Source organism: Paraburkholderia unamae (assembly GCF_003096875.1).
GTDB lineage: Bacteria > Pseudomonadota > Gammaproteobacteria > Burkholderiales > Burkholderiaceae > Paraburkholderia > Paraburkholderia unamae.
This window is the reverse complement of sequence record NZ_QEOB01000013.1, coordinates 1-55,097: the sequence shown is the minus strand read 5'-3', so window position 1 is coordinate 55,097 and position 55,097 is coordinate 1. Positions and strand designations below refer to the sequence as shown.

56 protein-coding genes and 1 pseudogene (1 of these 57 running past the window's edge) are annotated in these 55,097 nt (G+C 67.1%); 26 read left to right on the top strand and 31 right to left on the bottom strand.

From position 1 onward, the window contains the following. The 3 genes in view from C7402_RS25880 to C7402_RS25870 are tightly spaced (at most 14 nt apart) and all read left to right on the top strand, a layout consistent with a single transcriptional unit that may run on beyond the window. Nucleotides 1-720: the 3' portion of a CheR family methyltransferase gene (locus C7402_RS25880; protein WP_116612695.1), read on the top strand. The gene continues 123 nt to the left of window position 1, outside the view; only the last 720 of its 843 coding nucleotides appear in the window; the start codon falls outside the window, past its left edge; the stop codon is at nt 718-720. Then, a complete protein-coding gene (locus tag C7402_RS25875; protein WP_116612694.1) occupies nt 704-1,246 on the top strand; it encodes a chemotaxis protein CheD in 543 nt (180 codons plus the stop codon). The genes C7402_RS25880 and C7402_RS25875 overlap by 17 nt, the downstream gene beginning before the upstream one ends. Before the next feature lie 14 nt (nt 1,247-1,260). Further along, the gene (locus tag C7402_RS25870) at nt 1,261-2,751 is read left to right on the top strand and encodes a chemotaxis protein CheW (protein WP_116612693.1); all 1,491 of its coding nucleotides are present in this window, start codon (nt 1,261-1,263) and stop codon (nt 2,749-2,751) included. An 18-nt stretch (nt 2,752-2,769) separates the two neighbouring features. Here C7402_RS25870 and C7402_RS25865 read toward each other — a convergent pair whose 3' ends face one another. After that, a complete protein-coding gene (locus tag C7402_RS25865) occupies nt 2,770-3,510 on the bottom strand; it encodes a TetR/AcrR family transcriptional regulator (protein WP_116612692.1) in 741 nt (246 codons plus the stop codon). A 195-nt stretch (nt 3,511-3,705) separates the two neighbouring features. Here C7402_RS25865 and C7402_RS25860 point away from each other — a divergent pair, with 195 nt between their 5' ends. The 4 genes from C7402_RS25860 to C7402_RS25845 are packed head-to-tail and all read left to right on the top strand — an operon-like array spanning nt 3,706 to nt 9,368. Further along, on the top strand, nt 3,706-4,887 hold the full coding sequence (locus tag C7402_RS25860) for an isovaleryl-CoA dehydrogenase (RefSeq protein WP_112170974.1): 1,182 nt from the start codon (nt 3,706-3,708) through the stop codon (nt 4,885-4,887). 25 nt (nt 4,888-4,912) lie between these two features. Beyond that, nucleotides 4,913-6,520 carry a carboxyl transferase domain-containing protein gene (locus tag C7402_RS25855; RefSeq protein ID WP_116612691.1) on the top strand — a complete coding sequence of 536 codons (1,608 nt, stop codon included), beginning with the start codon at nt 4,913-4,915 and terminating at the stop codon, nt 6,518-6,520. An 18-nt stretch (nt 6,521-6,538) separates the two neighbouring features. Continuing rightward, the gene (locus C7402_RS25850) at nt 6,539-7,327 is read left to right on the top strand and encodes an enoyl-CoA hydratase/isomerase family protein (RefSeq protein WP_116612690.1); all 789 of its coding nucleotides are present in this window, start codon (nt 6,539-6,541) and stop codon (nt 7,325-7,327) included. A 31-nt stretch (nt 7,328-7,358) separates the two neighbouring features. Continuing rightward, on the top strand, nt 7,359-9,368 hold the full coding sequence (locus C7402_RS25845) for an acetyl/propionyl/methylcrotonyl-CoA carboxylase subunit alpha (RefSeq protein WP_116612689.1): 2,010 nt from the start codon (nt 7,359-7,361) through the stop codon (nt 9,366-9,368). A 152-nt stretch (nt 9,369-9,520) separates the two neighbouring features. Here the strand turns inward: C7402_RS25845 and C7402_RS25840 are convergent, their stop codons facing one another. Both C7402_RS25840 and C7402_RS25835 read right to left on the bottom strand, forming a co-directional pair. After that, a complete protein-coding gene (locus tag C7402_RS25840) occupies nt 9,521-10,366 on the bottom strand; it encodes a helix-turn-helix domain-containing protein (RefSeq protein WP_116612688.1) in 846 nt (281 codons plus the stop codon). Nucleotides 10,367-10,488: 122 nt separating this feature from the next. Then, nucleotides 10,489-10,593 (bottom strand): annotated as a pseudogene (locus tag C7402_RS25835) (carboxymuconolactone decarboxylase family protein); the annotation flags it as partial. 327 nt (nt 10,594-10,920) lie between these two features. On the opposite strand from C7402_RS25835, the gene galU reads away from it, so the two are divergent. From galU to C7402_RS25815, 4 genes are all read left to right on the top strand, one after another. Continuing rightward, a complete protein-coding gene (gene galU / locus C7402_RS25830; RefSeq protein WP_116612687.1) occupies nt 10,921-11,865 on the top strand; it encodes a UTP--glucose-1-phosphate uridylyltransferase GalU in 945 nt (314 codons plus the stop codon). 121 nt (nt 11,866-11,986) lie between these two features. After that, entirely contained in the window at nt 11,987-12,382 is a 396-nt protein-coding gene (locus C7402_RS25825) for a VOC family protein (RefSeq protein ID WP_116612686.1), read from the top strand. A gap of 101 nt (nt 12,383-12,483) precedes the next feature. Beyond that, entirely contained in the window at nt 12,484-13,221 is a 738-nt protein-coding gene (locus tag C7402_RS25820; RefSeq protein WP_112170981.1) for a response regulator, read from the top strand. Further along, a complete protein-coding gene (locus C7402_RS25815; RefSeq protein WP_116612685.1) occupies nt 13,218-14,555 on the top strand; it encodes an ATP-binding protein in 1,338 nt (445 codons plus the stop codon). Before C7402_RS25820 ends, C7402_RS25815 begins: the two co-directional genes overlap by 4 nt. A gap of 113 nt (nt 14,556-14,668) precedes the next feature. Here the strand turns inward: C7402_RS25815 and C7402_RS46405 are convergent, their stop codons facing one another. Further along, nucleotides 14,669-15,442, bottom strand: coding sequence for a hypothetical protein (locus C7402_RS46405; protein WP_133254556.1), 774 nt, complete (start codon nt 15,440-15,442; stop codon nt 14,669-14,671). 279 nt (nt 15,443-15,721) lie between these two features. Continuing rightward, nucleotides 15,722-16,198, bottom strand: coding sequence for a carboxymuconolactone decarboxylase family protein (locus C7402_RS25800; RefSeq protein ID WP_116612683.1), 477 nt, complete (start codon nt 16,196-16,198; stop codon nt 15,722-15,724). A 66-nt stretch (nt 16,199-16,264) separates the two neighbouring features. Here C7402_RS25800 and C7402_RS25790 point away from each other — a divergent pair, with 66 nt between their 5' ends. Beyond that, on the top strand, nt 16,265-16,771 hold the full coding sequence (locus C7402_RS25790) for a MarR family winged helix-turn-helix transcriptional regulator (protein WP_112170986.1): 507 nt from the start codon (nt 16,265-16,267) through the stop codon (nt 16,769-16,771). 15 nt (nt 16,772-16,786) lie between these two features. Here the strand turns inward: C7402_RS25790 and C7402_RS25785 are convergent, their stop codons facing one another. The 10 genes from C7402_RS25785 to C7402_RS25740 form a co-directional block, all read right to left on the bottom strand. Continuing rightward, nucleotides 16,787-17,581: a CDP-diacylglycerol diphosphatase gene (locus tag C7402_RS25785; protein ID WP_116612682.1), complete on the bottom strand. Its 795-nt coding sequence runs from the start codon at nt 17,579-17,581 to the stop codon at nt 16,787-16,789. A 113-nt stretch (nt 17,582-17,694) separates the two neighbouring features. Then, complete coding sequence (locus C7402_RS25780; protein ID WP_112170988.1) at nt 17,695-17,997, bottom strand: DUF6587 family protein; 303 nt, start codon at nt 17,995-17,997, stop codon at nt 17,695-17,697. After that, complete coding sequence (feoB, locus tag C7402_RS25775) at nt 17,994-19,856, bottom strand: ferrous iron transporter B (protein WP_116612681.1); 1,863 nt, start codon at nt 19,854-19,856, stop codon at nt 17,994-17,996. The genes C7402_RS25780 and feoB overlap by 4 nt, the downstream gene beginning before the upstream one ends. Next, the gene (locus C7402_RS25770; protein WP_116612680.1) at nt 19,853-20,110 is read right to left on the bottom strand and encodes a FeoA family protein; all 258 of its coding nucleotides are present in this window, start codon (nt 20,108-20,110) and stop codon (nt 19,853-19,855) included. Before C7402_RS25770 ends, feoB begins: the two co-directional genes overlap by 4 nt. Before the next feature lie 329 nt (nt 20,111-20,439). Further along, a complete protein-coding gene (gene iaaH / locus C7402_RS25765; RefSeq protein ID WP_112170991.1) occupies nt 20,440-21,903 on the bottom strand; it encodes an indoleacetamide hydrolase in 1,464 nt (487 codons plus the stop codon). 53 nt (nt 21,904-21,956) lie between these two features. Continuing rightward, nucleotides 21,957-22,877, bottom strand: coding sequence for a ferritin-like domain-containing protein (locus C7402_RS25760; protein WP_112170992.1), 921 nt, complete (start codon nt 22,875-22,877; stop codon nt 21,957-21,959). A 64-nt stretch (nt 22,878-22,941) separates the two neighbouring features. Beyond that, on the bottom strand, nt 22,942-23,157 hold the full coding sequence (locus C7402_RS25755; protein ID WP_112170993.1) for a transcriptional regulator: 216 nt from the start codon (nt 23,155-23,157) through the stop codon (nt 22,942-22,944). A 269-nt stretch (nt 23,158-23,426) separates the two neighbouring features. Continuing rightward, nucleotides 23,427-24,098 carry an NADPH-dependent FMN reductase gene (locus tag C7402_RS25750; RefSeq protein WP_208949006.1) on the bottom strand — a complete coding sequence of 224 codons (672 nt, stop codon included), beginning with the start codon at nt 24,096-24,098 and terminating at the stop codon, nt 23,427-23,429. A gap of 379 nt (nt 24,099-24,477) precedes the next feature. Further along, nucleotides 24,478-24,864 (bottom strand): hypothetical protein, encoded by a 387-nt coding sequence (locus tag C7402_RS25745; protein ID WP_116612678.1) that lies wholly within the window; start codon nt 24,862-24,864, stop codon nt 24,478-24,480. A 228-nt stretch (nt 24,865-25,092) separates the two neighbouring features. Further along, entirely contained in the window at nt 25,093-26,436 is a 1,344-nt protein-coding gene (locus C7402_RS25740; RefSeq protein ID WP_116612817.1) for a cyanate transporter, read from the bottom strand. A 153-nt stretch (nt 26,437-26,589) separates the two neighbouring features. On the opposite strand from C7402_RS25740, the gene C7402_RS25735 reads away from it, so the two are divergent. After that, nucleotides 26,590-27,315 (top strand): GntR family transcriptional regulator, encoded by a 726-nt coding sequence (locus C7402_RS25735; protein WP_116612677.1) that lies wholly within the window; start codon nt 26,590-26,592, stop codon nt 27,313-27,315. Nucleotides 27,316-27,324: 9 nt separating this feature from the next. Here the strand turns inward: C7402_RS25735 and C7402_RS25730 are convergent, their stop codons facing one another. Then, on the bottom strand, nt 27,325-27,537 hold the full coding sequence (locus tag C7402_RS25730) for a hypothetical protein (RefSeq protein ID WP_112170997.1): 213 nt from the start codon (nt 27,535-27,537) through the stop codon (nt 27,325-27,327). 88 nt (nt 27,538-27,625) lie between these two features. Beyond that, complete coding sequence (locus tag C7402_RS25725) at nt 27,626-28,261, bottom strand: glutathione binding-like protein (RefSeq protein ID WP_116612676.1); 636 nt, start codon at nt 28,259-28,261, stop codon at nt 27,626-27,628. A 71-nt stretch (nt 28,262-28,332) separates the two neighbouring features. Between C7402_RS25725 and C7402_RS25720 the strand changes: the two genes are divergently transcribed. The 4 genes from C7402_RS25720 (at nt 28,333) to C7402_RS48205 (ending at nt 30,193) form a co-directional block, all read left to right on the top strand. Then, nucleotides 28,333-29,001, top strand: a complete 669-nt coding sequence (locus C7402_RS25720; RefSeq protein WP_116612675.1) for a TetR/AcrR family transcriptional regulator — start codon at nt 28,333-28,335, stop codon at nt 28,999-29,001. Nucleotides 29,002-29,116: 115 nt separating this feature from the next. After that, nucleotides 29,117-29,311, top strand: coding sequence for a DUF1653 domain-containing protein (locus C7402_RS25715; RefSeq protein ID WP_112171000.1), 195 nt, complete (start codon nt 29,117-29,119; stop codon nt 29,309-29,311). A gap of 45 nt (nt 29,312-29,356) precedes the next feature. Next, nucleotides 29,357-29,551, top strand: coding sequence for a YqaE/Pmp3 family membrane protein (locus C7402_RS25710; protein ID WP_112171124.1), 195 nt, complete (start codon nt 29,357-29,359; stop codon nt 29,549-29,551). 330 nt (nt 29,552-29,881) lie between these two features. Next, on the top strand, nt 29,882-30,193 hold the full coding sequence (locus tag C7402_RS48205) for a hypothetical protein (protein ID WP_116612674.1): 312 nt from the start codon (nt 29,882-29,884) through the stop codon (nt 30,191-30,193). 47 nt (nt 30,194-30,240) lie between these two features. On the opposite strand, the gene C7402_RS25700 is transcribed toward C7402_RS48205, so the two are convergent. Continuing rightward, entirely contained in the window at nt 30,241-30,507 is a 267-nt protein-coding gene (locus C7402_RS25700) for a DUF4148 domain-containing protein (protein ID WP_112171001.1), read from the bottom strand. Nucleotides 30,508-30,898: 391 nt separating this feature from the next. Between C7402_RS25700 and C7402_RS25695 the strand changes: the two genes are divergently transcribed. Beyond that, entirely contained in the window at nt 30,899-31,189 is a 291-nt protein-coding gene (locus C7402_RS25695) for a DUF4148 domain-containing protein (protein WP_112171002.1), read from the top strand. A gap of 55 nt (nt 31,190-31,244) precedes the next feature. Here the strand turns inward: C7402_RS25695 and C7402_RS25690 are convergent, their stop codons facing one another. The 3 genes from C7402_RS25690 to C7402_RS25680 all read right to left on the bottom strand — a co-directional run bounded on the left by C7402_RS25690 (nt 31,245) and on the right by C7402_RS25680 (nt 34,718). Further along, nucleotides 31,245-31,565 (bottom strand): 2Fe-2S iron-sulfur cluster-binding protein, encoded by a 321-nt coding sequence (locus C7402_RS25690; protein WP_116612673.1) that lies wholly within the window; start codon nt 31,563-31,565, stop codon nt 31,245-31,247. After that, entirely contained in the window at nt 31,562-32,692 is a 1,131-nt protein-coding gene (locus C7402_RS25685) for a VIT1/CCC1 transporter family protein (RefSeq protein ID WP_116612816.1), read from the bottom strand. The genes C7402_RS25690 and C7402_RS25685 overlap by 4 nt, the downstream gene beginning before the upstream one ends. 61 nt (nt 32,693-32,753) lie before the next feature. Then, entirely contained in the window at nt 32,754-34,718 is a 1,965-nt protein-coding gene (locus C7402_RS25680; RefSeq protein WP_116612672.1) for a sigma-54-dependent Fis family transcriptional regulator, read from the bottom strand. Between the two features lie 336 nt (nt 34,719-35,054). Here C7402_RS25680 and C7402_RS25675 point away from each other — a divergent pair, with 336 nt between their 5' ends. Both C7402_RS25675 and C7402_RS25670 read left to right on the top strand, forming a co-directional pair. Next, nucleotides 35,055-35,276: a DUF2964 family protein gene (locus tag C7402_RS25675; protein WP_112171005.1), complete on the top strand. Its 222-nt coding sequence runs from the start codon at nt 35,055-35,057 to the stop codon at nt 35,274-35,276. Between the two features lie 331 nt (nt 35,277-35,607). Then, nucleotides 35,608-35,901, top strand: a complete 294-nt coding sequence (locus tag C7402_RS25670; protein WP_112171006.1) for a DUF1488 family protein — start codon at nt 35,608-35,610, stop codon at nt 35,899-35,901. Nucleotides 35,902-35,999: 98 nt separating this feature from the next. Here C7402_RS25670 and C7402_RS25665 read toward each other — a convergent pair whose 3' ends face one another. The 4 genes from C7402_RS25665 to C7402_RS25650 form a co-directional block, all read right to left on the bottom strand. Next, a complete protein-coding gene (locus C7402_RS25665) occupies nt 36,000-36,533 on the bottom strand; it encodes a cytochrome b (protein ID WP_116612671.1) in 534 nt (177 codons plus the stop codon). 247 nt (nt 36,534-36,780) lie between these two features. Further along, a complete protein-coding gene (locus tag C7402_RS25660; protein ID WP_112171008.1) occupies nt 36,781-38,082 on the bottom strand; it encodes an NCS2 family permease in 1,302 nt (433 codons plus the stop codon). 334 nt (nt 38,083-38,416) lie between these two features. After that, nucleotides 38,417-38,686, bottom strand: a complete 270-nt coding sequence (locus C7402_RS25655) for a DUF4148 domain-containing protein (protein ID WP_116612670.1) — start codon at nt 38,684-38,686, stop codon at nt 38,417-38,419. An 80-nt stretch (nt 38,687-38,766) separates the two neighbouring features. After that, complete coding sequence (locus C7402_RS25650; RefSeq protein WP_116612669.1) at nt 38,767-39,885, bottom strand: AraC family transcriptional regulator; 1,119 nt, start codon at nt 39,883-39,885, stop codon at nt 38,767-38,769. A 105-nt stretch (nt 39,886-39,990) separates the two neighbouring features. Here C7402_RS25650 and C7402_RS25645 point away from each other — a divergent pair, with 105 nt between their 5' ends. The 4 genes from C7402_RS25645 to C7402_RS25630 are packed head-to-tail and all read left to right on the top strand — an operon-like array spanning nt 39,991 to nt 44,863. Further along, entirely contained in the window at nt 39,991-41,124 is a 1,134-nt protein-coding gene (locus C7402_RS25645; RefSeq protein WP_116612668.1) for an acyl-CoA dehydrogenase family protein, read from the top strand. A gap of 45 nt (nt 41,125-41,169) precedes the next feature. Continuing rightward, complete coding sequence (locus C7402_RS25640) at nt 41,170-42,885, top strand: AMP-binding protein (RefSeq protein ID WP_116612667.1); 1,716 nt, start codon at nt 41,170-41,172, stop codon at nt 42,883-42,885. Nucleotides 42,886-42,904: 19 nt separating this feature from the next. Continuing rightward, nucleotides 42,905-43,690, top strand: coding sequence for an enoyl-CoA hydratase (locus C7402_RS25635; RefSeq protein ID WP_116612666.1), 786 nt, complete (start codon nt 42,905-42,907; stop codon nt 43,688-43,690). A 3-nt stretch (nt 43,691-43,693) separates the two neighbouring features. Next, nucleotides 43,694-44,863: an enoyl-CoA hydratase/isomerase family protein gene (locus tag C7402_RS25630; RefSeq protein ID WP_116612665.1), complete on the top strand. Its 1,170-nt coding sequence runs from the start codon at nt 43,694-43,696 to the stop codon at nt 44,861-44,863. Nucleotides 44,864-44,878: 15 nt separating this feature from the next. On the opposite strand, the gene C7402_RS25625 is transcribed toward C7402_RS25630, so the two are convergent. Together C7402_RS25625 and ppnP are read right to left on the bottom strand one after the other, a co-directional pair. After that, a complete protein-coding gene (locus C7402_RS25625; protein WP_372460310.1) occupies nt 44,879-46,267 on the bottom strand; it encodes a chloride channel protein in 1,389 nt (462 codons plus the stop codon). Between the two features lie 187 nt (nt 46,268-46,454). Next, a complete protein-coding gene (gene ppnP, locus C7402_RS25620) occupies nt 46,455-46,775 on the bottom strand; it encodes a pyrimidine/purine nucleoside phosphorylase (RefSeq protein ID WP_116612664.1) in 321 nt (106 codons plus the stop codon). A gap of 360 nt (nt 46,776-47,135) precedes the next feature. Here ppnP and C7402_RS25615 point away from each other — a divergent pair, with 360 nt between their 5' ends. Further along, on the top strand, nt 47,136-49,397 hold the full coding sequence (locus C7402_RS25615; RefSeq protein ID WP_112171017.1) for a TonB-dependent receptor: 2,262 nt from the start codon (nt 47,136-47,138) through the stop codon (nt 49,395-49,397). Between the two features lie 80 nt (nt 49,398-49,477). Here C7402_RS25615 and C7402_RS25610 read toward each other — a convergent pair whose 3' ends face one another. Beyond that, nucleotides 49,478-50,278: a family 1 encapsulin nanocompartment shell protein gene (locus tag C7402_RS25610; protein WP_112171018.1), complete on the bottom strand. Its 801-nt coding sequence runs from the start codon at nt 50,276-50,278 to the stop codon at nt 49,478-49,480. After that, the gene (locus C7402_RS25605) at nt 50,271-51,356 is read right to left on the bottom strand and encodes a Dyp-type peroxidase (protein WP_112171019.1); all 1,086 of its coding nucleotides are present in this window, start codon (nt 51,354-51,356) and stop codon (nt 50,271-50,273) included. The genes C7402_RS25610 and C7402_RS25605 overlap by 8 nt, the downstream gene beginning before the upstream one ends. A gap of 137 nt (nt 51,357-51,493) precedes the next feature. On the opposite strand from C7402_RS25605, the gene C7402_RS25600 reads away from it, so the two are divergent. Next, nucleotides 51,494-51,766: a hypothetical protein gene (locus C7402_RS25600; protein ID WP_112171020.1), complete on the top strand. Its 273-nt coding sequence runs from the start codon at nt 51,494-51,496 to the stop codon at nt 51,764-51,766. A 22-nt stretch (nt 51,767-51,788) separates the two neighbouring features. On the opposite strand, the gene C7402_RS25595 is transcribed toward C7402_RS25600, so the two are convergent. Both C7402_RS25595 and C7402_RS25590 read right to left on the bottom strand, forming a co-directional pair. Beyond that, a complete protein-coding gene (locus tag C7402_RS25595) occupies nt 51,789-53,906 on the bottom strand; it encodes a VTT domain-containing protein (protein WP_116612663.1) in 2,118 nt (705 codons plus the stop codon). Between the two features lie 231 nt (nt 53,907-54,137). Then, nucleotides 54,138-55,073, bottom strand: a complete 936-nt coding sequence (locus tag C7402_RS25590) for an electron transfer flavoprotein subunit alpha/FixB family protein (RefSeq protein WP_116612662.1) — start codon at nt 55,071-55,073, stop codon at nt 54,138-54,140. Nucleotides 55,074-55,097: the final 24 nt, after the last annotated feature.

Below are 55,097 nucleotides of genomic sequence, written 5' to 3'. Positions count from 1 at the left end.
CGCATCATGACGCTCGGCTTGCCCGACTATGGCGACTACCTGCGCGTGCTCGACACGAGCGCGGACGAGGTGCGTGACTTTATCGATCTGGTCACGACGAACGAAACGTCGTTCTTTCGCACGCCGCGCATCTGGGAGTATCTGGCGTGCGAATTCCTGCCGCGGTGGAGCGCGGCGCGGCCCGGCGAGAGCTTGCGCATCTGGTCGGCGGCGGCTTCGAGTGGCGAGGAAGCGTGGACGACAGCCATGCTTTGCGAGGAGCGCCGCGCGCAGCATCCCGCGTTGCGCTACGCGATTGTCGGCACCGATATCTCGGACGGCATTCTCGCGAACGCGCGCGCCGGTCACTACGGCGGGCGCAGCATGGAGGGGGTGCGCCAGCAGCGGCCCGAACTCGTGCAAAAGTATTTTCGCAGCGACGCCGCCGGCATTACCGTCAACGACACCCTGCGTGCGCAGGTGACGTTCCGTCGGCATAACCTCTACGACACGCCGCGCGATCTCGGCGCGTTCGACCTGGTGTTGTTGCGCAACGTGCTGATTTATTTCGATCTCGAAGGCCAGAAGGCGGTGCTCGCAAACGTGCGTCGCGCGATGCGGCCGGGCGCGGTGCTGATCGTGGGCGAGTCCGAGTCGCTCAGCCGCGTCGCGACCGGATTCGCCTTCGAGCAGCCGCTCATCTATCGCAACGAGGAGCGTGAGCATGAGCAACCCGCATGACGTGCAGGTGAGAATGTGCGAGATCGCCGTGAGCAGCGGCGAAGATGCGAAGATCCTGCGTGCGACGCTGGGCTCGTGCGTAGGCATTGGCTTGCTGTGGCGCTCGCGCGGAACCTACGGGCTCGCGCATTGCCTCTTGCCCGAGCCGATGGGCGTCGCGCGCGGCGCGGCGCCTGCCGCTCCACAAGCGGGCAACGGCGCGAAATACGTGATCGAAGCGTTGCCGAAGCTGCTGGCCATGATGCACGCGGATGGGGCCGCCGAGGGGGAAATCGAGGCCGTGCTCGCGGGCGGCGCGAACATGATGCACCACCGCACGACGATACACGAACCCATCGGAGAACTGAACGTTCGCATGGCGCGCCAGATGCTCGCCAATACGCGCCTGAAAGTCGTGCATGTCGACGTGGGCGGCGAGTGCGGACGCCAGTTGACCATCGACTGCGAGCAGCATCACTACGCCGTGCGCCATTTCTCGCGCACCGCCGCGCCGCAGCCGTCAACGTCGTCCTCGCCTTTGGCCTGATACGGAGTCACGAGATGAGTCTACGTTCGCTTGCAGCGGGGCCGAATATCGAGCTTTACGGCTCGTTTCATCTCGCGGGCGCCGAATTGGCATTGCCGGTTGCGGCGTTGCAGGAAGTGGTCAACCATCCCGAGGCGCTCACGCCGGTGCCGCTCGCGCCGCCGTACCTGCTCGGGCTGTTCAACCTGCGCGGCACGCTGATTCCCGTGGTCGATCTGCGGCAGTTGCTGAACTTGCACGCGCAAAGCACGAGTGCGACGCGCAAGGTGGCCATCGTCGAGACCGGCGGCGTGCGCGTGGGGCTCCAGTTCGACGCCACGGGCGAGATCCTGCGCGTGCCGCGCGATCAGGTCATCGCGCTCGCCACGCCCGAGGGCGGCACGCCCGCCGCGATCGGCGCGGTGCTCAAGCTCGACGGCGGCGAACGCATTTTGCAAGTGTTGGCGCCCGCCGTGCTGCTCGGCTTGCGCGACGTGCCGCATCTCGCGCAAACGGCGCCGCGTGTGAGCGAACGGCGCGCGCACCAGGGGCAGCGGCGCCAGAACGTGTCGTTCAAGGTGGGGGGCACGGCGCTCGCGCTGCCGATGGACGCGATTCAGGAAATTATTCGCGTGCCGCCGTTGCAGCATTCGCCGCTCGCCGACGAGGTGTGCATCGGCATGCTGAATCTGCGTGGCGCGACCATTCCGGTGCTCGATTTCGGCGCGTTCCTCGGCTTCGCGCGCGAGCGCGCCGAGGATGCGCGCGCGGACGAACGGCGCATCGTCGTGCTTCATCGCAACGATCTGCACTTCGGCTTGCTGGTGGACGAAGTCGCGAGCATCGTGGCGTACCACGACGAGGAACTGCTCGCCATGCCGACCTACGGCGGCAACGCGCAACGCGCGCTGTTCGCGGGCTATCTGGCCGCAGAAGGACGCGCGGGCGTGCTACTCATGAACGCGACCGCGCTATTCGACAACGAACGCATCGTTGCGCTGGCCGTTGGGCATCGCGATCTGTACCGCAACGCGCTGGCGCAGGCCGAGCAAAAGCGCGGTGCGGGCGCGCGGCAAACGCTCGTCACGTTTCGCATCGGCCAGTTGATCGGCGTGCGCATTGCGCAATTGCGCGAGGTGATCGACTATCGCGACGATATCGTGAGCACGCCGGGGCTGCCCGAATTCGTGCGCGGCGTGCTCAACCTGCGCAGCGTGCTCGTGACCGTGATCGACGTGCGCGGGATGTACGGCATGCCGCCCTATGAGGATCTGTCGCGCGCGAAAGTGCTTATCGTCGAATACGAGCGGGAAAAGTACGGACTGCTTGTCGATGCGGTGGAGGACATCGTCACGCTCAATGGCGCGGCGCAGCTTGACATGCCGTCGGCCTTCACGCGTGGCGAGAACACGCGCGTGCATAACGACATGCACGAAGCCGTGGAACTGCCGGGGAAAGGCACGCTGATGCTGCTCGATCCCGCTTGCCTTTGCGCTCGTGTGGCGCAAGCGGCGGCGGCGGTCTGAAGAGGCGGGCGCGGCGCGTTATGCCGCGGGAGTCTTGCGCGCCGCGCGCTCGCGCTCCAGCCGGTGCAGCGCCTCGCCCACGTCCTGGCTGAACTGCGCGAGCGCGGCGAGTTCCAGGTTGGGCGGCTGGAGGGCCGACCAGAGGGCGTCCACGAGCCGGTCGGCGGTGGCGTCGATATCGGTGCGGCGGTTGGCGAGCGTCGCATCCCACAGCACGTGCTCCATCGGCCCGAACACCAGGGAACGCAACAGGCGCAGCGGCAGGTCGGTGCGGATCTGGCCGTTCTCCTGGCCGCGCGCGAGCACGCGCATGAGCGGCGCCGTGTAGCGGCGCTGCATCTCGGTGAGCGCCTCGCTCAGGTCGTGGTGGCGCGTACGGCCTTCCGAGAGCACCAGCTCGCAAATGCCGGTGCCGCTTTCCAGCATCAACTGCAAATGCATGCGCACGATGAAAGCAAACTGCTGGCGCACGGTGCCGTCGCGCGGCAGTCCGCCTTCGATCGCCGCGATCGATTCGTCATACCAGTCGCCGATCACGCGCGCACACAACTCCCGTTTGCCCCGAAAGTAGCTGAACACAGTCGCCTCGGACACCCCGAGCCGCTGGGCGATCTCGGCCGTGGTGGCGCGTGCGTAGCCCTTTTCGGAGAACACATCGCGCCCCGCCTGGAGGATTTCGCGCACGCGCTGCTGCGACTTGCGGCCCGCCGGCTGGCGGCGCGACGCGGGCAGGACGGCTTTCTGGGCGTCGGCTTGCATGTTGAGTTCGATTCAGTTTACGTCTGGGATGAAATCCATTATCGGTGAAAGAATCGCGTTCAGACAAGGAAATTTCGTCTTTTCAAGAAGTTGAGCGACGCTCAAAAATACCTATTGACGTTAACGTAAATGTGGCGTGAAATGTGCGTCCATGGGGCGAGATAGGCCCGTACCGACGAATCCGAGGAGACTTTCATGAGCAACGTACCCGGTTTGCAGTTCCCGCTTGGCGAAGAAGTCGAAATGCTGCGCGACAGCATTGCAGGCTTCGCGGCGAAGGAAATCGCGCCGCGCGCGGGGGAAATCGACCGCACCGACCAGTTCCCGATGGACCTCTGGCGCAAGTTCGGCGACCTGGGCGTGCTCGGCATGACCGTCTCGGAGGAGTACGGCGGCGCGAACATGGGCTACACCGCCCACATGGTCGCGATGGAGGAAATCTCGCGCGCATCGGCCTCGGTCGGCCTCTCATACGGCGCACATTCGAACCTGTGCGTGAACCAGATCCACCGCAACGGCACCGAGGCGCAAAAGCGCAAGTACCTGCCCAAGCTCGTCTCGGGCGAACATATCGGCGCGCTCGCCATGAGCGAGCCGAATGCGGGCTCGGACGTCGTGAGCATGAAACTGCGCGCGGAAAAGAAGGGCGACCGCTACGTGCTCAACGGCACGAAGATGTGGATCACCAACGGCCCGGACTGCGACACGCTGGTCGTGTACGCGAAAACCGACCCCGAAGCGGGCTCGCGCGGCATGACGGCGTTCATCGTCGAAAAGGGCATGAAGGGCTTTTCGGTTGCCCAAAAGCTCGACAAGCTCGGCATGCGCGGCTCGCATACGGGCGAACTCGTGTTCCAGGACGTGGAAGTGCCTGAGGAAAACATCCTCGGCCAACTCAACGGCGGCGTGAAGGTGCTGATGAGCGGTCTCGACTACGAGCGCGCGGTGCTCGCGGGCGGCCCCACGGGCATCATGGCCGCGGTCATGGATGCCGTCGTGCCGTACATCCACGACCGCAAGCAGTTCGGTCAGGCTATCGGCGAATTCCAGCTCATTCAGGGCAAGGTCGCCGACCTCTACACCACGTACCAGGCGTGCCGCGCGTATCTCTACGCCGTGGGCCGCCAGCTCGACACGCTCGGCAAGGACCACGTGCGCCAGGTGCGCAAGGACTGCGCGGGCGTGATTCTCTACACGGCCGAAAAGGCCACGTGGATGGCGGGCGAGGCGATCCAGATCCTGGGCGGCAACGGCTATATCAATGAGTATCCGGTGGGGCGTCTCTGGCGCGACGCGAAGCTCTACGAAATCGGCGCGGGCACGAGCGAGATTCGCCGCATGCTGATCGGCCGCGAGCTGTTCGCGGAAACGATGTAATCCTGGATGATTGAGGGAGGACAGGATGCCGGTTATCGAATCGAAGCTCAATCCGCGCTCGGAAGACTTCAAGGCCAATACGGCGGCGCTTGAGGCGGTGGTTGCGGACCTGCGTGAGAAGATCCAGAAGCTATCGCTTGGCGGCGGCGAGGCCGCGCGCGACAAGCACCTCTCGCGTGGCAAGCTGCTGCCGCGCGACCGTATCGCGCAACTGCTCGATCCGGGCACGCCGTTTCTGGAGTTCTCGCAACTCGCGGCCTACGGCATGTACAACGACGACGCGCCGGGCGCGGGCATCATCACGGGCATTGGCCGCATTGCGGGCCAGGAGTGCGTGATCGTCTGCAACGACGCCACGGTCAAGGGCGGCACGTATTATCCGGTGACCGTGAAGAAGCACGTGCGCGCTCAGGAAATCGCGCAGGAAAACAATCTGCCTTGCGTGTATCTCGTCGACTCGGGCGGCGCGAACCTGCCTAACCAGGACGAAGTCTTTCCCGACCGCGATCACTTCGGCCGCATTTTCTTCAACCAGGCGAATCTCTCCTCGCAGGGCATTCCGCAGATCGCCGTGGTGATGGGCTCGTGCACGGCCGGCGGCGCGTATGTGCCGGCCATGAGCGACGAGTCGATCATCGTGAAGAACCAGGGCACGATTTTTCTCGGTGGCCCGCCGCTCGTGAAAGCTGCGACGGGCGAGGAAGTGAGCGCTGAGGACCTGGGCGGCGGCGACGTGCACACGCGTCTGTCCGGCGTGGTCGATCATCTCGCGCAGAACGACCCGCACGCGTTGGCGATCGCCCGTTCGATCGTCGGCAATCTGAATCGCACGAAAACGCCCCCCGTGGTGCTGCGCGAGCCGCTGCCGCCGCGCTACGACGCAAAGAGCCTGTACGGCGTGATTCCCGTGGACACGCGCAAGCCCTTCGACGTGCGCGAGGTGATCGCGCGCATCGTGGACGACTCCGCCTTCGACGAATTCAAGGCGCGCTACGGCACCACGCTGGTGACCGGCTTTGCGCACATCTGGGGCCACCCGGTGGGCATCGTCGCGAACAACGGTATCTTGTTCTCCGAATCGGCGTTGAAGGGCACGCACTTTATCGAGCTGTGCTGCCAGCGCAAGATCCCGCTCGTATTCCTGCAAAACATCACGGGCTTCATGGTGGGCCGCAAGTACGAGAACGAGGGCATTGCGCGCAATGGCGCGAAGATGGTGACGGCGGTGGCCACGGCGAAGGTGCCGAAGTTTACGGTCATCATCGGCGGCTCGTTCGGCGCGGGCAATTACGGCATGTGCGGCCGCGCGTATTCGCCGCGCTTTCTCTGGATGTGGCCGAATGCGCGCATTTCGGTGATGGGCGGCGAGCAGGCCGCATCCGTGCTCGCCACTGTGCGCCGCGACGGCATCGAGGCGAAGGGCGGCACGTGGAGCGCCGACGAAGAAGAGGCGTTCAAGCAGCCGATCCGCGACCAGTACGAACTCCAGGGCCATCCGTATTACGCCAGCGCGCGCCTGTGGGACGACGGCGTGATCGATCCGGCGCAAACGCGCGACGTGCTCGGTCTCGGTCTGTCGGCGACGATGAACGCGCCGATCGAGGACACGCGCTTCGGCGTGTTCCGCATGTGATGCATTGAGGGCCAGACGATGCAATACGAAACGCTCACCGTGGAAGTCGCCGGGCATGTGGCGACCGTCACGCTCAATCGCCCCGACGTGCGCAACGCGTTCAACGAGACGATGATCGCGGAGGTAACGGCGGCCTTCACCGCGCTCGGCACGCGCGACGATGTACGCGCGATCGTGCTCGCCGGCAACGGCAAGGCTTTTTGCGCGGGCGCCGACCTGAACTGGATGCGCAAGATGGCGGGCTATTCCGACGAGGAGAATCGCGCGGACGCGCTGCGCCTCGCGCACATGCTCTCGGCCGTGTATCGCTGCCCGAAGCCCGTGGTCGCGCGCGTGCATGGCGACGCCTACGCGGGCGGCATGGGGCTCGTGTGCGCCGCCGACATCGTGGTGGCGGTGGAAACCGCGAACTTCTGCCTGTCCGAAGCGCGCCTCGGCCTCATGCCCGCCACGATCGCGCCGTATGTGATCCGCGCGCTCGGCGAACAGGCGTCGCGACGTTACTTCGTCACGGCCGAGGCATTCGACTGCGCGACGGCGCTGCGGCTCGGTCTCGTGAGCGAGGCCGTGAGCGCCGACGCGCTCGACGCCACCGTGCAGCGCATTGCCGCCACGCTGTGCGCGAACAGCCCGAACGCCGTGCGCGAATGCAAGCAGCTCGTGCAGGACGTGGCGGGCGAAACGATAGACGACACATTGATCGAAGACACCGCCGTTCGCATCGCGCGGATTCGCGCGAGCGAAGAGGGCCGCGACGGCGTGTCGTCGTTCCTTGAAAAGCGCACGCCGCGCTGGCGCGCCGAATAAGGCCGCCGCAGCGATATAGCGAGGACATCACATGTTCAACAAGATCCTGATCGCCAACCGGGGCGAAATTGCATGCCGGGTCGCGGCCACCTGCCGCCGGCTCGGCGTGAAGAGCGTGGCCGTGTATTCGGACGCCGACGCCAACGCCAAGCACGTCGCCGCCTGCGACGAAGCCGTGCATATCGGCGAGGCGGCCGCCGCGCAAAGTTATCTGCGCATCGAGCGTATCATCGAGGCTGCGCGCGCCACGGGCGCACAAGCCATTCACCCCGGCTACGGATTTCTTTCGGAGAACGAAGACTTCGCCGATGCCTGTGAAGCGGCCGGTATCGTGTTCATCGGACCGCCGGTCGACGCCATCGCGGCGATGGGTTCGAAGGCGGCAGCCAAGGCGCTGATGCACGCGGCGGCCGTGCCGCTCGTGCCGGGCTACCACGGCGACGACCAGGACGCGGCGCTGTTGCAGCGCGAAGCCGACGCGATGGGCTACCCCGTGCTGCTCAAGGCGAGCGCGGGCGGCGGCGGCAAGGGCATGCGCGTGGTCGAGCGCAGTGAAGATTTCGCGGCCGCGCTCGCCTCGTGCAAGCGCGAGGCGGCCAGCAGCTTCGGCAACGACCGCGTGCTGATCGAGAAGTACCTCACGCGGCCGCGCCACGTGGAAGTGCAGGTGTTCGCCGACAAGCACGGCGGCGCGGTCTACCTGTTCGACCGCGACTGCTCGGTGCAGCGGCGTCACCAGAAGGTGCTGGAAGAAGCGCCCGCGCCGGGGCTCGAAGACCACGTGCGCCGCGCCATGGGCGAGGCAGCAGTGGCCGCTGCGCGCGCGGTGCAATACGTGGGCGCGGGCACCGTCGAGTTCATCATGACGGGCGCGGACTTCTACTTCATGGAGATGAACACGCGCCTTCAGGTCGAACACCCGGTGACGGAAATGGTCACGGGCCTCGATCTCGTCGAGTGGCAGTTGCGCGTGGCCGCGGGTGAGCCGCTGCCCCTCGAACAGTCGCAGCTTGCCATCACGGGGCACGCGCTCGAAGCGCGCATCTACGCGGAGAATCCGGCGCGCGGCTTCCTGCCCTCCACGGGCACGCTCAAGCATCTGCGCATGCCTGAGGGTGTCGAGTTCAGCCTTGGCGACGCGGGCCGGCGCGCGGGCGTGCGCATCGACAGCGGCGTGCGCGAGGGCGACACCATCACGCCGTTCTACGATCCCATGATCGCGAAGCTGATCGTGCACGGCGCGACGCGCGAAGAAGCGCTCGCGCGCATGGAGCGCGCGCTCGAAGGATGCGAGGTGGTGGGGCCGCATACGAACGTCGAGTTCCTGCACCGGCTCGTGACCTGCGAGCCGTTTGCGAGCGCCGATCTCGATACGGGCCTGATCGAGCGACATCACGACGCGCTGTTCGCGCCGAAGCACAAGCCGGTGCGCGAAGCCCTGGCGCTGGCTTGCGCGGCGTTGCTCGGCCGCGAAGGCGGCAAGGGCACAGGTGCGTCGCCGTGGCAGTCGCTTGCGCACTGGCGGTTGAACAGCGGCTTCGCGCAGTCGCTCGCGTGGCGCGACGTGGAAAGCGACACCGCGTTCGCGGTCGCGCACACGCACGACGGCGGCAACGAGACGCTGGGCTGCGCCGGACGCACGGAGCGCTACTCGTGGTGGCGCGGCCAGGGTGCGGACGCGTACGGCGCGACCATTGGCGACACGCGGGTGACCGGCCGGGTGTTCATCGACGGCGACGTGTTCCATGTGTTTTGCCTTGGCAGCACGCTGGCATTCGAATGGCAGAACCTGCTCGCACACGCCGCCGACGTGGAACATGGCGAAGGCCGTCTGACTGCGCCCATGCCCGGCAAGGTGATCGCCGTGCTGGTGGAGCCGGGTGCGGTGGTGGAGAAGGGCGCGCCGCTCATCGTCATGGAGGCGATGAAGATGGAGCACACCATCGGCGCGCCGACGGCCGGCAAGGTCACCGAAGTGCTGTACGGCGTGGGCGACCAGGTGGCGGACGGCGCACAGTTGCTGGTGCTCGAAGCGGCTTGATCCGCCGGGCGCGCTTGTATCGCTTCGATTGCTTGAATCGCTTGTATCGCGCGGCCCAATGAGTTCTCACCGGCCTCCCTGTGGCCGGCGAACGATGTGAGAGTCGTACCCTGTGGCGCTCCGTTTCGGCGGAGCGCTTTTTTTTTCGCGGCTCAGCGCGCCTTTGCGTGCGCGGCCATCAAAGCCTGGTGGCGCGCTTCGGTCGCGTCGTCGGCGGGAAACATGCTTTCGAGGCGCAACTCCTGCGCGGCGACATGTTGCGGCGTGCCGATGCTCGTCACCATTGAAAAATAGCGAAGCACCTGGCCTTCGTGAACGAAGCCAAGCGGGATGACGGGCATCGTTGGCGTAGCGCCCGGCCCGTGGTGGACTCTCCAGTCGCGCGGTACGCCGGGGTAGGCAAGCAGTTCGTCGAGCAGCGAGCGGGTGCCGTCGTCGATCACGCCGCCGACCGATTCGCGATACACGCGTTGCAGCAGGCTGCGCGCCACGCTTTCCCAGTCGGCGAGGAAAGGGCGCATGCCCTGCGGATCGAACATGAGGTGCAGCATGTTGCGCTTCCCCTCGCGCGCGGCCATGTCGACGAAGTGGCCGAACAAGCGCGGCGCCGCATCGTTGGTCATCAGCACGTTCCAGTGGCGGTCCATCACGATCGCGGGAAACGGTTCGTGCTGGCGGATCACGCGTTCGAGCCCGCGCACGACGCTGTGCATTTCCTGCGCGTTCCACGGCACTTCCGAATACACAGGCGCGTAGCCCGCGGCGAGCAATAGCGCGTTGCGCTCGCGCAGCGGCACGTCGAGCGCCTGGGCGAGCGTGAGCAGCGTATCGCGGCCCGGCACGCTGCGCCCGCTTTCGATGAAGCTGATCTGCCGCTGCGAAATCCCGGCTTCGAGCGACAGGTCGAGCTGACTCACGCCACGCACGTCGCGCCAGTAGCGCAACAAGCTGCCAAGCTCGCCTGGCGGCACCTTTGGGTCGGGACGGGTGGCGTTCATCGGTTTTTCCTCGTTGAGGCGCGTGACGATAGCGGATTCAGGCCGCGCGTGCGCGCCAGGCGAATGTCTCGAACTGGGCTTCGAGCGCCGGATGCGTCACGCTGCCGGTGTAGTTCGTGATTGGCCGCGATGTTCGGAATCATGCCGAACGTCTGTTGCAGTTGCCGGAGCACGGGTTGCGACTGGGCCGGTGCGGATTCGATGGTGTGAGCGGGATAGGCGGACATGCTGACTCCTGGGCGTTGAACGCCGCCCGCTTGGCGACGCGACAGGCCAAGCGTAGGCGCGAGCGCGCGGGCCGGCAATTACATGCCATGTAATCACGGCGCGGCGTCGAATCGCGCACGCGACGAAGAAACAGTGCCATCATGTAGCCAGGCGATTTGGCAGACGTTTAGGCGAAACCTGCAACCCTGCCGACGGTCTGAATTCCCACGTACCACATGGGGACGATGCGGGGTACGAACACAAATCCCAATGCCAATTCCCATGCCCATGCCGATCCCGATCGCTCCCTGATCGCACCGCTCCTCTACCCGACAGGTGAGGTCATCATGCTTGGTGTTCGTAAAGCTGTGTTCCCGGTGGCGGGAATCGATACGAATTTTCTGCCGGCAACCAAGGCTAGCCCTAAGGAAATGCTGCCGGTCATCGACAAGCCGCTCATTCAATATGCTGTTGAAGAAGCCATAGCCGCGGGCATTACCGAACTGATCTTCGTCACGGGCCGAGGCAAGCGCGTGATCGAAGATCATTTCGACAAGTCCTACGAGGTCGAGCACGTGCTCAAGGCAAGAGGCAAGCAAAGTCTTGTCGAGCTCGTGCAGGGCATCAAGCCGCCCGAAGTCGAGTGCGTCTATGTGCGGCAGGCCGAGCCGCTCGGGCTTGGCCATGCCGTGCTGTGCGCGGAGAAACTGATTGGCGACGAGCCGTTTGCCGTGGTGCTCGCCGACGATCTGCTCGACGGGCAGCCGCCGGTTCTCGCGCAAATGGTGCATATCTTCAGCCACTACGATTCGTCGGTTCTGGCTGTTGAGGAATTCGAATCATATGACGCGTTGAGCCACGGCGTGATCGACGGACGGCGCTGGGACGAGAGAGTCATCAGCGTGAGCCGCATCATCGAAAAGCCGTCGCCCGAGCTCGCTCCCTCCAGTTTCGGCGTGGCGGGGCGCTACGTGCTCATGCCGAGCATCTTCCATTATTTGCGCGAGCTGAAGCCCGACGCGAATGGCGAGATTCAACTGACGCCTGCGATTCATTGCATGCGCAAGGAGGAGCAGGTGCTGGCCTATGAGTTCGTGGGCAAGCGCTACGACTGCGGCACCAAGCTCGGTTATGTGCAGGCGACGGTGGACTTCGCGCTGCGCCATGCCGAACTGCGCGACACGTTCGACGCGTGGCTGCGCGAACGCGTGGCGGGCGCGCAACTGGGCATCTGGGCGTGCGGTGCGTTGCTCGACCAACCGGAGCAAGCGACGCGCGGGCTCGCGCATTAGCGCGCGTGGTTGAGGTGAACGATTGAGGTGAACGGGTCGAAGCGTCGTTGAAACCGCGCAGCGCATTCGCACCAGGATACAGTACGGCGACGACTCGACCTCTGCACAGGAGACTATCGCGATGCCCGCAACCGTACTGCCGTTCCTGATGTTCCAGGGCGACGGCGCCGAAGCGCTGGAGTTCTATCTTTCCGTTTTCCCAGGCGCCGCGATCGAGCAGATCGAGCGCTACGGCGAAGGCGGCAACGCGCCGGCAGGGTCCATCAAGCTCGCGCGCTTTCGCATCGGCGAGCAAACGGTAATGTGCACCGACAGTCCAGTGAAACACGCCTTCACGTTCACGCCATCGTTCTCGTTTTTCGTAGAATGCGACTCGCAGGACGACGTCGGACGGCTCGGCGAGATCCTGAAGCAGGGCGGAGCGGAATTGATGCCGGTCGGCAATTACGGCTTTAGCACGCTGTTCACGTGGGTGAGCGACCGCTTCGGCGTGTCGTGGCAACTCAACTACGCATAGACGGCCCCCTTGATTCTCCCCTTTTTATCGTGGCGGCGCAGGAAAGGAATGGTAAGAATAGGCGCAAGATTCCGGGTGCCGCGCTGCTTTAAAATTCCGGCATGAATCCCAGCGTCCTCATCGTCGACGACGATCCCGTCGTGCGCGACCTGCTGAGCCGCTTCCTGCGCTCGCACAATTTCGATACGGCCGTGCTGCACGACGGCGTCCACCTCCAGCGCCGCCTGGAGCGTGAACGACCGTCCATCGTGGTGCTCGACATCATGATGCCGGAGACCGACGGTCTCGAAGCCATCGCCGCCTTGCGCGCGGCGGGCGACGACATTCCCGTGATTTTCGTCACCGCGCGCGGTTCGGTGAGCGACCGCATTCGCGGGCTTTCGCTGGGTGCGGACGATTATCTGCCCAAGCCCTTCGACCCGCACGAGTTGCTCGTGCGCATCCAGAACATCCTGCGGCGGCGCGGGCCCTCGACGGCGAGCGCGCCCGAGGCGCGCCGGCGCTACCGGTTCGGCGAATTCGAACTCGACTTCACGATGCGCACGCTGTCGTGCGGCGATACGAATATCGCCCTGCGGGAAAGCGAATTCGCGTTGCTGAAGGTGTTCGCCACGCATCCCTACAAGGTGCTTTCACGCACGCTGATTCACGACCTCGTCCATCGCGACGAGCGGGCCTTCCACGAGCGCAGCCTCGACGTGCCGATCTGGCGGCTGCGCCGCGTGATCGAAGCCGACCCGTCGAACCCGCTGCACATCCAGACGGTGCGCGGCAAGGGCTATGTGTTCGTGCCGGACCCGGCCACCTACACGGAGGCGCACGGCGCGCCAGTGCAGTGAGGAGTCCGCTGAATACGCTGTTCGGGCGCATGGCGCTGCTCTCGGCGGCCGTCTTGATGGCCGTGCAACTGGGCTGGTTCGTGCTGCTCGCGCGGCAGCCCCCGCACCATGAAGTGGATGGCTTCGCGCGCGGCATCCTGCTCGCGCTGCGCGCGGCCAGCGAGGACCACACGGACCCGGCGGACAGCGTGGGCCTGCCCCCCGCCGTGCATCTCGGCAAGTCGCTCGACCCGCCCAGGGACGGCGACCTGAGCGAAGTGCTGCGCGTGCGCCGCGTGCCCGCGTGGAACCTGCCCAAGGACGTGCATCTGCACGAGCCCACGCGCCGGCCGCTCGTCGAATTGACGCACCATCTACGTGAACACTTGCCACCCGGCACGCAGATCGCCGTCGACGACGCGCGACCGCCGCAGCTCTGGGTGCGCTTTCCGGGCAGTGCCTCGTGGGTCGTCGTGCCCGTCGACATTCCGCCGCCGCCGCGTTTCGTCATCGAGGCGATCTCGATGCTCGTCGCGGCGCTCACGCTCTCGTTTCTCGCGGCATGGCAGATCCAGAAGCCGCTCGCGAGCCTTGCGCAGGCGGCGCGGCGCTTCGGCACCGGCGAGCGCATCGCGCCGCTCGTGGGCGAAGGCCCGCGCGAGTTGCGCGAGGTGAGCGCGTCGTTCAACGACATGATGCGCTGCGTGAACGAGGCCGAGGACGATCGCGTGGTCATGCTGAGCGGCATCGCGCACGATTTGCGCACACCGCTCACGCGGCTGAAGCTGCGCGCGAGCCTCATGGACGACGAGACTGAACGCAAAGGCATGTTGCGCGACGTCGATTCGCTCGCGCATATCGTCCAGCAGTTTCTGGAATTCGCGCAGCAGGCGCCCGACGCGGACCGCCTGATCGAAGTCGATGCTTTCTTGCAGCGCCAGTTCGGCAATCCCGACGAGATCGAAGACGGCGGCGGCCCGCTGTTCGTGCTCGATCTGCGCGCGGGTTCGCCATTCAGGCTGCCGCAGGTGGCGCTGGACCGGCTCGTGACGAACCTGGTCGAAAACGCGCTCGAATATGGCGCGCCGCCGGTCGAGATCGCGACCGCCATCGAAGATGGCGCGTGTGTGATCCGCGTGCGCGATCATGGCGCGGGCATCGAGGCGGACCGCATCGCCGCCGCCATGCGGCCGTTCGTGCGACTGAGCGCGGCGCGCGGCGGCGAAGGCCATTGCGGGCTTGGCCTTGCCATCGTCGCCCGGCTTGCGCGCGACAACGGCGGCGTCTGTCATGTCGAGAATCATCCTGAAGGCGGCCTGATCGTGCGCCTGACCTTTCCTGCCACGCACGCCTGACACGCGCTGACGCAAAAAAAGCGCGCCTGGCCTTTGCAGGCCGGCGCGCAAATTGGCCAGGAAGCCAACGGGCCAACGCTTAGAGAAACGTGCGCTTGCAGACCTGATCGTGTTCAGGCCGTCGTGCTCACGAACAGGCCGCTCGCGGCGCCGTGTCCTTGCTGTTGCAGGTTGCTCGCGAGCGTCGTGAGGAACTGCTGTAGTTCGGTGTTCGTGTCGCTCGTCGAACTGCTCGACGAGCCGCCCATGGCCGTCAACAGATTCTGGAAGTCCGAGGTCAGCTCGCTGTCCGTGCTGCTGCCGCTGGACGTGCTGCTCGTCGTGCTTGAATCGGACGACGTGCTGCTCGAAGACGACGTGAGCGACTGCGCGAGGTTCGAGATCGCCGATGCCAGATCGTTGCCGTAACCGCCCGCCGAAGGCGGCATGGGCGGCGGAGGCGGCGGCATCATCGCTGCTGTGTTGTCCGTGCTGCTTGCGTCGGTCGTGTCGCTCGAATCGCTCGATGATGAGGATGACGAAGTGCTGGCGGTGCTTGCCGTCGTGGCCGAGGTGGCGGACGTGGACGTGGCCGCCGACACCGTGCCGCTATCGCTGCTGTCGGTCGTGCCCGTTGCCGCGAAACCGCTTTGCTGCGCGGCCGCCTGGAACAGCGCACCGAGGAATTGCTGAAGCGCGGCGGCCAGCGTATCGCTCGACGTGGATGACGTGCTCGACGTCGAATCGCTGCTGCTCGCTGTCGAGTCCGTGCCGGTGGTGCTCGTTGCGGTGCTCGTGCTGCTGTCCGTGCTCAGGCCGAGCGACGAGAGCGCCGAGGCAATAGCGGCGGCCAGCGGGTTGACGCTGTCCTGGTTCGATGAGGAATCCGACGCCAGCGGCGTGGACATCAGGTTGCTGCCCGAATTCTGGCTGTTCGCCTGGTAAGCCGCCCAGGTGGAATAAAGTGAATTCGAATTGGATAACGCGCTTATCGACATGTAAAAACCCCCCGGTGAATGTGCGATATGGTCGATTTCCGACCGAGGCGGCTGGTCGGACCCCTCAGTCGGCGCAATCCTATGCCGTCTCCCGCACCGGGTGGTGGCTTTGTAATTGGCGGAAAGGGTTCAGGCAAGAATCGGAGAGAAAATGGTCCGAATCCTTTCCATTGCTTTTCTTTCCTTTCCTCAACTTGCCTCGTCGCGCACCGGTGGCGCGAAACGCAGTGCCACCGCAATACGGTTCCACGCATTGATGTTCGCCACGGCGGCGGTAAGGAACGCCATCTGTTCGCCGGGGAATTGCTGCGCCACCTGTTGATAGAGGGCATCGCTCACGCCTTCGTGGAGCTTCGCACTCAGCGCTTCCGTATAAGCCAGCGCCGCGCGTTCGCGCTCGCTGAAAAACGCCGGCGCCTCGTGCCACGCGGCCACGAGATCGAGCTTCGTGCGCGGCACGGCCTTGTCGCGTGCGATGTTGAGGTGATACTGGATGCAGAACGCACAGCCGTTGATTTGCGACGCGCGAATTTTCAGCAGTTCGGTAAGCGGCTTTTCGAGCCCGGAGGCGTCGACGGCCCGGCTCATGGCGGAGAGCGCGGCGACGACGGGCGCTGCGTCGCGCACGAACGTTTCATAGGCAATGCGGGGGGAAATGCTGGACATGGCTGGACCTCGCGAGGTTTGGGCGGTAATATCAGAGCACGAACATCATATTCGAACTCTGACAATATGCGCAAGACGGCGAAGCAAGACACGACCGGCAGTGGGGATGATCGCGCGCCGGTCATCCCTGACGTTGGCGAAGGCAAGCGCGGCGAGGCCGGTTACTTCGGCTATCTGCTGCGTCAGGCGGGCGCGGCGCACCGCCTGCGCATGGAGCGCGCGCTTGCCGACCTCGGCATCACGCCGCCGCAATTCGTGGTGCTGACCCTGCTGGCGGCATACCCCGGCATCTCGGGCGCTGATCTCGCGCGGCTCGCGGCGCTCACGCCGCAAACCGTGAGCGTGATCGTCGCGAATCTCGAACGCGGCGGCGCGATCGAGCGGCGGCCGCACGCGGTGCACGGACGCATTCAGCAGATCGACGTCACGCAGGAGGGCCAGGCGCTCCTCAAGCAGTGCCGCGCGCGCGTGAAGAAGCTCGAAGCGCGTATGGCCGAAGGCTTCACGCCTGAAGAGGAGCAGGTGATACGCCGCTGGCTCGTGAGCGTGGCGCGCGAGGGCGGCGAGGCTTGAGTCTCGCGTGGGTCCTTACTGCGATGCACTTGTTGCTTTCGCGAGGCTGCACGAATGGTCGAGCAGGCCTTCCGCCGTGCCCGTGCCGCCTTCCACGTCGAGGCCGCTGTTGACGATGAGCCAGCCGTCGCGTTGCGCGTCGGGGCCTGCGCCCGTCACGAGTATCGTCTGCACGGCCATGCTCTGCTTCGGGTCCAGATCGCGCTGCACCACGCGAAACGGATTGTTGCGCTCGGAGAGGCTCGTCACGCGCGTCACGCGGTAGCGTGAGCCGTCGAGCGTGGTCCAGCGCCAGGTGCCCGGCGCGATCGTGCTGTACGGCGCGAGCGCCTGGGTGATATCGGTGCGCATGCAATCGACGTGAATGTGCAGCTGATTCTGCGTGCGTCGCTGCGAGGAGTTGATTTCGAGGCCGAGCTGGTTGCCCGCGAGCGGCATGCCGAGCTTCGCCTCCACATGGCGTCCTGCCGCCCACGCGCCGACCCAGTATTCGGGCGCGCCGCCGTAGAGAATATCGGGGCTCTCGATGCCCTCCACGCGGTCGGTCGGAATCACGAGATATTGCGCGCGGCCCGCAATGTCCTTGAGCACGGCATAGCGCTTCTGGAAGTCGACGGTGGTGCAGGGGCCGGGCTGGCCCTTGTCGCGCATGTTGGGCACGCACTGACCGCCCACGACTTTCCACAGGCCGCCGGAGTCGACTGCGGAGAGGCGCACGCAGGCGCCGGTGGTGGCGAGCGCAACGAGCGCCGCGGCGGCTACGGTGAGCCGGGACAACCGCATGAGAGGAGAAAGACGCAAGGTGTGCATCGGTGCGAGGGGTTCGGGTTCGTTCGTGTGTGCTGTCGGGTGCGCCGGGGCACGGCGCTCGCCGCAGTGTAGCGCAAGGCGCGTGACAGTCTCTTGCGCCCGATGCCCGCGCGTTACTTGCGTCGCGGATGAAACGTGACGGGTTGCGCGCCGGAAGCTTCGTCGGAGGTCGGCGACGGTCCGCAGGTTCCGCACGTGCCACAACCGTCGCCGCAATCGCCGGTCGCGCCTTTGGGCTGCACGAAGCGTCCGAGCCGCTGCGCGAGCGCGCCGCGTTGCGGGCGCAGCAGCGCGGCGGCGAGCGCGGCCTGCGCGCGCGTGGCCGTTTTGGGCGCGAGCTTGCGTGCCGTGTAGAGCAGGCTCGCGGCAACGAGCAGCGCGATCACCGCATATTGCGCAACGAGTCCGGCGCTCATACGAAGTGTCTCGCGATCTGATAGGTGACGAAGGACGCCGCGTAAGCCACGACGAACATGTAGCCGAACGAGACCACGACCGCGCGCCACGAGCGCGTTTCGCGGCGGATCACGGCGAGCGTGGACATGCATTGCGGCGCGAACGCGAACCACACCATCAGCGAGAGTGCGCTCGCCAGCGAGAAGTTATGCGCGAGCGTCTGGCCCAGCGTGACGATATCGCCGTCGCCGCCCGCCACCGCGTAGACGGTGGCGAGCGCGGCCACCGCCGTTTCGCGCGCGGCGAACGCGGGGATCAGCGAAAGGCTCATCTGCCAGTTGAAGCCGAGCGGCGCGAACGGCCATTGCAGCGCGCGGCCCAGGTAGCCGGCGATCGAGTAGTCGATGGCGGGCAGCGTCGCGCCTTCGGGCGGCGAGGGGAACGTGGAGATGAACCACATCAGCACCGTGAGCGCGAGGATGATGCCCGTGAGGCGCTTGAGGAAGATCGCGCCGCGCTCCCACAGGCCGATGGCGACGTCGCGTGCGCGCGGCAGCCGGTACGAGGGCAGTTCCATGAGCAGGGCATGCTCGCGGCGGTCGCGGCGCAGTTTCTTCATGACCCAGCCCACCGCCATCGCGCCCGCGATGCCCGCCGCATAGAGCGCGAACAGCACGAGCCCTTGCAGGTTGAATACGCCGAAGATCAGGCGGTGCGGAATGAACGCGCCGATCAGCAGCGCATAAACCGGCAGCCGCGCCGAGCAGGTCATGAGCGGCGCGACGAGAATCGTGGCGAGCCGGTCGCGCGGGTCGGAGATGCTGCGCGTGCCCATCACGCCGGGAATCGCGCACGCGAAGCTGGAGAGCAGCGGAATGAACGAGCGCCCCGTGAGGCCCACGGCCACCATCATGCGGTCGAGCAGAAAGGCCGCGCGCGGCAGATAGCCCGACTCCTCCAGCACGAGGATGAAGAAGAACAGCACCAGAATTTCGGGCAAAAAGCCCAGCACCGTGCCCACGCCGCCGAACAGCGCGTCGGTCACGAGGCTGCGCAGCGGCCCGTCGGGCAGCGCCGCGCCCGCCAGCGCGCCGAGCCAGGAGAAGCCGTCGCCGATGGCGTCGGTGAGCGGCTTGCCGAGCGAGTACACCGCCTGGAACACGAGAAACATCACAAACGCGAGAATCAGCGGGCCGAGCACGGGATGCAGCGCGAAGCGGTCGATGGCGTCGTCGCGCGCGTCGGTGGCGCGCGGCATCGTCACCGCGCCCGCGAGAATGTCGCGCACGGTGGCGTGCAGATCGTCGCCGGCCTCAGCGGGCGTGGCGGGCGTGGCGGCCGTGTGCGGCGCTGGCGCGCTCGTGCGGTCGATCAGTTCGATCAGCGCCTGCGCGCCGTTGCGCCGCACGGCCACGGTTTCGACCACGGGCATGCCGAGCCGTCGCGCGAGTTCGGCCACGTTCACTTCGATGCCGCGGCGCTTCGCGGCGTCCATCATGTTGAGCGCGAGCACGATCCGGCGGCCCATGCGCTGCACTTCGAGCACGAAGCGCAGGTGCAGGCGCAGATTCGTCGCGTCGGCCACGCAGACGATCAGGTCCGGCGCGGCTTCGCCCGGATAGCGGCCGAGCAGCACGTCATGCGTGACGCGCTCGTCGGGGCTCGTCGATGCGAGACTGTAGGCGCCCGGCAGATCGAGCAGTTGCACCTTGCGGCCCGAGGGCGTGGCGAAACGGCCTTCCTTGCGCTCGACGGTCACGCCCGCATAGTTGGCCACCTTCTGGCGCGCGCCGGTCAGCAGATTGAAGAGGGCGGTTTTGCCGCAATTGGGATTGCCGACGAGTGCAACGCGCAGCGGTGTAACGGGGGCCTGGCTCATCGGGCGGACTCCTCGCTTGCGGCCAGCGTCACGCTCACGCGCTGCGCTTCCGCGCGGCGCAGGGCGAAGCGGGTCGAGCCGATCTGCACGAGCAGCGGGTCGGCGCCCCAGGGGGCGCGCGCCACCACGCGCACGGGCTCGCCGGGCACGAAGCCGAGATCGCGCAGGCGCTGCGCGATCGGGTCGGGCGCATGGACATCCTCGACGCGCTCCACGAGGGCGGTCGCTCCTTTGGACAGATCGGTCAGACGCATGGGGACTTGCCTGCTTACAACAAATGAGAACTGTTCTCATTGTAGCGGCAGCACGGAGTGTGTGGCGACAAATGCGCCATCGGCGAGCTGGCGCGGGGCGCAAAGCGGCCGTCCATGCGGGGATGCGGTCGCAAGTGCGCGCATTTGTCGCGGAGAAGCCTGGGATGCAAACGTCGCTCGATCCAGGCGCTACGGAAACATGCGGCACGATCGGCCGGTCTCGAAAGTCCTATTGATAAGTAATGCGTATCAATAGGTGTCGAGCCGGTCGACCATTCGGAGCGTATTTGCGCGGCTGCGCGTCGAGGCGCTCACGTAGCGCAACCGGCTCAGATCGTCGGCCCCGGCAAGCTGCCGAGGATTTGCTCGAAGGCCAGTCCGATGGCGAGCAGCCTGCGGTCGCTGCCAAGCGGCCCGTCGAGTTCGAGCCCGACGGGCAGGCGCGCGGCGGTGAGGCCCGCGGGCAGCGCGAGGCCCGGAATACCGGCGTTGCTGGCCGGGTCGGTGTTGCGCAGGTACGCTTCCATCTCGTCGATCGGCGACCCGCCGTCGATCGAGACGCGCGACGACCCGTTCAACTCGTCGAGCGGCGCGGCGGCGAGCCGCGTGGTGGGAAAGAGCAGCGCGTCGAGCCCGTTTGCCGAGAAGGTTTGCGCGTAGAGCTGCTGAAGGCGCGGACGCCACACCGTCATCGCGCTCTGGTAGTCGCCGCCGCGCGCGTCGGCGAGCACGGCGTCGTAGGCCGCGCGCACGTCGGGGCTTGCGATGCGCGCCGCGACCTCGGCTACGCTGCGCGCGGGCGCGTGGTTCGCAGCGAGCCACGCCGCGAGGTCGTCGATCGGCTCATGCAGCGCGATTGCGTAGCTCACCCGGTCGTTGAGCGCGAGCAGCTCGCCCATCTCGACGGGCACGATGCAGACACCGGCCGCTTCGAGCTTCGCGAGCGCCTCGCGCGCCACGTCTTCGAGCGCGGTTTCGAGCCCTTCCCAAAGCGGCGCGGGCAGGCCGATGCGCAGGTTGGTCACGGCCGCCTGCGCGAGCGGCCCGTGTCCCGTGATCACCGCGTCGAGCATCGCCACGTCCGCGACGGTGCGCGCCATCGGGCCGACGGTGTCGCGCGTATGGCTGATCGGCACGACGGCCAGCGGGTCGTGATAGCGGCGCTGCGTGGCGCCGTCGCCCACGCTCGGGCGCAAGCCGACGATGCCGCACAGCGCGGCGGGAATGCGCGTGGAGCCGCCCGTGTCGGTGCCGAGTCCCGCGGGCGCGATGCGCGCGGCGATGGCCGCCGCCGTGCCGCCCGAGGAGCCGCCGGGAATGCGCTCGGGGTCGTACGGGTTGCGCACCGGGCCCGCGTGCGGCGCGAGATTCGTGCTCGTGATGCCGAACGCGAGTTCGTGCATGTTGGCCTTGCCGAGCAGGATCGCGCCGGCGTCGACGAGCCGCTGCACCGAAGGCGCATGGCGCGCGGGCAGGAAGCCTTCGAGCGCGGGCGTGCCCGCCGAGGTTTGCAGCGCGCGCGTGTTGATGTTGTCCTTCACGACCACGGGCAGGCCCGCGAGCGGCAGATGCGCGCGCTCGTTGGGCCCGAGCGCGTCGATGCGCTGCGCGGCCGCGAGCGCGCCTTCCACGTCGAGCACGGTGAGCGCATTGAGATTCGCGAGCGCCTGGGCGCGGGCGATCAGCGTGGCGACATAGTCGGCGGCCTTGAGCTGCCCCGAGCGGATCGCCTCGACAGCCTGGCTTGCGCTCAGTTCGAGTTGCCGGTCGACAGTCCATGCGGTCAAGCTCATGCAATCGTCCTCCTGGTACGTCCGCCCAATCATCAAATCGTACGGACAACAGACTACTTCTTGATGAAGCGTAGCGCGAAGCGCGCGAGCGCGGGCACCAGCGTTGGGCGCAGCAGGCGCGGATCGTAGCCGCTCATGCGCTCGTCGTTTTCCTTCAGGCACAGCTCGATCATCTCGTGCGGCTTGAGCGCGTCGCCCAGCACCTCGCGGTTCGCGGGCAGGAAGTTCGAGTCGTGCGCGACGCCGTTGGCGTCGATGCCGCGCGCGATCGCAAGGCGCTCCCACACCAGCATGAACCAGATGCCGGCCACGCGCACCGAGTGCCACGGCCTGCGCCACCACGGCATGGTCTTGCGATACCACGCCACCCAGTTCACGAAGAAGAGGATGTGGCGCGCCTCTTCCTGGATCACGGGCTCGAAGGTTTCGACGAGGTCCGCCGGAAAGAAGCCCGAGCGCTGCGCCGAGCGAAAAAGGCCGAACGCGAAGAAGCTGTCGATGCACTCGCTGTAGCCCGTGAACATCCATGCCCACTCGGCCTTTTTGGGCGGCGGGTATGCGGGTTCAGGCGCAAGTTCGATGCCGTAGGCGCGCACGAGGTGCGAGAGCACGACCTTGTGGCGCGCTTCCTCGGCGGCGTCCATTTCGATCGCTTCGCGCAGCAGCGGATGGTTCACGGTTTGCGCGTAGGTCTGCACGCGGATCGACGCGCGGCCTTCGGTCTGCACCGCGATGTCCCAGATCGGCAGGGACGTGAGACGCCTGAGCGCGTCGGGTTCGAGCCTCGGCCAGTCGAGCACGGCGGGGCGGTAGGGATCGTGGGTGTCGAGCAGCATCCGGCAGAACATCCTGCGGTGTTCATCCGATCCGATCGTGATGGGCCCTGCCGTGTCGTGAGTCCAGCGCCGCAGCGCTGCGTCCTGGTCAGAGACGAAGGCCGCGCCTTCGTCCGGATGCGTCAGGGTTTCGGACATGGAGCATCAAAATGAAGGAGGGTATGACTCCTATTCTGTCACATTCGTAAGGAAGCAGGCGGCGTCACGCGCAGCGGCGCTGGTCGTCGATCCACATGCGCGCCCATCGGCACGCGTAGGCGAGTGCATGTCTTTCATCGAAAAAGTAGTCGAGGGCGTCGAACGAATGCTGGGCGCCCGGCTGTGTGCCGATGATGAGATTGGCGGCGAACAGCCCGTTGGGGAGCTGTTGCGCGCTGGGGGCTACGACGTAGCCTTTGTAGCGTAATGGTGTGTGCATGGCCGCGCTTCCTGCTGCATTCCGACGTCTCCGGCCGTCTCTCGACGATGGGCGTCGAGGCGAGCTCCGGATGCGGCTCCAATGTGGACTGGCGCACGGCGGGCGTCTGTGGGATGGCGCACGCGGTGCGCGCCGTGCAACGCCTGCAATGTGGGTTAGGGAACGTTCGCGCCCGCGCGCGGGCGGCAGCGCGCATGCGGGGTGGGGTGGCGGCCTGCCGGGTTTCCGGCGAGTACGCGGTGCGCCGGTACTGACCGGCGCAGCGAGGATCAGACCGCGAGGCTCAGGCGCTTTTCGCTGCGCGGCGCGTTGGCCGCATGCGCGCCGTGCCCGGTGTTCGCAAGCGGCGCCGCATGCTGGCCGCCGAACGCGAGCGCGAATTGCGCGGCCTGCCGGCCCACTGTGGCGAGCTGCTCGGTGACCTTGGCGTCGGAGCACTGATGCGCGCTCTCGAAGCGCGTTTCGAGCGTGTTGATGCCCGCGCCGAACGGCGTGGGCCAGCCGCGCAAGGCATGCACGATCGAGCGCAGCGAGGTCAGCACCGAACCTGCGGCCTGCCAGCCGTAGGCCGTGACGATGCAGCCCACGGCGCGGCCGTCCAGATACGGGCGTTCGTCGGCGCGCAGTTCCTCGAGCGTGTCGAGCGCGTTCTTCACGAGACCGGAAACGCCGCCGTGATAGCCGGGCGTCGCGATGATCACGGCGTCGGCGGCGCGCACGGCGTCGATCAGTTCGAGCTGTGCGTCGGTGCGCGTGGGATCTTCGGGGGCGTAGTGCGGCAGCGTGTGCAGGAACGTGCCGCCGAACAACTGCGTGCGTGCGCCCGCTTCTTCGGCGCCGCGCAGCGCGAAACTGAGCGCGCGTTCGGTCGACGAGGCGGCGCGCGTGGTGCCGCCGATGCCGACCACGAGCGGGCGGCGTTGCGAGTCGGAATTGCTCAAGAGGTGCTCCCGGAATTGCGGTGGAACGCGCCTCGCGCGTCCTCGATAAACGAAGCCTGGAACCGCCATCTTAGAGAGCGCGCCGCGCGCCGCGAAACGACTTTTTGTTCTAACCATATACGGGGGACGCCTTGTTACGTGGCGTGGCGCGGGCCGATATGCATATGTGTAACCATTGGTTGGCCCCCCGACGGGCCGTGGCTAAGATGAACCTGTCTCCTCCATGACATCTCCTTGACATGGGATTCGGCCCCGCACACTCCGGTGACGGGGCTATTTTTTTTCCGGAGACGGGAAGCGCAGGCGAGGCGGCGAAGGGCGCCGCTCGAACTGGCTTGTGTGCGACTTGGGCGTGCCTTGCGTGTGGCTTGAGCGGCGCTTACTGGGCGCGCAGCGGCGTTTGCGTGCGCTTGAGCGGCGCGCGGTAGCTCACCGTGAGGATATTGCCGTCCGGGCCGATTTGCGGCGGGATGGCGGGTGTGCGGTCGTTGCCGGGCGCCGTGCGCACCGGTGCGCCGGGCGTGACAGGCACCGTGGGCGCGGGCGCGCGCATGGCGGGTTCGGCGATCTTGCGCGGTGTGAGCCGGTCGGCGGACGCGAGCTTGTGCTTCGTGCCGCGATGCGGCTGCGCCTTCTTTGCGGTGGTGTTCGCGTGGGCGCCCGGACTGCGGGCCTCGGGCGGATTCCAGATCTCGATGTAGTGTTCCCCGGCGAGCGCGGTGGACGCGAGGACGCACAGCAAGGTCCCCGTGATGAAGAATCGCACGTCGTGTTCTCCGTTTCGATGTACAGGCCCGGACCGCGCCATGCTGCGGGGCGCGAGGCCGGCTGGCACGCCTGAACGGCGGCGTAGCCCGGTGCGGCGACCGGACGGCACGGATGGCCGGCTGCACGCACTGTACATTCATACAGGCGCTTATGCAAACGTTTCACGACCTGCGGCGGGCGATCTGTTGCGCGGGCGCGCCGCCCAGGGTTGCCCTATGTCGGGGCCTTATGCGTCGAGCGCGATACGGCCCTCCACGCCCTTCGCGTGCGGGCCCGGGCCGTGTGCGCCGAGCCAGCGCCCGTAGCTGCGCGGCGAGAACGCGAGCGTGAGCGCGATCATCGCGCTGATCGAGACGGCGAGCATGACCCACGCGCCAGTGAAGCCGCCGGTGAGGTCGCGCACGCGCCCGGCCACGATGGGCGCGATCGCGGCGATCACGAAGCCCAGTCCCTGCACGAAGGCGACGAGGCGCGCGGCCACGCGATGGTCCGCCGAATGGTCGAGCGCCGTGACGAGCGAGACCGAAAACGTGCCGCCAAGTCCCGCGCCCGCCGCCGCAACCCACAGGAGCGGCGCGGCTTCGGGCCAGGCGGCGAGACCGACCACGCCCGCGAGCTGCGCGCAAAGCCCCAGCACGAGCCAGGGCCGCCGGTCGGTGAACGCCGCCGCCGCGAGCGGCAGGAGCAGGGCGGCGGCGGCCTGGAACACGGTCATCGTGGCGAGCAGCGAGCCGCTTGCCGCGACGCTCGCGCCGTGCTGCTGGTAGTAGGCGGGTAGCCACGCCACAAGGCTCGTATAGCCGCCGTTGACGAGTCCGAAATGCAAGCCGAGCGTCCACGCCCGGCGCTTGCGCCAGACCGGCACGGCTGGGCGCTGGCTGGCGGGTGCGTTCGGTGTGTTCGGTGTGTTCGGTAAGGCGGCTTCTGCCGGCGTGGCGCGCCGCGCGCCGTTGAATCCCCCGTTCAAGGCGCCCCACACCGCGAGCGCGCCGAGTGCGGGCAACGCCCACACGGCGAGCCCCGCATGCCACGAGCCGCCGATGCGCGCGACCCACGGGCTCAGGCTCGCGCCAAGGCCGCCGCCACCCATGATCGACGCCGAGAACAGTCCCATCGCGAGCGGCACGCGCGCGGCGAAGCGTTGCTTCATGACCGCGGGCAGGAGCGCCTGGATGGCCGCGACGCCCGCGCCCGCCGCGGTGGCCGTGAGCATGAGCGCGCCGCCGCTCGTGGCGAACAGGCGGGCCGCGCAGGCGGCGGCGATGGCGGCGAGGCCGAGCGCCACGCCGCGCGTTTCGCCAAGGCGGCGCGCGAGCATGCCGGTGGCGAACGCGCCGAGACCCATCGCGACGACGGGCAGGCTGGTGAGGAGCGACGCGCCATAGAAGCTGAGGCCGGTGGCGTCGCGAATGGTCGTCATGAGCGGGCTGATCGAGGTGAGCAACGGCCGCAGATTCAGGCCGATCGCGACGATGGCCGCGTACCACGCGAGCTCGCCGGCCGTCTCGCCGGCGGGATTCGGAGGGCGGGGAGTCGAGGTATTGGGGCTCAATTCGGTCAACCTTTTCATGCTCGTATGGTTGACCATTATACAAAATAATTGTTAACAATCAGGTTGATGCCGCTATGGCGGACATGAGTGGCCGGGTATGTGCGCGCCTTTATTTCGTCTCGCCGGGCGGCTCGCTACAATGCGAGCCTGACCCAGCTAGCGCGCCTTCTCATGGCTCAATCCTCCCGTCTCGCCCCGCCTCGCGACACCGACGAACCGTCCGACGTCGAAGCGCATGTCTATGCATCGATTTCCACCGCGCTGCTGGAGGGCAAGCTCGCGCCGGGCCAGCAGCTCGTCGAGCGCGAACTGGCGGCGGCGTTCGGCTGCACGCGCGGTGCGCTGCGCAAGGTGCTGGCGCGGCTAGGCTTCGAGGGCAAGCTCGTGCTAGAGCCCAATCGCGGCGCGTTCGTGCCGTCGCCCTCGGAGGACGACATACGCGCGGTGTATCGCGCGCGCCAGGTGGCGGAGGCGGGGGTGATGGTGAGCCTGTGCGGCGCGCTCGACGCCACGATGCGGCGCAAGTTCGCGGCTCACGTGCGCAGCGAGAAGAAGGCGCTGCGCGAAGGGCGCGTGGACGAGGCAGTGCGCCTCGCTGGACGGTTCCATTTGCTGCTCACCGAGCAGGCGGGTGGCGCCGCGCTCGTGGAGGCGCTCGCGCAACTGGTTGCGAAAACGGAGCTCTACAAGGCGTTGTTCGATCCGTCGAAGGCTTCGATGTGCGCGCCCGACGAGCACGCGCAGATCATCGAGGCACTGGAGGCGGGCGACCTGCCGGTGGCGCTCGCCACGATGCGCGCGCATCTCGCCGAGCTGGAGGAGCGGGTGGTGCGGCAGGCGCGCGCTCGCGCGGGCCGCGATCTCAAGGCGGTGTTCGCGGATCTCGCGAACGGCTGAACCGGGGCTTTAGCTTCGCTCGACGCGCCGGCGCAATTCCTTCGAGGCCGCGAGCGGAATGCGCGCGTCGTCCCACGTGGCGAGCCATTCTATTTCTTTCGACGCGAACACCTGGCCGTGATTGCGCAGCGCGTACTGCAACGAATCGATGACGTGATTGCGGATGATTTCGGGCGTTTGCGGGTCGTCGAGGACGATGCGCAAGGCTTCGAGCGTGGCCATTGCGTGGCTCCGGCGAATGTGGCGATCATACGGTTATCGCACGACAAAAAAGCGCCTGCCACGCGAGCAAAAATACGAGCCATGCGGATCAGTGCGGCGTGCGCCTGAAGATTTCGTATTCGTCGGCAATGGCCCTTGCGACGGCGGGCCGCTCGCGCACGCGCTGCGCATAGGTGGCGAGCGCCGGCCATTGCGAGACATCGATGCCCACATACGGCGCCCAGTTCAGCACGGTCACGAGATACGCGTCCGCCACGCTGTACGCGTCGAGCAGATACGCGTGCGTTTCGAGGCGCCGCGCGAGCGGATCGAAGCGGCGCGCGACCTTGGCGCGTGCGTACGCTTTGACGGCCTCGTCGGTTTCCTTGCCGAGCAGCGGCACGAACACCGCCTTGTGCAACTCGGTGCCGATGAAGCCGAGCCATTGGTGCAGGCGCGCGCGCTCGCGCGTGCCGGGCGGCGGCGCGAGATGCGCCTCGGGAAAGCGGTCGGCCACGTACGGCAGCACGGCGGTGTTTTCCGTGAGCGTCCAGCCATCATCCTCGCGCAGCACGGGGACCTGGCCGAGCGCGTTCACCGCGAAGAAGTCGCCGCCGTCGGCCAACTGCTTCGTGAGCGTGTCGACCTGGATGTAGCAAGCCTTTGCGTTCGCCTCGTAGAGCGCGATGCGCGTGGCGAGCGAGCACGCCAGCGGCGCGAAATAAAGATCGAGCGAGCCATCCATTGTCATCCTCCGTGTCCGGGTTTTCTGATTTTTGTACTATAGTGAACAAAAATCAGCGTTCCAATATTTCTATGCAATCCAGTACAAAAAAGGATAGCCGCCCGCGTGGGCGCCCGCGCGCCTACGATCCGCAAGAGGCGCTGGCCCGCGCGCGCGACACGTTCTGGCGCAACGGCTATACAGGCACGTCGCTCGACGACCTGAGCGAGGCGACCGGCATGAACCGGCCAAGCCTGTATGGCGCGTTCGGCGACAAGCACGCGCTGTATCTGCAAACCGTGGAGCGTTACGTGGAGGCGGGGCGCAACGCGATGGACGCCGCGCTCGACGGCGCGCTGCCGCTGCGCGACGCGTTGCTGCGCGTGTTCGACGGCGCGCTCGGCTGGTATCTGCCGCCCGGCGACACGGCGCGCGGCTGCCTGCTCATCGGCACGGCGGCGGTGGAGGCCGTGAACGACGAGGCCGTGCGGGAGCGTCTCGCCACGGGGCTGCGCACGTTCGACAAGGCGTTCGAGCGGCGCTTGCGCCTGGCTGTCGCGCAGGGCGAACTGCCTGCGCATGCGAACGCGCCGATGCTGGCGCGTCTGAGCTCCGCGTTGTTGCATAGCATGGCGCTGCGCGCGCGCGCCGGCGATTCGCGGGCTTCGCTGCGCGCGATGGCGGTGGCGGGCATTGCGCTGATTTGCGGCGAAGCGCCGCCTGAGACGAAACCGCGCGCGAAGCCACGGCGCGCGAAGTGAGGCACGACGCCATGTAAAACGCGCTCCACGGCTGAGCGGGTCACATCGCGCCTATCCCTTGTTACACTGACGCAGTCGCGCAAGGCATGCTTGCGCACTCGAAGAGGGGAACGCGATGGTGCGCTATCGGCACTACAAGGGTGGCATTTACGAACTGGTGTGCGAGGCGACGCTCGAGTCGGACCCCTCGGTCACGATGATTGTGTATCGCGCGGCGAACGGCACGATCTGGACCCGGCCTTCAACGGTGTTCTTCGAACTCGTGGAGCACGAAGGCGCGCTCGTGCCGCGTTTCGCGCCCGTCAACTGAATCCCTCTCCACCGTTTTTTCCACGCTTTAGAGGTCTTGCCGAAGATGCGTTTACTGATTGCGATCATCCTGCCCTGGCTGTTGTTCTTCACCATCGGGCGGCCCATTGCGGGCATCGTCTGCCTGATTCTGCAAGTCACGCTGATCGGCTGGATTCCGGCCGCGATCTGGGCCGTCTATTCGCTGAGCCAGTACAAGACCGACCGCAAAATCGAAGAAGCCATGGGCCGCCGCGGCTAAAGCGCGCAGGCGTGCCGAAGTGTGTGTTTTACGGTTACAGACGTAACCCCGGCTCACAATTCAATAAGAACTTAACGCCAATTCTTCTTTCTTACATATAGAAAGGAGAGTTTGCAATGTTCAGGATCATTCTCGCGGCGGGCGCCTTCGCGCTCCTTGCCGGGTGTGCGGTCGCCCCCGGCTACGACTACGGCTATGGCGGTTATGGTCAGCCGTACTCCACCGGTTATTACGGCGGCTACGATCCCGCCTACGCGCCGGCCTATGGGGCGGTGAACATCGGCATCTGGGGCGGAGGCGGCGGCCGCGATTACCACGGCGGCGGCTGGCATGGAGGCGGAGGCGGAGGCGGCTGGCACGGCGGCCCGGGCGGACCCGGCGGTCCTGGCGGCCACGGCGGCGGGTACGGTGGAGGTCATGGCGGCGGTCACGGCGGCGGTCACGGCGGCCCGTGGGGCCCGCCTGGCGGCGGACATGGCGGTGGACCCGGTGGAGGCCATGGCGGCGGCGGTGGGCATGGTGGCGGCGGAGGCCACGGCGGCGGAGGTCGCGGCGGCCGCTGATGTGAGCGGCGCGAGCCACATCACAAATTCGAAGCCTGAAAACGGATCAGGCCCGCCTCTCATACGAGGGCGGGCCTGATGCTTTGCGCGGGAACCCGGCGTCGATGCCGGGGTGAGGCGCGAAACTTACTGGCTCGACTGCGAAGTGCCGCTCGTCGACGGGCCGTAGCCCGTGGCCCCGCGCTGTGCTTCGACCTTCGCTTCGGCAGCCTGGATGTTTTCCGGGTAGTGCATCCAGTCGTTCGGATCGTAGCCGGCGGCGCGCAGTTGGGCGAGCTCGGCGCGAACCTGGGCGCGCGTCACGGGTTGCTGCTGGGTTTGAACCTGCGCGAACGAAACGGCCGGTACGGCGATGATGGCGGCCAGCACGGCTGCCTTGAGAATCGACTTCATGACATTGACCTCCGGTATCTTTTGTAAGGAGCCATCGCTTTGGCGTGGCCCATGTCGACAATTTATGTGGTTCCGGGGTCAGGGTAAATACTTAGATCGCGAATTCAGTGTTCTCTTTGCGACAACAATCGGATGAGATTCGTCTGAAGTATTGCGGCATGTACCGGGAATGAGCCAGGACGCCACTGTGTAGTCCGGCCCTAAATCGACAATGGATTATTGCGAAATCTGTAATTCCAATTCGCTCGAATCAGCCTGTATCCGGCCGGGCCGCTTGCCTAGAATCCACTCACAGCCAGCCGTTGCGGCGAGTCGCAGCGAGCGGGCCGAGCACAAAAGGATGTGCACCGTCATTGCGCATTCAAGTTGAATAATTCCGGAGGTTGTCACCATGAAGTCGCTTCTCAAGGCTGTTGCCCTTACCGTTGCTCTGGCCGCCCCGCTGGCCGCGTTCGCCCAGGCCGACCAGGGCCTGACCCGCGCGCAGGTGCGCGAGCAACTCGTCGAATTCCAGCAAACGAGCCGCAACCAGGCTGCTGGCGGCGCACAAGTGGCCGCGCCCGTGACCCAGGGCGACAGCTCGTTCGGCGGCGTGAACAGCACGTCGTCGGCGGCCGGTGGCCGCTATGTGTCCGAAGCGGCTCGCACTGGCCCGCAATCGGTGTACTTTGGCGGCCAGTAAGCCTCTGAGGTCGTAAAACGCAGAACGGCCCGCGACGTCAAAGTCGCGGGCCGTTTTACATGTCTTCCGCGTTCGGCACGTCGAGCACGAGATCCGTGCGCGCGACGGCCACGCAGGTCAGCACATAGCCCTCGGCTTTTTCCTCGCGGCTCAATCCCGGCCATTCGATCGTAAAGCTCACTTCGCCGCTCGCCACGCGGCACAGGCAGGCGCGGCAGGTGCCGTTGCGGCACATGCGCGGTAAACGGATGCCTTCGAAGGCCGCCGCTTCGAGCAAGGTCAGCTCGGGCGGCGCTTCGAAGCTGCGCCCGAGCGGCTCGACCCGAACGCGCGGCACGCGCGGCTCCCCGTTGCGTTCCTCCAAGCGCTCGCTCATGAAATCGACACCCCGAGCAGCCGCCCCGCGCCCGCCGTGAACGCGGCGGCGACAAGACCGATAACGATTTGCCGGAGCGCCGAAAACGTCGCGGTGCGCCCGTTGAAGAGCGACGTGAACACGCCGACGAGTGCGAGCCCGAACGCGCTCAAGGCGACCGACTGCACGATCGCCGACACGCCGGTCGCCCACAGGAACGCCGCCGTGGGAAACGCCGCGCCGAGCGAGAACAGGCAGAACGACACCGCGGCGGCCGACCACGGATTGCCGCCCAGCTCCTTCGGGTCGATGCCGAGTTCCTCGCGCGCGAGCGTGTCGAGCGCCTCGTTCTTGTCGCGCATGATCTGCGCGGCGATGCGGCGCGCTTCCTCGGCGTCGATGCCCTTGGCCTGGTAGATGAGCGCGAGTTCGTGGCGTTCGGCGTCAGGCGTGTGTTCGAGCTCGTCGGCTTCTTTCGCGAGCTGCGTGCGCGCGAGTTCGCGCGCGTTGGTGACCGAAAGCCACTCGCCGAGCGCCATCGAACACGCGCCCGCCACGAGGCCGGCCAGCCCGGTGAGCAGGATCGTGCGATTGGCGCTGCCCGCGCCCGCCACGCCCATGATGAGGCAGAAGTTCGAGACGAGCCCGTCGTTCGCGCCGAGCACGGCCGCGCGCAGGTCGTTGCCCGAGGTCGCGCTCTTGTGCCACGACTCGGCCGCGGCGATCTGCTCGCCGCGCCGCGTGTCGGCCTCGCGCTTCTTCGCGACGATGGCCTGCACGATGGCCGCATGCTGCTGCTCCTGCGCGGAGAGCGTTTCCGCGCCGGGCTCGCGCGCGTAGCGGTCGCGGTCGGCGTATTCGGCGGCGGCGACGGTGGGCAGCACGAGCGAAGGCCCGAAGGTACGCGTGAGCGTTTGCAGCAGGCGCGTTTTCGCGCTGCGGTGGTGCGGCCGCGCCTCGACGCCGTTGGCCGCGAGCTTGTCGCGCCACACGAGCGCGTGCTCGCGCTCGGAGGCGGCGAGTTCGGCGAAGATGCGGCGGCGTTCTTCGTCCTTTTCGACGGCCGATAGCGTGTCGTAGACAGCGGCGCTGTCGAGTTCGTCGGCGAGATTGCGCCGGAAGCGTTTGATTTCCTGGGCGGAGGCCATGGCGCGCATGGGCTTGAGGCAATCCTCGAAGCTTACCCTGGCCCCGCGCCGGCAAGCGTGCTCAGCGACGCTGCCGCAGGTGCCGGTAGACCGTGTTGCGCGCGAGACCCAGCTCGCGCGCCGCCGCCGAAACGTTGCCGCTATGGCGCGCGAGCGTGTCTTCGATGAGGCGCGATTGCCATTCGGCGAGGCGCGCCGGTTCGCGTTCCCGATCCTCGCGGGGCCCCTCCGCCGGGGCGCTTGCCGGTCGGCTCGCAGCGAGCGCGGCGTCCGGTTCGCCTGCGGGATCGCAGTCGTGCATGAGGTCTTCGGGCAGATGCTCGATGTCGATGGCGTCCTCGCCCTCGGCCATGATCGCCGCCGTGCGCAGCACGCTCGCAAGCTGGCGCAGATTGCCGGGCCAGCGGCAACGCGCAAAGCATGCCTCCACGGCCGGCGTGAGGCGCGTGGGCGCGCCCGGCGCCTCGCGCCGCACGATCTCGAGCATGCGGGCGACGAGCGCGCCGAGATCGGTGCGTTCGGCCAGCGCGGGCAGCGTGACGACGAGGCCGTTGATGCGGTAGTAGAGGTCCTCGCGGAACGTGCCTTCGGCGATCATCGCGCGCAGGTCGCGGTGCGTCGCGCAGACGATGCGCAGGTCCACCGGCACCGCGCGCGTGCCGCCGAGCGGCACGACGGCGCGCTCCTGGAGCACGCGGATGAGGCGCACCTGCTGCGCGAGCGGCATGTCGCCGATCTCGTCGAGAAAGAGCGTGCCGCCATGCGCCTGCACGATCTTGCCCGCGCTGCCGCGACGCCTCGCGCCCGTGAACGCGCCATCCTCGTAGCCGAAGAGTTCGGCTTCGATCAGCGTATCGGGCAGCGCCGCGCAATTGAGCGCGACGAACGGCCCGTCACGGCGCGGCGAATCGTGATGCAGCGCCCGCGCGAGCCATTCCTTGCCGGTGCCGGTGCGGCCGAGCACGAGCACGGGAATGTCGCGCCCGCGCACGCGCGCCACACGTTGCAGGGCGCTGGCGAGGCGCGCGTCGCCGGTATCGAGTTCGGCGAGCGTGAGCGGCGCTTGCGCATCGGCGGCGGCGCTCGCTCGTGGCGCAGCCGGAACGGCCGGCGCGCGGGAGGCTTCGGAAGGCGTGGTGCGCGCGAGCGCCGCCGCGCCGGGCGTGGCGCGCGCGATCACCCGCACGCCGCTTGGCAGCGTGAGCGTGAGCGCCTCGCCGGGCGCGCGCATGAGCTGCTGCATGAACGCCGCAAACGGCTGGCCGAACAGCGCGGCGAACTCGCGCTGCTGGAGCTGCGCGAGTGGCGCGCCGAACTGGAACAACGCGCTGCGGTTCGCGCAGAGCAGCGTGCCGTCGGCCGCGAAGGCGGCCAATCCTTCGTACAACGTACCGATGAACTCCGCGCGCGCATGAAACTGGAGCCGGATGGCCTCGGCGAATTCGGTGCCGAACAAATGGTTCTCGATCATCTGCGCCGACATGCGCACGAGTGCGAGCGTGTGCTTGTGAAAGCCGCGCGACTCGCCGCTCACGTCGAGCGCGCCGAGCGTGCGGCCGTAGGGATCGGCGATCGGCGCGCACGAGCAGGTGAGGATGTGATTGGCGCGCAGAAAGTGCTCGCCCGCGTGCACCGTGGTGGGCTGGGCGTCCACGAGCGCCGTGCCGATCGCGTTCGTGCCGCGATGCTGCTCGGCCCACGAGACGCCCGGGCGCAGCGCCACGCGCTGCGCTTTCTCGACGAAGTCGGTGTCGCCGAGGCTGTGCAGGATCACGCCGTTGCGGTCGGTGAGCAGCACCATGCTTTGCGTGTCGACGATCTGCGCGTGCAGCGCGTCCATCACGGGGCGCGCCTGGTGACAGAGCGCGCGATTCGAGTCGATGAGATCGCGCAGGTCCGTGGCGGCGAGCGCATCGAATTCCGGTGCCTCAGTGGCGCGCAGCCCGAGTGCGCGCGAGCGCGCGTGAGCCTGCGCGATCGAGTCCGCGCGGGCCGCGTCGTGCGGCGTGACGGTGCGTCGGGTCACTCGTGTCTCCAGTCGTTATGGGCGAACTGCGGGCCTATTACCGCCCTGCCGGGCAGCCTCGCTGCGGCGCAACACGGCGGCAACGCGTGCGTCGCCTCCGGCGCAGTTCATGGTACAGGATACGCGGAGGCTGCCAATCCGGGTTGAAGCCGGGGTTGATGCAGGGATGCGCGGTTGACGATTTCCCGCACGAAACTGCATCTGCGCCTTGAGTTTCTCCGCGCGGGTGCCAGGATGAAGATGAGGGCGCACGTGCGTCGCGCCCCCCGGCGGTGGTGGCCGGGTCCGGCTGGCGGACCCGGCCCGTGCGCCGCCCGCTCCGTTACGGAGTACGTCATGGTGCATGGCGAATTGAGGATCGTGCTGGCGGTGCTCGCCACGTTCGTTGCGCTCTTTGGCCTGGCCTATGCCATCGATGGATTGATCTTCGACGAGAACAACGTCGTGCTTTCCGGACTGGCGACCGTGGCCCTCGGGATCGTCGCGTTCGTGGTGATGCTGACCCTGCACCCCAAAGACCTCGAAGACTTCGAACAGCACCGGCATCGCGAATCCTGAAGCGCCGTCGCGGCGCGTGTGTTGCGATGCGTCATCCGGCGCGGCGCGCAGGCGCGGGGCCGGGGAGACGTCTGTTTGCGCGCGCAACCGCAAGCGCGCATGCTGCACCCGCGAAAAAGACCCCCTATCGCTATTTCACGCGTGTGACAACGTGGAACTTGCGGGCCGCAGGAAGTCGTCTAAAGTGAATCAAATCAACTGCGGCAAACGCGTTGCACGCAGCGGTTGATGTTGTTCCGCGCACGCCTTGCCGGAGCGTCCCCCCGCACCATGTCGGGGCAGACTGAACCGTGCAGCGCGGCCTGTTCACCCTCAACCTAAGGCGGCTCCCATGCAGATCATGTTTCCGAATGAGGCGCCCGAGTACTCGGGCCGCGAACTGACGTTGGTGTTTCCGGCGTTGATCGATGGCGAGAGGGTGGAATGTACGATCACGGCGGCGGCACTCGAAGACCACTTCGGCGCCGCCTCGCCTCGCGCCGAAGACGTGCTGAACGCGTTCGACCATCATCGCGACCGCATCGAAGCCTGCGCGCGCCGCCTGCTCTCCGAAACGCGGGCCCAATGCCTCGTGCTGCGTAGCGGCTACGTGCGCTTCGTGCAGGCGCACGCCAGCGTGTCGTAAGCGTTCGAGCGCTCGCGACGCGCGGGCGCTTTCCCCTTCAATGGCAGTGCAGCGAGCCGCGCCCCTGGGCGCGGTTTTCGTTTGTGTCCGCGCCGCGCTCAGATCATGCGGCGCAGCGTGTTGTCGCGCAGCACGAGATGGTGCCCGATCGCGGCGAGCGCATGCAGCCCGATCACCCAGTAGAACAGGTTGCCGGTCAGCTCGTGCGCCTCCTTGATGAACTTGCGCGCGGCCGGGTCCGGGCCGACGAGCGTGATCTGGAGATCGATCCCCGCGAGCGTGACCGGATGGCCGCCTGTGTTGATCATCAGAATGCCGAGCAGCGGCTGGACAAAGATAAACAGATAAAGCGCGAGATGGACGAAGCGCGAGAGAAACGAGAGCAGCCGGTTCGAGTCGATGTCGGCGGGCGCGCCGCGCCAGAGTCGCCACAAGAGCCGCGGCACCGCGAGCGTGAGCACGAGCGTGCCGGCCCAGAAGTGGACGTTGCTCCAGAACACGCGGCTGTCGCTGCCCTTGGGGCCGCGCACCTCGATGGCGAGATAGGCGAGCGCGATGAGCACGAAAATGGCCCAGTGAAAGAAGATCGCGGGCTTCGTATAGCGTTCTGATGCGGCGGGATAGGTTGCCACGGGGCGACTCCTTGGTGCGGGGCGACTGGAGAGTGTTTCCTTATGATAAGGATGACGCCCGCGGCGGTGCAGATAGACGGCCGTGAAGTTTGATTTGTCGCCGTAGTCGGGATGCCGCAATCACCGCAATTACCATGAAGCGCCCGCAGACGTTATTCAGCGTGCATTAGCCTGCGCCGCATGCGAGGCGATGTCGCCCGATGGAGCGCTCGATTGGCGCTCCATCGGATCAACCCGCCTCAACCCGTCACGCGTTGCCGAGATAGAAATACCGGAACAGGAACACGGCCGCGATGATCCACACGATCAGCTTCACGTCGCGCACGCGGCCCGTGAGCAGCTTCAGGCCCGCGTACGAGATGAAGCCGAACGCCACGCCATTGGCGATCGAGTAGGTGAACGGCATGGCGAGCGCCGTGAGGGCGGCCGGCACGACTTCGGTGGCGTCGTCCCAGGGCAGGTCGGCGAGTTCGCGCAGCATCAGGCACGACACGTAGAGCAGCGCTGGCGCCGTGGCGTAGCCCGGCACCACGCCCGCGAGCGGCGCGACGAACAGGCACGCGAGGAACAGCACGGCCACGGTGAGCGCGGTCATGCCGGTGCGGCCGCCCGCCTGCACGCCCGAGGCGCTTTCGATATACGCCGTGGTCGACGAGGTGCCGAGCACCGAGCCCGCGAGAATCGCCGTGCTGTCGGCGAGCAGCGCGCGGTTCAGGCGGTGCATCTTGCCGTGCACGAGCAGGCCCGCGCGGTTGGCCACGCCCATCAGCGTGCCGGTCGCGTCGAACAGCTCCACGAGGAAGAACACGAGCACCACGTTGAGCACGCCCGTGGAGAGCGCCGCCTTGATGTCGAGTTGCGCGAACGTCGGCACGATCGAAGGCGGCGGGGAGAAGATGCCGTGGAACTGGTTGCCGCCGAAGAAGAACGACAGCACCGTGACGCCCACGATGCCGATCAGGATCGCGCCGCGCACCTTGAGCACATCGAGCGTGACGATCGCGAAGAAGCCGATGATCGCGAGGATCGTATGCGGATCGTGCAGATTGCCGAGCTCGACGAGCGTGGCCGGGCTCCCGACCACGACGCCCGACGTCTTGAGCGAGATGATCGCGAGAAAGAGGCCGATACCCGCTGTGATCGACACGCGGATCGAATGCGGAATGCCGTTGACGATGGCTTCGCGCACGCGCAGCAGCGTGACGATGAAGAACAGGCACCCGGAGATGAACACGGCGCCGAGCGCGGCCTGCCATGTGAAGCCCATGCCCTTCACGACCGTATAGGCGAAATACGCGTTCAGGCCCATGCCGGGCGCGAGTGCAATGGGGTAGTTCGCGTACAGGCCCATGATGATCGAGGCGAGCGCCGCGACGAGGCAGGTGGCGACGAACACACTTTCCTTCGGCATGCCGGCGTCGCCGAGAATGGCCGGATTCACGAAGATGATGTAAGCCATCGTGAGGAAAGTGGTGAAACCGGCGAGCAGTTCGGTGCGCAGGTTGGTGCCTGCTTCTTCGAAACCGAAATAGCGTGAGATGGCGTCCATGAAGATCGGGCCCTTGAGAGTCGAGCGGGTTGTTCGTTGCTTGTTTGTGTGGTTCTTGTGTGCAGCCGGCGTTGGCAGGCCCGCGACGCGGCGTGCGCGCATGCCGTAGCGTGTGGCTACGGGCGCGATTGTAAACAATTGTCCGACCAGCGCAGAAATGCCGTCATGAGCGTGGAACGGGTACAACAGCGTGCGCTGCGGCGGCAAGCGGAAGACGAGCGCACTGGGCGCGCCCGTGTCGGGAAGCAATGCGCACAACTGCAAACACGCGCCGGGCGTTGCGATGCCCGGCGTCGCGTGTTACAGCCGTGCAGCGATCAAGCGATCACCGGCATTACTGGGTCGTTTGACCGGCGGGAGCGAGCGTTCCGGCGTGCTGCGCACGCCGTTGCGCTACGATGGCGCCCGCGCGCTGGGCGTTTTCGGGGTAGTCGATCCAGTCGAGCGGGTCATAGCCGGCCTGACGCCATTCGACCAGATCCGCACGGACCTGCGCTCGAGTCAGAGGCTGCGAGGGATCGTACGGTTGGGCCAGCGCCGCAGCCGACGCGAAACAGCATGCCCCGGCAAGCATGCCGAGCACTACACGCGGAAGGGGGTTCATGGCAAGGCCTTTCGTCTAAGGGATATCCCTAAAAATTATAGGCGCTATCTCAATAACTGAAAGGCGGATCGAAACCCGCTTTAGTGCGTGCGAGCGCGCAGGTGCGCGGCGCGATAGTCGGTCGGCCGCTGGCCGGTCCATTTGCGAAACGCCCGGTGAAATGCGCTCGGCTCCGCGAAGCCGACGGCCGCCGCGACGTCCGCGACCGAAAGCGCCGGGTCCCGCAGCGCTTCGATCGCCAGGTCGCGCCGCAACCCGTCCTTGATCGACTGGCAGCTATGGCCCTCCTGGCGCAGCCGCCGCCGCAGCGTGGCGGGGGCCACGTTCAGGCGTTGCGCGATGGCGTCGGCGTCGGGCCACGCCGTGGCGGGCAGCGCGCGCAGCGTGCGGCGCACGCGCGCCGCAAATGCGCCCGGATTGCGGTACTTCACCACGAAGTTGCCCGGCGCGTTGCGCAAAAAGGTGCGCGCCGAACCGGCGGTCTGGATCACGGGCAGGTCGAGAAACGCGGGTGCGAGCTCGAACCAGGTGGCCGGCTGGTCGAAAGCCATGTCGTCGCAGAACATCAACTGGTACTCGTGCGCAGCGCTCGGCGGCGGGCAGCGAAAACGCGCGGCGAATAGCGGAATGCGCCGCCCCACGAGCCAGCACACGAGCCCGTAGACGAGGATGAACCAGGTGGCGTAGGCGAACATCGTCGGCGTGGGCTTGCCCGCGCGGTGCACGAGCGTCACGCGCACGCGCGTGGCGTCGACGTCGATTTCGGCCGCCAGGTCGTCGAGCACGAGGCGCATGAAATGGACCGCGCGCTGCAACGCCTGGCGGCCCGTGTGCGCGCCGAGCGCCGAGTGCGTCATGGCGATGAAACTGCCGCTTTTCATCGCGTGCGAGTCCTGGCCGAAAAACTCGTCGTCGAGCGCGCGCGCGATGCCCGACCACAGGTGGCCGTATTGCGCCGCGCTCACGCGGGCGTGCGGCGCGAGCAGCGTGGCCGGCGCGATGCCGGCGGCCTCGGCGAGCGACGCGGCGTCGAGGCCGCCCGCGCGCGCGAGCGCCAGCGTCTCGTTGACGAGGCTCATCGAGATCGTGCCTTTTTCGCTCAGTGTTTCGGTTTTCTCAGCCTGCACAGATCCGCTTCCCGTGGGGTTGTCGAAGCCAGTATGGTAAATCCGATCAGTGAGATTGAGCGTGGCGGGCATCGAATGCGGCTGCCGCCATGCCTAAACTTTTCGCAAGCCTTGCAGCCGGGGCCGCACCGCGCCACAGTGGATGGCAAGCGCAAGAGACACAGGAAGGGGACACATATGGACGAGTTCTACACCGACGACCAGCGCATGATTCGCGACGCCGCGCGCGACTTCGCGAGCGAGCAGCTTGCGCCGAACGCGGCGCAATGGGACCGCGACGGCAAGCTGCCTGACGAGGTCGTCAAGCAACTGGGCGAGCTGGGCTTTCTCGGCATGATCGTGCCGCCGGAGCAGGGCGGCTCGTACACCGACTACGTGGCCTACGCGCTCGCCATGGAGGAGATCGCGGCGGGCTGCGCTTCGTGCGCCACGCTCGTGAGCGTGCACAACTCGGTGGGCTGCGGACCGATCCTGCAATTCGGCACCGACGCGCAAAAGGACCGCTGGCTCGGCAAGCTCGCAAGCGGCGAGATGATCGGCGCGTTTTGCCTGACCGAGCCGCAGGCGGGCTCCGAGGCGAACAACCTGCGCACGCGCGCCGAACTGCGCGACGGCAAGTGGGTGCTCAACGGCAGCAAGCAGTTCGTGACCAACGGCGCGCGCGCGAGCGTGGCCATCGTGTTCGCGGTGACCGATCCCGACGCGGGCAAGCGCGGCATCTCGGCCTTTATCGTGCCGACCGACACGCCGGGGTTCAACGTCGGCCCGCACGAGAAGAAGATGGGCATTCGCGCTTCGGACACCTGCCCGATCTCGCTCGTCGATTGCGCGATTCCCGAAGCGAACCTGCTCGGCCAGCGCGGCGAGGGACTGAAGATCGCGCTCGCGAACCTGGAAGGCGGGCGCATCGGCATCGCGGCGCAGGCGCTCGGCATCGCGCGCGCGGCGTTCGAAGCGGCGCGCGCCTACGCGCACGAACGCGTGCAGTTCGGCGAGCCCATCATCAAGCATCAGAGCGTGGCGAACATGCTGGCCGACATGCACACGCGCATCAATGCGGCGCGCCATCTCGTGCATCACGCCGCGCGGCTGCGCTCGCTCGGCAAGCCGTGTCTTTCCGAGGCGTCGCAGGCGAAGCTCTATGCTTCGGAAATGGCCGAGGAAGTGTGCTCGCACGCCATCCAGATTCATGGCGGCTATGGCTTCCTGAACGATTACCCGGTGGAGCGTCATTACCGCGACGCGCGCATCACGCAGATTTACGAAGGCACGAGCGAAGTGCAGCGGATGGTGATCGCGCGGCAGCTTTGAGAAGCCGTGAGGATGACCAGATAAATACAATCTATGGAGACGACGATGACCGGGTTCACCCCTTCCGCGCAGGCCTTCATCGACGCACGCGATCTGCTGCTGCGTCACCGCACCGACTACGCGCGCGCTTACGATGAATTCGCCTGGCCGAAGCTCGACACCTTCAATTGGGCGCTCGATTACTTCGACGTGATGGCGCGCGGCAACGACAATCCGGCGCTCTGGATCGTCGACGATCTCGCGAACGGCGGCACGCGCTATTCGTTCGCGCAGATGTCCGAGCGTTCCTCGCGCATGGCGAACTTCCTGCGCGAGCAGGGCGTCGCCCGCGGCGACCGTCTGCTGCTCATGCTGCCCAATCGCGTCGAACTGTGGGACGTGATGCTCGCGGCGATGAAGCTCGGCGCGGTGGTGTTGCCCGCCACGACGCAGCTTTCGCCCGACGACGTGCGCGAGCGCGTGGAAACGGGCGGTGCGCGCTACGTCGTGGTCGACGCCGCCGAACTCGGCAAGTTCGACGCGCTCGATGCCGGCGTGAAGCGCATCGCGGTGGGCGGCCCACAGGCAGGCTGGATCGATCTCTCCCGCGCCTACGAAGCGAACCCCGCCTTCACGCCCGACGGCCCCACGCGCGCCACCGACCCGATGTTGCTCTATTTCACCTCGGGCACGACCTCCAAACCCAAGCTCGTCGAGCACACGCACCAAAGCTACCCGGTAGGCCACCTTTCGACGATGTACTGGATCGGCCTCGTGCCGGGCGACATCCACTGGAACATCAGCTCGCCGGGCTGGGCCAAGCACGCGTGGAGCTGCTTTTTCGCGCCGTGGAATGCGCAGGCGTGCGTGTTCGTCTACAACTACGCGCGCTTCGTGCCGAAAGACACGCTCGCCGCGCTCGTGCAGTGCGGCGTGACCACGCTGTGCGCGCCGCCCACGGTGTGGCGCATGCTCGTGCAGGAGCCGCTCGCCTCGCATGCGGTGAAGCTGCGCGAGATCGTCGGTGCGGGCGAGCCGCTCAATCCAGAGATCATCGAGCGCGTACGCCACGCCTGGGACATCACGATCCGCGACGGTTACGGGCAAACGGAAACGACCTGCCAGATCGGCAACTCGCCGGGCCAGCCCGTGGTGGCGGGCGCGATGGGCCGTCCGCTGCCGGGCTACCGCGTGGCGCTCGTCGACCCCGATGACCAGCCCGTGAGCGAAGGCGAAATCGCGCTGCCGCTCGGGCCGAACGCGTCGGAGCGCCCGCTTGGCCTGATGACCGGCTACGCGAACAACGCGAAGGCGACAGAGCACGCCATGCGCAACGGCTACTACCACACCTCCGACGTGGCGCTGCGCCGCGACGACGGCTACTACGTGTACGTGGGCCGTGCCGACGACGTGTTCAAGTCGTCGGATTACCGCCTGAGTCCGTTCGAACTGGAAAGCGTGCTGATCGAGCACGAGGCGATTGCCGAGGCGGCCGTCGTGCCGAGCCCGGACGAGCTGCGTCTCTCGGTGCCGAAGGCGTTCGTGATCGTGCGCCAGGGCTACGAGGCCGGTCCCGATCTTGCGCGCGAGGTGTTCCGCTTCTCGCGCGAAAAGCTCGCGCCGTACAAGCGCATTCGCCGCCTGCAATTCAGCGATCTGCCGAAAACCATCTCGGGCAAGATCCGCCGCGTCGAGCTGCGCCGCCGCGAAATGGAGCGCAGCACCGAGCCCGCGCGCCAGCCCGACGAGTACTGGGAAGAGGATTTCCCCGAACTGCGCTGATATCCACACGGAGTCCGAAATGATCGAATTCGAATACGCGCATGATGGCGCGGTGGTCCTGCTCACGCTTTCGCGCCCGCCTGCCAACGCCTTTACGATCGACGGCCTGCGCCAGCTTCAGCAGGTGATCGAGGCGTTCAACCGCGAGCCGCAGGTGCGCGCCGTCGTTATCACCGGCAGCGGGCCCAAGTTTTTCAGCGCGGGCGCCGACCTCAATGCGTTCGCGGGCGGTGAGCGCGAGGTCGCGCGCACGGCGGCGAGCGCGTTCGGCGCGGCCTTCGAAGCCGTGCAGCAGGCGCGGCCCGTGGTGATCGCCGCCATCAACGGCTATGCGATGGGCGGCGGCCTGGAGTGCGCGCTCGCCTGTGATATCCGCATTGCCGAGGAACACGCGCAGCTCGCGCTGCCCGAGCCCGCCGTGGGGCTGCTGCCTTGCGGCTGCGGCACGCAAACCTTGCCGTGGCTCGTGGGCGAAGGCTGGGCCAAGCGCATCATTCTCACCGGCGAGCGCGTCGATGCGCAAACGGCGCTGCGCATCGGTCTCGTTGAGGAAGTCGTCGCGACGGGCGGCGCACGCGAGGCCGCGCTCGCCATGGCGGGGCGCGTGGCCTCCCTGAGCCCGCAGGCGGTGAGCGCCAGCAAGTCGCTGATCCATCAGGCGCGCAACGGCGTGCCGCGCGGCGCGGCGCTCGCGGTCGAGCGCGAAAGCTTCGTCGATCTGTTCGACTCGCCGAACCAGCGCGAGGGCGTCAACGCGTTCCTGGAGAAACGCAAGCCGCGCTGGCACATTGAAACGGAGAACTAAGCAATGAATGCAACACCCGCTTGCGCCCAGCGTGAACACGCAACTGCGCAGGAAACCGCGCCGGACGTGCTGTTTCGCGTGGTCAACCGCGTGGCGATCGTCACGCTCAATCGCCCTGCGGCGCTCAATGCGCTTTCGCACGCCATGGTGCGCGAGCTGGCCGTGCTGCTGGAGCGCGTGCGCTCGGACGACTCCATTGTCGCACTCGTGCTGGAAGGCGCGGGCCCGAAGGGCTTTTGCGCGGGCGGCGACGTGCGCGCGCTTTATCAACTCGCGCGCGCGAACGAGCGCGACGGTGCGCACGGCTGGCAGCAATTCTTCGTCGATGAATATCGGCTCGACTACGCGCTCCACACGTTCGCCAAGCCGCTCGTCGCGCTGCTCGACGGCGTGACGATGGGCGGCGGCATGGGGCTTGGCCAGGCGGCGGCGCTGCGCGTCGCGACCACGCGCACGAAGATCGCGATGCCGGAAACGCGTATCGGCCTGCTGCCCGACGTGGGCGCCACGCACTTCCTCTCGAAGATGCCGCCGGAGATGGCGCTTTACGTGGGCCTGACCGGCGCGATGCTCACCGGCGCTGACGCGGTGCACTGCCATCTCGCCGACGCCTGCGTGCCCGGCGAATGGCTCGACGGTTACGAAGCGCGCCTCGCGGGCGCGCAATGGAAGGATGAAGCGGGCCACGTGCTGGCTGCGCTGCGCGAGGTGTTCGTCGCGCCGTGCCACGAGGCGGATGAAGGCAAGCTTGCCGCGTTCGCGCCGCTCATCGCGCGCCACTTCGAGCGCCGCGCGAACGTCGGGCAGATCGTGGCTTCGCTGCATGCGGACCTCGAACGCGAGCACACGGAAAGCGAGCGTGCCTGGCTCGAAGCCACGCTTGAAGCGCTCACGCACTATTCGCCGACGATGCTCGAAGTCACGCGCGAAGCGCTGCTGCGTGGCCGCCAGATGACGCTTGCCGAGTGCTTCCGCATGGAGCTTGGCATCGTGGGCCGCTCGATCGAAGAGGGCGACTTCTGCGAAGGCGTGCGCGCGCATCTCGTCGACAAGGACCGCAAGCCGCGTTGGGCGCCCGCAACGCTGCCCGAGGTGCGGGCCGAGCGCGTGCAGCATTTCCTTGCGTCGCCGTGGCGCGCCGAGGCGCATCCGCTGGCGGATCTCGGCGCCTGATTGTCCGTTGGCGTTTCAGTCCGAGGCTTCGCGCGCGGTCGGTTCGCGCAGCGCGGCGAGCCGCCGCTCGCGCTCGCCCGGTGCGGCAGGCACGCCGCGCGAAGGACGCTGCGCGCGCGCTAGCAGGCGCAGCGTGGAGACCGACCCGGCCACGGCGAGCAGCAACGGAATCGCGAGATCGTGGTTGACGTGCGTGAACTCCAGAATCAGCACGGTCGCGGTGATGGGCATCTGCATCGAGGCGGCGAGAAACGCACCCGCGCCGATGATCGCGAACGTGCCCGCCGATAGGCCGGGCCACACGTGGTTCGCGAGGCCCGCGATCACGATGGCGAGCAGCGCGCCGTTCGCGAGCCCCGGCGTGAGCAGACCGCCCTTCGCGCCCGCGCGCAGCGTGGTCGTCGTGATGAGCACGCGCAGCACGAGCAGCACGGCTGCGAGCCCGATGCCGAGATCGTTGTCGAAGCTCAGGCCCGCCGGGCCCTTGCCGTTGCCGAGCAACTGCGGAAACCAGATGGCCAGCACGCCGATACCCGCGAAATTGATCACGGCGTAGAGCGGCAGCCGCCAGTCCTTGGGCGAGGCGTCGCGCGCGCGGCTCGTCACGCGCGAGAAGCCGTGCGCCGCCGCGCCGAAGATCGGCCCGCACAGCACCGACCACACCACGAGTTGCGCGTTGATGGCGTAGGCGGGCACGTGGTATTGCTGCTCGTCGCCGAGGCCGATCCACGCGACCACGGCCGCGATGGCCGAGGTGGCGATCGCCGGCACCGCCACCGACCAGCCGAAGGTGCCGAGCAGCACTTCGAGCACGAACATCGCGCCGCCCAGCGGCACGTTATAGACCGCCGCGAGTCCCGCGCCCGCGCCGCACGCGATCATCACGCGGCGTTCGGCGGCCGTGAGGCCCGTGCGCCGCGAGAGCCAGCTCGCGATCGCGGCGCCGATCTCACGCGGGGCGACCTCGCGCCCGAGCGGCGAACCCATCGCCACGGTCACGATCTGTAGCAGCGCGTGCACGGTGGTCGAAAAGAGGGGAATGCGCGGGCCGCCCGGTTTGATCGCCGCACTGATGCTCACGAGCGGACGGGCGTAGCGATAGAGCGCCCACCAGCCGCCGCCGCCGATCAACGCGCACACCACCAGCACCGCCACGCGCCGCCACGGCGCGGTATCCGTCACGCCTTGCAGGAAACTTTCCTTGCCGATGATGTGCCCCGCGCCGTAGCCATACGCGACGTGCTGGATGGCGTGCAGCAGCAGCGCGAGCAGCATGCCGCCCAGACCCGCGCCGATGCCGGTGAGCACGGTCACGACCGCGAGCGTGACGAGCGGGCTGCGCGCCGGCGGACGCTCGGCGCTCGCGCGCGGGCGTGGAGTGAGGGGGGGCGTGAGGGACGACACGGCGTGACGGAAAGCCTGGAAATGATGGGGCGAAGGGCTGGCGCCCATTGTAGCGAGGGCGTTCGGGCGGCGCGTCCAGCGCGTCATCGGGCGTGCGGGTCGCGCGAACCGGAACGCTCGCAATAATGAAAACGAAAACGCCCGCCGCGAGCCACGCGGCGGGCGTTTCCCAGCAACGCTGCGAGGCTTACAGGTAGCTGCAAACGTAGTCGAGCGTCTCGACCACGTCGATGTCGAAGCGGCTGTTGCCCGGCACCGAGAACGACTCGCCGGCGCTGTAGGTCTTCCATTCGTCGCTGCCCGCAAGGCGGATGCGGCACTGGCCCGCCTGCACTTCCATCAGCTCGGGCGCGTCGGTGCCGAAATTCAGCGCGCCCGGCAGGATCACGCCGAGCGTCTTGCGGGTGCCGTCGGCGAACAGCACGGTGTGCGAGACGCACTTGCCGTCGAAGTAGACGTTGGCGCGTTTGATTACGGAAACCTGGTCGAATTGCGATGCTGCCGTCATGGCGGTCTTCCTCAGTCGTCGTGAATGGATACGGGCGCGCGAACGAGGCGTCGTCCGCAGCGAGCCCGCCATCATACCGGCTGTCATCCCGCGCAGTCAGTCCTGTCAGTCAGTCCTGTCAAAAGCCCCGTCAGTCAGCCCCGCCAGTCAGCCCCGTCAAAAGCCCGCCTCGCGCCACACGGCGCTCACGATTTGCGTATTGAATGTTTACACAAATATAACCTTTCATTACAATTGCTATGGCGAATGAGAATGATGTGCATTCGTAAATACGATAAATCGCCGGATTCTTTGTAGCGTACGGGGCGCGTGACGCTCGCCGCAACGATAGAACGCCCGTCACCGACCAACTCGCAACCCATGCCCGCCCAATTTCCGACGCGGATGCGCGCAATCGCCTCCGTCGCAGCCCTCTATTGCTCCGGTTTCTTCGCCTCGACCCTCGCGCACGCGCAGACCGCGCCCGCCGCACCTGTGGCTGCATCGGCCGCCGCCCCTGACGCCGCCGCCACGGCCGCCACGGCCGCGGAAAGCACGTTGCCTGCCGTGAAGGTCATTTCGGCGCCGTCCGAGATGCAGACGAAGGCGCTCAGCTCGTACAAGTTCACCGCGCCCCTCATCGACACGCCGCGCTCGGTCACGGTGATCCCGGAGGAAGTGCTCAAGGAAAAGAACGTCACGACGTTCCAGGACGCGCTGCGCACGGTGCCCGGCATTACCTTCCTGGGCGGCGACGCGGCGGCGAATCCCTCGGCGGACCGCCCCGTGATTCGCGGTTTCGAGTCGCGCAACTCGATCTTCGTGGACGGCATGCGCGACTCGGGCGTGCAGAACCGCGAAACCTTCGACGTGGAGAACATCAGCGTCATCAAGGGCCCCGACTCGGTGTACGCCGGGCGCGGGTCGGTGGGCGGCAGCATCGACATCACGACCAAGGCGCCGCAGGCCGACAACTTCATCAACGGCAGCGTGGGTCTCGGCACCGACAGCTACAAGCGCGCCACCATCGACTGGAACCAGAAGCTCAACGACACCACGGCGTTCCGCCTGAACGCCATGGGCCACGACGCCGACCAGGCCGGCCGCACCGACGTGTACAGCAAGCGCTGGGGCGTGGCGCCCTCGATCGCGTTCGGCCTGAACACGCCGACCACGGTCACGGTGAGCTACTACCACCTGAACAGCTACGACATGCCCGACTTCAGCGTGCCGTTCCGCTCGACGGGCGGCACGCCGGTTTCGACGAGCCGCGGCCAGTTCTTCGGCCTGAACACGCGCGACTATCGCTACGGCCAGACCGACACCGGCGAAGTGAAGGTGGAGCACCGCATCAACGACGCGTGGAAGATCAAGAACACGACGATGTTCGGGCGCTCGACGCTCGACTACGTGGCGACCAATCCGCAGTTGACGAGCGCGACCTCGAACATCCTCAGCCTCCAGGCCAAGAGCGGCAAGTACGCGACCAACAGCGTGGCGAACCAGACCGAGGCGAACGGCAAGTTCGATCTCTACGGCATGCGCCACACGCTTACGGCAGGCGTGGAATTCAGCCACGAGCAGGACCGCTACGAGGGCTATCTCGTGAGCGATTCGGCGGGCAACAACATCCGCTCGGGCGGCCCGTGCACGGTGGCGTACAACTGCACGTCGCTCTACGGCGGCTGGAACCCGAACAACCCGTGGACGGGCAGCATCGTGCTCAACGGCGACAAGAGCTTCCCGGGGCCCGCCACGCACACGCAAACGAACATCGCCTCGGCCTATCTGTTCGACAGCGTGCAGCTTTCCGAGCGCTGGATCTTCAACGCGGGCCTGCGCTTCGACCGCTATGACGTGAGCGCGCAGCAAGCGGGCGTGGCCGATCTGTCGAACATCTCGAACCTCTTCAGCTACCAGTTCGGCCTCGTGTTCAAGCCGATCCCGAACGTGAGCCTCTATGCGTCGTACGGCACCTCGGCGAACCCGCCGGGCTCGAACTCGGGTCTGGGCGGCGGCACCGACCAGATCACGGTGACCAACCAGGATCTCGCCCCCGAGCGCGCGCGCAACATCGAAGTGGGCGCGAAGTGGGACGTGCTCGACCAGCGCCTCTCGCTCACCACGGCGTTGTTCCAGACCGACAAGACCAACGCGCGCGTGAGCGACGGCCTGGGCGGCACGATCAACGCGGGCTCGCAGCGCGTGCGCGGCTTCGAATTCGGTTTCGCGGGCAACGTGACGAGCAAGTGGTCCGTGTTCGGCGGCTATTCGTATCTCGACGCCATCACGACCAATGCCGGCCCGGCGAGCCCCACGCTCTCCGGCCTGCCGATGGTGATGGTGCCCAAGCACAACTTCACGCTGTGGACGAGCTACGACGTGTTGCCGAAGCTGACGCTGGGTGCGGGCGCAACGGTGTCGAGCCTGACCTACGCATCGGTGGCGGCGACTTCGCGCAAGTGGACGCCGGGCTACGCGCGCTTCGATGCTTCGGCGACGTGGCGCGTGTCGAAGAAAGTGGATGTTCAGCTCAACGTGAACAACATCTTCGACAAGGAGTACTACCAGTCTGCGTACCCGATCTACGCGACCTGGGCGCCGGGCCGCTCGGCGGTCGTGACGGTGAACTTCTATCAGTAATGTCTGAACGCAAGGTATGAAAGAAAAGGGGCGCTTCGAAAGAAGCGCCCATTTTTCATTGCCCGCGCATCAACGCGAACTTACTCGGGCTTCACCGCCACCGAGGCCTCGGCCGTGAGCAGCATGAACGTGAAGCTCTCTTGCAGATAAAGGCGCACGCTCAGTTCGTCGTGCGAGGAATAGCCGATCGACACGTCCTGACCGATATGGAACGCGAAGTCGCCGCCGCGCGTGCTCACGATCGCACCGCCTTCGATGGCCGGCGCCCAGATGATCTCGCCATTCACGAGACGGCGAATGTGCTCCAGGATCGGGTAGCCTTGATCGCTCGCTTCGCTCACCGCCGTGTACGCGTCGGAGCCGAGCAGGACCGCATAGGGGCCGTCCACGCCTTGCAGGCGCAACTGTTCGAGCGCCTTGGCGATGATCTCCGGATATTCGGCGATGTCGGCCGGCAGCGGCAGCACGGGGTTCGACGTGCCTTCGCGAATGCCCGTGATCTGCGCGGCCGTATAGCCGTCGAAAATCGCGCGGTCCTCCGCGAACGCCAGGCGCGTGGCCGCGTCCTTGGCCGGCTGCCAGTCGGAGTCCTCGGCGCCGCGCTCGACGTCGTCGATGGCTTCGCGCGACAGCTCGAACGGCACGCGCAACTCGACGAGTGCCTTCACTTCGCGCTGGCGCGCGCGGATGCCTTCCAGCGGCGCCTCGATGCCGTTCTGGTGGCCCGTCCCGATGGCCGCGAGCGCCGCGCCGCCGGGGCCCTCGACGTCCACGACGCGGCGGCCCGCGAGCGAGCGCTTGAAGGTGCGCGCGACTTCTTCTTCGATTTGCGACCACGCGGCCGTGGAAATGGGCGCCAGCTCGCGATGGAGGTTATTCATACCGGGGTGCTCCTTTGAGGGATCCGATGGCGAGCGAGCCGTCCGCGGAGGACGCGGCGGCAGGCTCGGTGTCTGTTTCTGATGGGGTGGCGGCGTCGACTTCGATCGTGGACGCGGTGCCCGGCTCGACGTCGGCGAGCGCTTCGAGCAGCGGTTGCGAGGGCACGAAGAACAGGCCGCCGGTGACGGCGCGGCTGAAGTCGAGCAGACGGTCATAGTTGCCGGGCGGCGAGCCGACGAACATGTTTTCGAGCATCTGTTCGATCGGCGCGGGCGTGCGCGCGTAGCCGATGAAGTAGGTGCCGAATTCGGCCGAACCGGGCCGGCCGAACGGCATGTTGTCGCGCAGGATCTTGATCTCGTTGCCGGCGTCGTCTTCGAGCGTCGTGAGCGAGCTGTGCGACCAGCTCGGCTTCACGCCGTCTTCCAGTTCGATGTCCTGGAGCTTGGTGCGGCCGATGATGTGCTCCTGCGCTTCCACGGAAAGCGCGTTCCAGCCTTTCATGTCGTGCAGGTACTTCTGCACGAGCACGTAGCTGCCGCCGCAGAATTCGGGGTCTTCGGCCTCGCCGATCACGGTGAAGTGAACCGCTTCGTTGCCGGTGGGATTCTCGGTGCCGTCCACGAAGCCGATCATCGCGCGCATGTCGAAGTTGCGAAAGCCGTGCACTTCGTCCACGGTCTTGACCGCGCCTTCGAGGCGGTTCATAAGCTGCGTGGCGAGTTCGAAGCACAGGTCGGTTTCGTCGGCGCGGATGTGCAGCAAAATGTCGCCGGGCGTGGCGACGGCTTTGCGCTCGCCCGCGCCGAATTCGCGGAACGGGTGCAGCGCGGCCGGGCGCGGCTCGCCGAACAGCTTGTCCCACGCGTCGGACGAAAAGCCCACCACGCACGAGAGATTGCCGGCCGGCACGCGCTTGCCCACGGCGCGCACGAGATTGGCGACATCGGCGCACCAGGCGCGCACGGTGGCGCGGCTCGCGGCGTCGTCGTTGACGGTGGCAACGATGAAGAAGGCGTTGCGCGTGACGGCGCTGGAGACGGACTGCGGTTCCTGCGTGAGTGAGGCCGGCGTCATGATTTTGGGTATCGCTAGGGAGTCGGGGGATTTTGCTACGCCCGCATAGTTTAGCCAAAGTCGCGGAAAGGGGCGGTTTGCAGGCGAGCGGGGTGCCGTGCGACGATAGTCGGCGTCATGTCGACAGGAGACTCGCCATGTGGGACCACACCGAGCATGAAGGCTTCGAGATCTGGGTGCTGCCGATTCCGGCGTTCGGGCCGCGCTCGCCCGAGCCGCTGTTCCACTACAGCGGCTATATCTGCCGCCACGGTGCCGACGCCCATGTCGAAGGGCGCAGCGTGCGCTTTCACGACATGATGCGCAACTACACGGGCTCCGACGCCGCGCTCGACGCCGCCTACGCGGACGCGCGCAAGCGCATCGACCGCTTCCACGCCACCGGAAGCTGGGCCGAAAGCACGGCCTGAAGCGTCCCCCGCGAGCGTGCCCCTAGCGGCCCGCCTGGACGATCAGCTTGACGGGCCGCCCTTCGCAGCCTACCGCGCCCGGCAGCGTGAGCGTGCGCCAGCCGGGCGGCTGGCCGGGGGCGGCGAGGTCGGTGGCGTCGGCGTCGGGGTAGGTCGCGATCGCGTTGAACGGCCAGGAGCCGCGTCGCAGCCGCTCGTGGATCAACGAGCCGACCCAGACCGGCGTGGGCTCGTGGCCGTTCGCAATGCCCGCAACGGCCGCGCTGCCATTTGCGCCATTCGCACCATTCGCGCCATTCGCACCGCTGCCGCCACGCGGCGCGAGCGCGTAGCCCGAAGGCCAGAAGCGCAGCACGTCGCGGCGGCTGCCGGGTGCTCCGGTCTCGCCCGTGAGGCGCGCGCGGGAGAACACGAGCGGCGAAGGCAGGCCGTTGTTCAGCTTCGGCAGGAGCGGCAGCGACATCACATCCACATGCGGGGCGACGAGCGAGAGCACGCTGCGCAGCGAGAACTGCGGGCCTTCGCTCCAGCCCGCGTCGCGCAGCGCGGCGCGCAGGTCGTCGGCGTTCGCGGCCCACTGGATCGTCATCGGCTCGCGCCGCGTGCCTTTCATGTCGAAGCGGTAGCAGGCAAACGTCTTCCAGAAGCCGTCGCTCCACTGGAGCTGCGAGATGACCACGGGCGGCCGCGAGGCCACCGTGGCGCTGGCCGGCGGCGCCGGGGGGCGCCCCGGCGGCACCGTTTGCAGCAGAATCGAGACGACCAGCACGATGAGCACGACGGGCGGCATGTACGCGCGCTGCGGCGGACGCTGCGGGTAGCGCCACAGCGAGGTGAGCACGACCGCCGCCACCCAGATCGAGGCGAAGGCCGCGCCGCCGATGGCGTCGGAGAACAGGAAGCGGTCGAAGTAGAGCCCCGCGAACGCCACGGAAACGATGATCGCATTGCCGAGCGCGGCCACGAGCGCGGCCTCCAGCATGCTCGCGCGGCGCACGAGCAGGAACATCACGAAGCCGTAGACGATCACCATCGTTGCCACGCGGTCGCTCGGGAACACGTAAGCCTCGACGCTCTCGCCGTCCGGCGCCGAATGATGGATCACGAAGCGCAGGATCACGATGAGCAGTTGCGACACGCCCGCCGCGAGCATCCAGTAGGCGATGGTGCGCCAGCGCCGCTCGAACGCCATCCACACGGCCGCGGTCGCGATGAGCGCCGCGAGCGTCCAGCCGCTGCCGAGCGTTTCCACGCGCGCGAGCGCTTCGTCGGCCCATGTGGAGCGGATCGACTGGAGGAACTGGCGCACCGACTGGTCGAGCTGCACGAGCGGCGCGCCGCGCAGCACGTTGTCGAGCACATAGGAGAACACGGCCGCGCACACGGGCACGAGGCCCGTGATGACGATGATCGCGCCAAGCGCGGGCTGCGCCGGGTCGAGCAGACGGGCGAGGCGGCGCGAGGCGCGCCCCGGATGTTGCGCCGCCCACTCGGCGGCGCTGCGCCGCGATGCGCTGGCCCAGTTGTCGATGTGCAGGAGCAGCATGCGCACGAAACGCCAGATCAGCCAGACCGCGAGCGCGACGATGCCGAGGATGACGACGAGCCGGAACGACACCGCGCCCGCAAGCTGGAGCGAGGCGCCGAACACCACGCCCGGCACGATATGCGCGGGCGCCCAGATGAGCGCGGAGATCACGTTCATCATGAAAAAGCGCATGGGCGCCATGCCGGCCATGCCCGCGACGATGGGCACCACGGCGCGCAGCGGCGCGATGAAGCGCGCGAGGATCACGCTGCGCGTGCCGTGGCTCACGAAATACGCCTGTGCGCGCTCGAGAATGCCGGGGTGGCGGCTGAACGGCCACATCTGGGTGAGCGAGCCGCGGTAGCGATGGCCGATCCAGAAGCTCACGCCGTCGCCGGCCACGGCGCCCGCGATGGCGCAGACAAAGAGCCAGCCGAGATTGATCGTGCCCGTGGCCGCGAACGCGCCTGCGATGAACATCGCCGTGCTGCCCGGAATGAACGTGCCGATGAAGGCGAGCGATTCGAGGAACGCGGCGACCACGACAAAGGCGAGCGTCCACGTGGCATGCGCGGCGAGCAGGTGCAGCAAATGATCGTAGGCGTGCTCCATCAGCGGGACGGGTTCGTTCGGGGCGCTCGCGCGAGGGGGAACGGCTGTCGGCCTGTGCGTTGCCGGAAACGGCGCACATGGCCTCACGCGCAATATAACCGGGCGCGCGCAAGTGCGCGCGGCGGGGCGTCACGGCGTGCCGGGAGCGGGAAATGCGGCGCGCATCGGCGCCGTTTGGGGGAGGCGGGCCGCGTCGCGCGGCGGCGACGCGGCTGGCGGGGGCGCGGCGAGTTAGCCGAGTGCGCCCGCGAGTTCGGGCACGACCGTGAACAGGTCGCCCACGAGGCCGTAGTCGGCCACGCTGAAGATGGGCGCTTCTTCGTCCTTGTTGATCGCGACGATGACCTTCGAGTCCTTCATGCCCGCCAGATGCTGGATCGCGCCGGAGATGCCAACGGCAACGTAAAGCCCCGGTGCGACGATCTTGCCGGTTTGGCCGACCTGGTAGTCGTTGGGCACGTAGCCCGCGTCCACGGCGGCGCGTGAGGCGCCGAGCGCGGCGTTGAGCTTGTCCGCGAGCGGTTCCAGAACCTTGGTGTAGTTCTCGCCGCTGCCAAGGCCGCGACCGCCTGAGACGATGATCGACGCGCTCGTGAGTTCCGGGCGATCGAGCTTCGTGACTTCGCGGTTGACGAACTGCGCAAGGCCGCTGTCCGCTGCGGCTTCGAGCTTTTCGATTGCGGCGCTGCCGCCTTCGGCTGCGACGGCGTCGAATGCGGTCGTGCGGACCGTGATGACTTTAATCGGTTCGGCCGATTGAACCGTGGCGATCGCATTGCCTGCGTATATCGGACGCTCGAAGGTATCGGGCGATTCGACGGCGGTGATGTCGCTGATCTGTGCAACGTCGAGTTTCGCGGCAATGCGCGGCGTGACGTTCTTGCCCGCCGCCGTGGTCGGCGCGAGGATGTGCGAATAATTCTTCGCAATGCTCATGACCGTCGCTTCGACGTTTTCAGCGAGACCCTGTGCGAGTTGCGGCGCGTCGGCCAGCAGCACCTTTGCGACGCCTGCGATCTTCGCTGCGGCATCGGCTGCGGCTTGGGCGTTGTGGCCCGCAACCAGCACGTGAACATCGCCGCCAATCTTTTGCGCGGCGGCCACGGTGTTCAGCGTCGCGGCCTTGACGCTCGCGTTGTCGTGTTCGGCAATAACCAGAATCGTCATTTTCAAATCGCTCCCTTACAGCAC

Bases quoted from the DNA above. Each gene is read 5' to 3' on its own strand.
- C7402_RS25875 (WP_116612694.1), top strand. From the start codon at position 704: ATGAGCAACCCGCATGACGTGCAGGTGAGAATGTGCGAGATCGCCGTG.
- C7402_RS25870 (WP_116612693.1), top strand. From the start codon at position 1,261: ATGAGTCTACGTTCGCTTGCAGCGGGGCCGAATATCGAGCTTTACGGC.
- C7402_RS25865 (WP_116612692.1), bottom strand. From the start codon at position 3,510: ATGCAAGCCGACGCCCAGAAAGCCGTCCTGCCCGCGTCGCGCCGCCAG.
- C7402_RS25860 (WP_112170974.1), top strand. From the start codon at position 3,706: ATGAGCAACGTACCCGGTTTGCAGTTCCCGCTTGGCGAAGAAGTCGAA.
- C7402_RS25855 (WP_116612691.1), top strand. From the start codon at position 4,913: ATGCCGGTTATCGAATCGAAGCTCAATCCGCGCTCGGAAGACTTCAAG.
- C7402_RS25850 (WP_116612690.1), top strand. From the start codon at position 6,539: ATGCAATACGAAACGCTCACCGTGGAAGTCGCCGGGCATGTGGCGACC.
- C7402_RS25845 (WP_116612689.1), top strand. From the start codon at position 7,359: ATGTTCAACAAGATCCTGATCGCCAACCGGGGCGAAATTGCATGCCGG.
- C7402_RS25840 (WP_116612688.1), bottom strand. From the start codon at position 10,366: ATGAACGCCACCCGTCCCGACCCAAAGGTGCCGCCAGGCGAGCTTGGC.
- galU (WP_116612687.1), top strand. From the start codon at position 10,921: ATGCTTGGTGTTCGTAAAGCTGTGTTCCCGGTGGCGGGAATCGATACG.
- C7402_RS25825 (WP_116612686.1), top strand. From the start codon at position 11,987: ATGCCCGCAACCGTACTGCCGTTCCTGATGTTCCAGGGCGACGGCGCC.
- C7402_RS25820 (WP_112170981.1), top strand. From the start codon at position 12,484: ATGAATCCCAGCGTCCTCATCGTCGACGACGATCCCGTCGTGCGCGAC.
- C7402_RS46405 (WP_133254556.1), bottom strand. From the start codon at position 15,442: ATGTCCACGCCGCTGGCGTCGGATTCCTCATCGAACCAGGACAGCGTC.
- C7402_RS25800 (WP_116612683.1), bottom strand. From the start codon at position 16,198: ATGTCCAGCATTTCCCCCCGCATTGCCTATGAAACGTTCGTGCGCGAC.
- C7402_RS25790 (WP_112170986.1), top strand. From the start codon at position 16,265: ATGCGCAAGACGGCGAAGCAAGACACGACCGGCAGTGGGGATGATCGC.
- C7402_RS25785 (WP_116612682.1), bottom strand. From the start codon at position 17,581: ATGCACACCTTGCGTCTTTCTCCTCTCATGCGGTTGTCCCGGCTCACC.
- C7402_RS25780 (WP_112170988.1), bottom strand. From the start codon at position 17,997: ATGAGCGCCGGACTCGTTGCGCAATATGCGGTGATCGCGCTGCTCGTT.
- feoB (WP_116612681.1), bottom strand. From the start codon at position 19,856: ATGAGCCAGGCCCCCGTTACACCGCTGCGCGTTGCACTCGTCGGCAAT.
- C7402_RS25770 (WP_116612680.1), bottom strand. From the start codon at position 20,110: ATGCGTCTGACCGATCTGTCCAAAGGAGCGACCGCCCTCGTGGAGCGC.
- iaaH (WP_112170991.1), bottom strand. From the start codon at position 21,903: ATGAGCTTGACCGCATGGACTGTCGACCGGCAACTCGAACTGAGCGCA.
- C7402_RS25760 (WP_112170992.1), bottom strand. From the start codon at position 22,877: ATGTCCGAAACCCTGACGCATCCGGACGAAGGCGCGGCCTTCGTCTCT.
- C7402_RS25755 (WP_112170993.1), bottom strand. From the start codon at position 23,157: ATGCACACACCATTACGCTACAAAGGCTACGTCGTAGCCCCCAGCGCG.
- C7402_RS25740 (WP_116612817.1), bottom strand. From the start codon at position 26,436: ATGAAAAGGTTGACCGAATTGAGCCCCAATACCTCGACTCCCCGCCCT.
- C7402_RS25735 (WP_116612677.1), top strand. From the start codon at position 26,590: ATGGCTCAATCCTCCCGTCTCGCCCCGCCTCGCGACACCGACGAACCG.
- C7402_RS25730 (WP_112170997.1), bottom strand. From the start codon at position 27,537: ATGGCCACGCTCGAAGCCTTGCGCATCGTCCTCGACGACCCGCAAACG.
- C7402_RS25725 (WP_116612676.1), bottom strand. From the start codon at position 28,261: ATGGATGGCTCGCTCGATCTTTATTTCGCGCCGCTGGCGTGCTCGCTC.
- C7402_RS25720 (WP_116612675.1), top strand. From the start codon at position 28,333: ATGCAATCCAGTACAAAAAAGGATAGCCGCCCGCGTGGGCGCCCGCGC.
- C7402_RS25715 (WP_112171000.1), top strand. From the start codon at position 29,117: ATGGTGCGCTATCGGCACTACAAGGGTGGCATTTACGAACTGGTGTGC.
- C7402_RS25710 (WP_112171124.1), top strand. From the start codon at position 29,357: ATGCGTTTACTGATTGCGATCATCCTGCCCTGGCTGTTGTTCTTCACC.
- C7402_RS48205 (WP_116612674.1), top strand. From the start codon at position 29,882: ATGGAGGCGGAGGCGGAGGCGGCTGGCACGGCGGCCCGGGCGGACCCG.
- C7402_RS25700 (WP_112171001.1), bottom strand. From the start codon at position 30,507: ATGAAGTCGATTCTCAAGGCAGCCGTGCTGGCCGCCATCATCGCCGTA.
- C7402_RS25695 (WP_112171002.1), top strand. From the start codon at position 30,899: ATGAAGTCGCTTCTCAAGGCTGTTGCCCTTACCGTTGCTCTGGCCGCC.
- C7402_RS25690 (WP_116612673.1), bottom strand. From the start codon at position 31,565: ATGAGCGAGCGCTTGGAGGAACGCAACGGGGAGCCGCGCGTGCCGCGC.
- C7402_RS25685 (WP_116612816.1), bottom strand. From the start codon at position 32,692: ATGGCCTCCGCCCAGGAAATCAAACGCTTCCGGCGCAATCTCGCCGAC.
- C7402_RS25675 (WP_112171005.1), top strand. From the start codon at position 35,055: ATGGTGCATGGCGAATTGAGGATCGTGCTGGCGGTGCTCGCCACGTTC.
- C7402_RS25670 (WP_112171006.1), top strand. From the start codon at position 35,608: ATGCAGATCATGTTTCCGAATGAGGCGCCCGAGTACTCGGGCCGCGAA.
- C7402_RS25660 (WP_112171008.1), bottom strand. From the start codon at position 38,082: ATGGACGCCATCTCACGCTATTTCGGTTTCGAAGAAGCAGGCACCAAC.
- C7402_RS25655 (WP_116612670.1), bottom strand. From the start codon at position 38,686: ATGAACCCCCTTCCGCGTGTAGTGCTCGGCATGCTTGCCGGGGCATGC.
- C7402_RS25650 (WP_116612669.1), bottom strand. From the start codon at position 39,885: ATGCCCGCCACGCTCAATCTCACTGATCGGATTTACCATACTGGCTTC.
- C7402_RS25645 (WP_116612668.1), top strand. From the start codon at position 39,991: ATGGACGAGTTCTACACCGACGACCAGCGCATGATTCGCGACGCCGCG.
- C7402_RS25640 (WP_116612667.1), top strand. From the start codon at position 41,170: ATGACCGGGTTCACCCCTTCCGCGCAGGCCTTCATCGACGCACGCGAT.
- C7402_RS25635 (WP_116612666.1), top strand. From the start codon at position 42,905: ATGATCGAATTCGAATACGCGCATGATGGCGCGGTGGTCCTGCTCACG.
- C7402_RS25630 (WP_116612665.1), top strand. From the start codon at position 43,694: ATGAATGCAACACCCGCTTGCGCCCAGCGTGAACACGCAACTGCGCAG.
- ppnP (WP_116612664.1), bottom strand. From the start codon at position 46,775: ATGACGGCAGCATCGCAATTCGACCAGGTTTCCGTAATCAAACGCGCC.
- C7402_RS25615 (WP_112171017.1), top strand. From the start codon at position 47,136: ATGCCCGCCCAATTTCCGACGCGGATGCGCGCAATCGCCTCCGTCGCA.
- C7402_RS25610 (WP_112171018.1), bottom strand. From the start codon at position 50,278: ATGAATAACCTCCATCGCGAGCTGGCGCCCATTTCCACGGCCGCGTGG.
- C7402_RS25605 (WP_112171019.1), bottom strand. From the start codon at position 51,356: ATGACGCCGGCCTCACTCACGCAGGAACCGCAGTCCGTCTCCAGCGCC.
- C7402_RS25600 (WP_112171020.1), top strand. From the start codon at position 51,494: ATGTGGGACCACACCGAGCATGAAGGCTTCGAGATCTGGGTGCTGCCG.
- C7402_RS25595 (WP_116612663.1), bottom strand. From the start codon at position 53,906: ATGGAGCACGCCTACGATCATTTGCTGCACCTGCTCGCCGCGCATGCC.
- C7402_RS25590 (WP_116612662.1), bottom strand. From the start codon at position 55,073: ATGACGATTCTGGTTATTGCCGAACACGACAACGCGAGCGTCAAGGCC.